This window comes from Kitasatospora sp. NPDC059812 (assembly GCF_042732075.1).
Classification (GTDB): domain Bacteria; phylum Actinomycetota; class Actinomycetes; order Streptomycetales; family Streptomycetaceae; genus Kitasatospora.
The window spans coordinates 84,273-137,317 of sequence record NZ_JBHWIO010000003.1; the positions used below are offsets into that span (position 1 = coordinate 84,273).

Below are 53,045 nucleotides of genomic sequence, written 5' to 3' on the forward strand. Positions count from 1 at the left end.
GGAGGACCCGTCCGCGCCCGTCCCGGCCCGGCTGTGGCGTCCGATCACGGTGCTGCGCGGCAGCCTCCCGCTGGACGACGCGCTCGGCGCGATGCGCCGGGCGACCTGCCACCTGGCCGCCGTGCTGGACCAGGACGGCCGCACGCTCGGTGTGGTGATGCTGGAGGACGTGCTGGAGGAGCTGGTCGGCGAGATGCACGACCCGGACCACCGCTCCGCCGCCTGAGGTTCCCCCTTTCGCTGACGGCGTGTCCGCTGCGGGCGATTCTGCTCTCAGCGTGCAGCCGTTCCCATGCCGACCACCCTGGGCGCAGGGTGGTCGGCATGAGGCTTCTCCTGCTGGGTGGAACGAATTTCGTCGGACGGGTCGTCGCCGAGGAGGCGCTGGCCAGGGGGTGGGAGGTGACGGCCCTCAACCGCGGTACGCAGCCCGCGCCCGCGGGCGTGACCGCACTGCTGGGCGACCGCACCGCCGAGGGCGGGCTGGCGGCGCTGGCCGCGGGGGAGTGGGACGCGGTGGTGGACACCTGGTCCGGAGCCCCGACGGCGGTGCGCGACAGCGCCCGGCTGCTGGCCGGCCGGGTCGGCCACTACGGGTACGTCTCCAGCCGGTCGGTGTACGACTACCCGCTGGCGCGCGGGGCGGACGAGTCGGCGAAGGTGGTCGGGTCGTCCCCGGACGCCGAGGGCGAGGTGCCCTACGCCGAGGCCAAGCGCGGGGCCGAACTGGCCCTGGAGGCGGAGTTCGGCGGGCGGGCCCTGCTCGCCCGGGCCGGGCTGATCCTCGGCCCGCACGAGAACATCGGCCGGCTGCCCTGGTGGCTGAACCGGATCGCCCGGGGCGGCCCGGTGCTCGCCCCCGGTCCGTACGACCTGCCGCTGCAGTACATCGACGTCCGCGACCTCGCGAGCTGGCTGCTGGACGCGGCGGCGGCCCGGCTCGGCGGCGCGTGCAACGTGGTCAGCCCGGCGGGCCACACCACGATGGGCGAGCTGCTGGAGGCCTGCGTGCGGGTCACCGGCTCGGACGCGGACCTGCGCTGGACCGACCCCGAGCGCATCCTGGCGGCCGGCGTCGAGCCCTGGACGGAGCTGCCGATCTGGCTGGCGCCCGGCGAGCTGAACGACTTCCTGCACGGCGCGTCCGTGGACCGGGCGGTCGCCGCCGGGCTGCGCTGCCGGCCGGTGGGCGAGACGGTCGAGGACACCTGGGCCTGGCTGCGGTCGATCGGCGGCGTCGCCCCGCAGCGCGCCGACCGGCCGAAGGTCGGCCTCGACCCCGAGCGCGAGGCCGAGCTGCTCCGGGGCTGACCCGGCGCGATCCCGGGGAGCTGGTCTCAGCCGCGGCCGTCGATCAGTTCCCCGTAGGCCTGGACGAGGTCGGGCAGGCGCAGCGTCGCCAGGTCCTCGCGGCCCGGCGGCTCGCGCAGCAGCGAGAGCCGCAGGTCCCGGTAGGCGCAGGACTTCTCGTACAGGGTGCGGATGAACCGGCCGTTCCCGAGTTCGTCGATCCAGCCCTCGCGGACCACGTGGGTGCAGATGCTGGCCAGTTCCTCGGCCGCGTCCTCGTCCCAGCCGTCGCCGTCCCGGCCGGCCAGCGCGGCGCCGATCGCGGTCAGCTCGTTCGGGCGGTAGCTGGGGAAGTCGACCCGGGTGGTGAAGCGGGAGTTGAGGCCGGGGTTGGTGGCGAGCAGCCGGTTCATGCCCTCGGGATAGCCGGCCAGGATCACCACCAGGCGGTCGCGGTTGTCCTCGGCGCGTTTCAGCAGCACCTGGAGGGCCTCGTCGCCGTAGGCGTCGCCCTTGGTGTAGCCGGAGTTGGAGAGGCTGTACGCCTCGTCGATGAACAGCACGCCGTCCAGTGCCGAGTCGATCAGCTCGTTCGCCTTGACCGCGGTCTGGCCGAGGAACTCGCCGACCAGGTCGGCCCGTTGGGCCTCCACGAGGTGGTCGCCGGAGAGCAGTCCGAGGGCGTGGAAGACCCGGCCGAGGATCCGGGCGACGGTGGTCTTGCCGGTGCCGGAGGGGCCGGAGAAGACGAAGTGGCGCTTGGGCGGCTGGACCGGCAGGCCCTGCGCGGCCCGGAGTCTGGACATCCGCAGCTGCGCCGACAGCGCCCGCACCTGGCGCTTGACCGGCTCCAGGCCCACCATCAGCGAGAGTTCCGCCAGCGCCGCGTCCAACTCGCGCTCGTCGTCGACCGGTTGGGCGGCGGGCAGCGGCACGGTGCGGGGTTGGGCCTCGGCGCGGACCGGCGCCGGCAGCGGGGCGGCGGAGCCGCCCGGCGAACCCGACCGCTCGCCGGCCGCCTGCGGGGCCGGGCCGGCCGTGGAGCCGTCGCCCGGGCCGGGCCCCGTGAGGAACCCGACCCCCTCGACGAATCCGACCCCGCCGGTGTACCCGGCGCCCTCGGTGAACCCGGCGCTCTCGGTGAACCCGGGGGCCGCGTCGCCGAAGCCCCCCGCCGTGGCGTACCCGGCCCCGTCCTGGAAGTCCGCCTCGTCCGTCCCGTCCATCTCGTCCGGCTCGGTGCCCTCGTACCCGGCCACCCGCCCGCCCGCTGGCAGGCCGCCGTCCAGCAGGGCGTCCGGCAGGTCGTCCGCCAACCCGTCCTCCGCCGCGATCGCGGCCAGCCGCGCGGCGGTGTCCATGAACACCGGATCGGCCCGGTGCACCGCCCGGTAGAGCGGCAGCGCGGCCGCACTGCGCCCGGCCCCCTCGTACGCCCGGGCCAGCCAGTACCGCAGTTCCTTGCGCTGGGGCTGCTCGGAGCGGCAGCGGGCCAGCGAGGCGGCCAGCGGCGCCTGCGCCTGGGCGCACATGTCCAGTCGGACCCGCGCCATGCCGGCGAACAGCCCGGCCTCGATGCCGAGCAGCGGGTCGTCCAGCAGCCGGTCGGTGTCCCGGATCAGCTGCTCCCAGTCCTTGAGCAGATAGGACCGGCAGGCGTACAGGAACTGGGCGGACGGGTCCTCGCTGGGCGCCGGGCACTGTTCCAGCGCCCGGTCCAGCTCGGCCAGGTGGCGGCCGTCCAGCCAGTGCGAGGCGTGCGCCAGCGCCAGGTCGCGGGCGTCCTCCAGGACGGGCTGCACCCACCAGCCCAGCCAGTACCAGGAACTGAGCGGGCGGCGGTGGCGCCGCCGCTGCTCGCCGAACCGCTTCTGGTTGCGGTACATGGCCAGCAGCGCCGCCGAGGTGTCACTGCGCAGCGCGTGCAGGCCGAGCCAGGCGTCGGCCATGCCCGGGTCCAGCCGGACGGCCGCGCGGAACTCCTCCTCGGCACGGGCGTACGCGCCCGCCGTGTACGCGTCCATGGCACGCAGCCACGCGCGTTCGGCGAGCCGGTCCGGGCCGCCCGCGTTGCTGTCCGAACTGTCCACCGTCGTCACTCACGCCCCCCGCGGCTTGGCCCGGGGCTCGGTGGCAGGTCGCCTGCGTGCAGCCGGGCCGGTGGTCGAAAGCCCCCGGGCGCATCTGCGCCTGCGAGGAATCGTACCGGCGTGGCGCTGATCCGGAAGGGCGCCCACGGAGTCAAATGCGATCGTGTGAGCGGTCGTTGAGCGGGTGGGGGCCTGGACCGGCGGCGGGGGAGCGCGATTCGGAAAGGACCGGACGGCGCCCCCGGCTCACGGGGGAACAAGTCGGGGACGCCGGGTCCGAGGCGGCCGGAACATCCCGTTCCGGCGGCTGAGGAGAACCTAAATCCTGGTGACAGTGCAGGTCAAGGGCTTGTTGAAGGTTCACCCACGGTGCCCGGTGTGATTCGTCCGGTCACCCCGTCGACCCGCGTCCCGGCGAACGGACGGCTCGGATCCGCGGCGAAATGCGCCGATTCGGCCCGCGCCCAGCCGGCCCAGAACTCGGCCAGATCCGGCCCGTCCCGCTGCTCGCCGCGCCGCCGGGCCGAGGCGGCGTCCAACTCCAGCCAGATCACCCGGGCCAGCCACGGCCGCACCGCCCGCCGCCCGGCGCCGACACCCTCCACCAGCACCACCGGGGCGACCGGCACCGCGGCGGTGCCCGCGAAGCGGCGCAGCGTCCAGTCGTACACCCGGTACGCACCGTCCCGGCCGGCCGCCAGCGGCTCCAGCACCTGTTCGCGCAACCGCCCGGTCCAGCCGAAGGGCTCGGCGTGGGTGGCCAGGTCGTCGAGGTGGACCACCGGCGCCCCGCCGAGCGCCGCCGCCAGCCGCCCGGCGAAGGTCGTCTTGCCCGAGCCCGCGTGCCCGTCCACCGCGACCAGCCGCACCGGCCCACAGGAGGGCGGCAGCGCGCGCAGCTCCGCCGCGAGCGAGGCCACCGCGTCGCCGGGAACGGGCGAAAGGGCGGGGGCGAGGGGTCGGGAAGCAGCCACAACGGCAACCCTACGGTGCCGTAGCCCACCAGTCCGTCCAGTTACTCCTGGGTGATCGTGACGGCGGCGCGGGTTTCCGGCATACTCGCATCGCCATGCCTGTGAACGGCCGTTCACCGTAATCCGGTGCCGGTCGGGCCGACCTGCCACACCCGCGCCGGACCAGCCACACCACGCTCCGGTGCCCGATCGAGGAGGCGACCGCCGCCATGACCCCGTCCCCAGTGAAAGCCGTGGAGCGCCAGCTGCCCAGCGAGGAGGCCCACGAGCTGCTGAGCCTCACCCGGGACCTGGTCCAGCGCGAGCTGCAGCCCCGCGCGGCCGAGGACGAGGCCGCCGACCGCTTCCCGCGAGAGGTCTTCCGCACCCTCGGCGAGGCCGGCCTGCTCTCCCTCCCCTACGACGAGAAGTACGGCGGCGGCGGGCAGCCCTACGAGGTGTACCTGCAGGTGCTGGAGGAGCTGGCGGCCGGCTGGCTGGCCGTCGGCCTCGGGGTGAGCGTGCACACCCTCTCCTGCCACGCGCTGGCCGGCTTCGGCACCGAGGAGCAGCGCGGCCGGTGGCTGCCCGGAATGCTCTCCGGCGAGCAGCTCGGCGCCTACTGCCTCTCCGAACCGCAGTCCGGCTCGGACGCGGCCGCGCTGCGCACCCGCGCCGACCTCGACGGCGACGCGTACGTGGTGAACGGCACCAAGGCGTGGATCACCCACGGCGGCCGGGCGGACTTCTACAGCGCCCTGGTGCGCACCGGCGACGAGGGCTCCAAGGGCATCAGCTGCCTGCTCGTCCCGGGCGACGCACAGGGCCTGTCGGCCGCTCCGCCGGAGCACAAGATGGGCATGCGCTCCTCGCCGACCGCGCAGCTGCACTTCGACGGCGCCCGGGTCGCCCGCGACCGGCTGATCGGCGAGGAGGGCCAGGGCTTCCAGATCGCGCTCGCCGCACTGGACTCCGGCCGCCTCGGCATCGCGGCCTGCGCGGTCGGCGTCGCCCAGGCCGCGCTCGACCTCGCGGTCGACTACGCGCGCACCCGCCGCCAGTTCGGCCGCCCGATCGCCGAGTTCCAGGGCCTGTCCTTCATGCTCGCCGACATGGCCACCCAGATCGAGGCCGGGCGGGCGCTCTACCTGTCCGCCGCCCGGCTGCGGGACGCGGGCCTGCCGTTCTCCAAGGAGGCGGCGATGGCCAAGCTGTTCTGCACCGACGCCGTGATGCGGGTGACCACCGACGCGGTCCAGGTGCTCGGCGGCTACGGCTACACGCAGGACTTCCCGGCCGAGCGCTACATGCGCGAGGCGAAGGTGCTGCAGATCGTCGAGGGCACCAACCAGATCCAGCGCCTGGTGATCGGCCGCCACCTCACCAAGGGCTGAGCCCCCCCCACAAACGGCCTCCGGCCGTCACTCCAGGGTGCGGAGTGACGGCCGGAGGCGTCTTCGTCTCTGCGTCAACCCGCCTGCGCGGGCTGGCGGATCAGCGCCGGACCAGGCGGCGGCGCTGCTCGGGGATGGCCGAGATGACGGGGACGGCCGGGGCGACGACGGCGGTCCGCGTCGGCCGGTGCGCCACCGCGTGCGAGAACGGCTGGGTGCGCCAGTCGAGTTCGGTGGGGAGCCTGAACAGCGCGTCGAGCCCGGCCGGCTGGTCGTCCTCCGGGGTCTCCACCTCGGCGAGGTCGTCGGTCGGCGTGCCCGAACCCGGGCACAGCGCGGGGGCGAAGGGGTTCCAGGCGGTCGGCAGCAGCGCGTGCTGCGGCAGCCGCTCCTCGTCGGCCACCAGGGCGATCGGGCGGCGGCACTCGGGGCAGTGCACCCGGAAGATGTCCCAGGTCTCGGCCTCGCCCGGGTCGATGCCCGGGACGTGGCCGTGATCGACCGCGAGGTCGTCGCGGCCGGTCGTATCGTCGGTCTCGTCGGCGCCCAGGGCACGCTGGTCAGTCGGCATGAGGATCCCCCTCGGATCGGGCCCGGCGTGGTCGCCCGGGGCCACAACCAGCACTTCCCTCCGATTCGGGCTCATAACCCTGCGGTCCGGTGCACCGTGATGCACCGGGTGTGTCCTTGGCCACATCCACTGCCACATTCGCCTGGCATTTGCCCGCGTGACACCTGCGGGCACCCGATGTGACACCGCGTGCGCCCCCCGTGCCCCCGACCGGGTAGGTTTGCGCACTGTGGAGGATCTCGACCAACGCATCGTCCAGCTGCTCCTAGAGGACGGCCGGATGAGCTACACGGACCTGGGCAAGGCCACCGGCCTGTCCACCTCGGCGGTGCACCAGCGGGTGCGCCGCCTCGAACAGCGCGGGGTGATCCGCGGCTACACCGCGATCATCGACCCCGACGCCGTCGACCTGGCGCTGACCGCGTTCATCTCGGTCAAGCCCTTCGACCCCAGCGCCCCGGACGACACCCCCGAACGGCTGGCCGGCCTGCCCGAGATCGAGGCCTGCCACAGCGTCGCCGGCGACGAGAACTACATCCTCAAGGTGCGCGTCGGCGCCCCCGGCGACCTGGAGGACCTGCTCGCCCGCATCCGCAGCGCCGCCGGCGTCTCCACCCGCACCACCGTCGTCCTCTCCACCCCCTACGAAGCGCGACCCCCGAAGCTCTGAGGACGAACCCCGCAGGTGCAGACTTAGCGGCATGACCGAACGCACCCCACGGACCGTCCTGCTGCGCGGCGGCGCCGTCTACAGCCCCGCCGACCCCTTCGCCACCGCGATGCTCGTCGAGGGCGAGCACATCGCCTGGGTCGGCAGCGACGGCGCCGCCGAGGCGTACGCCGCCGCAGCCGACGAGATCGTCGAGCTGGACGGCGCCCTGGTCACCCCCGCCTTCGTCGACGCCCACGTGCACGCCACCGCCACCGGCCTGGCGCTCACCGGCCTCGACCTCACCGGCAGCCCCTCGCTGGCCGCAGCCCTCGCCGCCGTCACCGCCTTCGTCGACGCCCGCCCCGAGCCCGGCGGGGTGCTCATCGGCCACGGCTGGGACGAGACCGGCTGGCCCGAGGGCCGCCCGCCCACGCTCGCCGAACTCGACGCCGCCGCCCGCGGCGCCGCGCTCTACCTCTCCCGCACCGACGTGCACTCCGCGCTCGCCACCACCGCGCTGCGCAGCCTCGCCCCCGGCCTGGCCGAGCGCCCCGGCCACACCGCCGACGGCCCGCTCACCAAGGACGCCCACCACGCCGTCCGGCGGACCGCGCTCGCCCACCTCACCCCCGAGCAGCGCGGCCGCGCCCAGCGCGCCACCCTCGCCCGCGCCGCCGAACTCGGCATCGGCGCGCTGCACGAGTGCGCCGGCCCGGAGATCTCCTCCGAGGCCGACCTGGCCGCCCTGCTGGCCCTCGCCGCCGAGGGCGAAGGCCCCGAAGTCTTCGGCTACTGGGGCGAGTTGGGCGGCGCCGAGACGGCCCGCCGACTCGGCGCGGTGGGCGCCGGCGGCGACCTCTTCGCGGACGGCGCGCTGGGCTCGCACACCGCCTGCCTGCACACCCCCTACGCCGACGCCGAGCACACCGGCACCGCCTACCTGACCGCCGAGCAGGTCGCCGACCACGTCGCCGCCTGCACCGAGGCCGGGCTCCAGGCCGGCTTCCACGCCATCGGCGACGCGGCCGTGGCCGCCGTCCTGGACGGCGTCCGGGCGGCCGGGGAGCGGGTCGGCGCCGGGCGGGTCCGGGCGCTGCGCCACCGCGTCGAGCACGCCGAGGCGCTGGACGACAAGTCCGTCGCCGCCTTCGCCGAGCTCGGCCTCACCGCCTCCGTCCAGCCCGCCTTCGACGCCGCCTGGGGCGGCCCGGACGGCATGTACGTCCAGCGCCTCGGTGCCGAGCGGGCCGCCAGGCTCAACCCCTTCGCCGCCCTGCTGCGGGCCGGCGTGCCGCTGGCCTTCGGCTCGGACGCCCCGGTCACCCCGCTCGACCCCTGGGGCACCGTCCGTGCGGCCGCCTTCCACCAGACCCTGGACCACCGGATCTCCGTCCGCGCGGCCTTCACCGCACACACCCGCGGCGGCTGGCGCGCGATCGGCCGCGACCAGGACGGCGTACTCGTGCCCGGCGCCGTCGCCAGCTACGCGATCTGGGCCGCCGACGAACTGGTCGTCCAGGCCCCCGACTCCCGGGTGGCGGGCTGGTCCACCGACCCGCGCTCCGGCACCCCGGGCCTGCCCGACCTCACCCCCGGCCACCCGCTGCCGGCCTGCCTGCGCACCGTCGTCCGCGGCCGCACCGTCCACCTGGCCGCCGAGTAGAGCCGAGCAGGCCCGCATCAACCCAGCTGAAGCGGCGGCCCGGCGGCCGTGGGTCGACCCCATGACGACCGCCCCGCCGACTTCACCGACCCCCGCGAGCTGCTCGCCCCGGACTTCCGCCCGGAACCCCTGGGCGAGCAGCACAGCGCCTCCGACGGGGCATGTGCGGCAAGCCCACCGGGGCCGTGAGCCGCTGACCCTGCTACCACCCTGACCTCACGCTTCCCTGACCGTCCGGGGTACCTTCTTCGGACAGCGTCCGAACAGCAAGATCCAGGAAGATGGTGCGCCGGTGGCCATGCCCGTCACCCAGGAGCGGCCCGGGGCCGCACCCGAACCGGCGGAGTCGGCGCCCAGGCCCGGCCGGGTCGCCCGCGCCGTCGCCAAGGTCCGGGCGGGCCTTCCCCGCACCGGCCTCGCGGCCTTGGCGGGCCTGCTGCTCGCACTCGCCTTCCCGCCCTTCGACCTGTGGCCGCTGTCGCTGCTCGGCGTCGCCGCGCTGTCCCTGCTCACCCGGGGCCGCACCGTCCGCCAGGCGGCCTGGACGGGCTTCGCCTTCGGCCTGCCGTTCTTCCTGATGCTGCTCAGCTGGCTGCGGGTGGTCGGCTGGGACGCGACGGTCGGCCTGTCGGTCGTGGAGGCGCTGTTCCTGGCCGTCCTCGGCGGCGGCCTGGCCCTCACCGCCCGGCTGCCGGCCTGGCCGCTCTGGGCGGCCTGCCTGTGGATCACCCAGGAGTGGGCGCGCGACCGGCTGCCGTTCGGCGGCTTCCCGTGGGGGCGGCTGGCCTTCGCCAACACCGCGACCCCGTTCACGCCGCTGGCCGCGCTCGGCGGCGCACCGCTGGTGACCTTCGCGGTCGCCCTCTCGGGCGCCCTGCTCGCCGGCGCCGTGCTGCGCCTGCGCGGGCCGCGTAAGACGCCCCGGGCCGCCGCGCTGGCGGGGCTGGGCGCGGTGGCCGCGCTGCTGGCCGGGTACCTGGTGCCGGTGCCGACCGCGCCGGCCGACACCGTCAAGGTCGCCATCGTCCAGGGCAACGTGCCCAACCCGGGCATGGACTTCCTGGGCCGCCCGATGATGGTCCTCAACAACCACGCGGTGGCGACCGAGCGGCTGGCCGCGGACATCGCCGCCGGCAAGGTCGATCGCCCCGACATCGTGATCTGGCCGGAGAACTCCTCCGACCTGGACCCGTTCAGCGACCCGCTCGCCTACCAGCGCATCGACCAGGCCGTGAAGACGGTCGGCGTGCCCACCCTGGTCGGCACCCTGGTGGACGGCCCGGACGCGCAGCACGTCCAGAACGAGGGCATCGTCTGGGACCCGAAGACCGGCCCCGGCGCCTCCTACACCAAGCAGCACCCCGTCCCGTTCGGCGAGTACGTGCCGTTCCGCGCGCAGCTGATGAAGGTGATCACCCGGCTCCAGCGGGTCGCCCGGGACTTCTACCCCGGCGACCACAACGGCGTCATGCAGCTCGGCCCGGCCCGGATCGGCGACGTGATCTGCTTCGAGGTCGCCTACGACGAGATCGTCCGCGACACCGTGGACAGCGGCGCCCGCGTCCTGGTGGTCCAGACCAATAACGCGACCTATGCCAAGACGGGCCAGCCCGAGCAGCAGCTCGCGATGAGCCGGCTGCGCGCGGTCGAGCACGGCCGGGCCGTGCTGATCGCGGCCACCAGCGGCATCAGCGCGGTGATCGCCCCGGACGGCACGGTCCAGCAGCGCACCGAGGAGCTGACCGCGGCCGAGCTGTCGGCGGTCGTCCCGCTGCGCGACGGCACCACGGTCGCCGACCGGGTCGGCGCCGCGCCGGAGTGGACGCTGGCCCTCGCAGGCCTGCTGGCCTGCGGCGCGGGCGTGCTGGTCGGCCGCCGACGGAAGTCCGGCGCCGGAACACCGGCCGCCGGGGAATCGTTGGACCAGGTGGTGCCGTAGCCGGCCCGGACCTCCCGTGCGGCGCGCAGAGCACTGCTTGGAGTGGATTCGTACCGTGACCCAGCAAGCTACCCCCGCCCGTCCGGCCCCGCGCGGCAAGCTCCGCCGGGTGCTGCCGCTGCTGATCACCGCCTGGCTGGTGCTGGAGATCTGGCTGCTGGTCCAAGTGGGCTCGTGGCTGGGTGGATTCGTCGTCGTGCTGCTGCTCATCGCGGGCGCGCTGATCGGCGGTTCGCTGATCAAGCGGGCCGGGCTGAAGGCGCTGTCCGCGGCGATCGAGCAGAGCAAGGACCCGAAGTCCGAGCAGCCCCAGACCGGCACCAGTCTGACGGTGCTGGCGGGCCTGCTGCTGATCGTCCCGGGCTTCCTGTCGGACCTGGTGGCGCTCACCCTGCTGTTCCCGCCCACCCGGGCGCTCTGGCGGGCCGGTGGCCGCCGGGTGGCCGACAAGGCGCTGCGCAGCACCGTCGCCGCCGGGGCGGACCCGTTCGCGGACGCGATGCGGCTGCAGGAGCAGCTGCGCATCCACCGCCCGGACGGCAAGGTGATCCAGGGCGAGGTGGTGGAGCCCGGCGACGGCCCGCGCGGTCCGCAGGGCCCGGACACCACGTACCGCCCGCCGATCTCGGGCTGACCGCCCCTCCCGTCCCGCGTTCCCGCCCGGGGTACCGCGAGGCGGGAACGCGAAAGGGACCCTGGTGACCAGGGTCCCTTTTCGCGTCCTCCCGCCGTGGCGGGAGCGAGGTCAGGCGCTCTTGCGGGTGTCCCGCGGGTGCACCGCGAGGTTCATTCCGCCGGAGCGGAGCACGGCCAGTCGCTCGGCCAGTACCTCCTCCAGTTCCTCACGGGTCCGGCGCTCCATCAGCATGTCCCAATGGGTACGCGTCGGCTTGACCTTCTTCTCTTCCGGCTCGTCGCCGTCGAGAAGTACCGCCTCCTGGCCACAGAAGCGGCATTCCCAGGCCTGGGGGATCTCCGCCTCGACCGAGAAAGGAACCTCGAATCGGTGTCCGTTCTGACATGCATACTCGACGGTCTGGCGGGGAGCCAGATCGATACCGCGGTCGGTCTCGTAGCTAGTGGCCCCGAGTCGCGTGCCGCGGAGAGCTCGCTCGCTCATGAATCGTGCCTCCCGGGCTTATAGCCCACAGGACTAGTGGTCGCTGTTCTTCGTCGTTCGGTCAACGCTCGGCTTCCGACGAAGATTCCCGTCCCGGGACATGCGTCGTCTGTCGTGCCGCCCCTGTTTGTACCCATCGGCGCCCGATTTGTCACATCTGGCCGTGGATATCACCCTAGGTGTCACCTATTTCACATCTGGTGATCGGTCGGCCTTTCCTGGACGAGCCTACCGGGACGGGATTCGACGAGCGCCGCCGCCCCCGTCCGCCGCGGTCAGGAGATCGGGCGGGAACGGATCATCGGCTCGCCCTTGGCGAGGTCGACCGGGTGGGCCCGGGGGGCCGGATCGGCCGGCAGGGCCACCGGCGGGCGCTCCGGCCGGGGCGGCAGTTCGGCGGCGGCCTCGGTGCGGGTGTCGCGGTGCGGCAGCAGGGCGATCACCGCGTCCCGCAGCTGGGCCGGGGCCTCCTCGTCCAGCGGGTCGACGGTGGCGGGCACCTGGAGCCGGACGGGGGTGCTGTTGCCGATCCGGGCGTAGCCGCGGCCGGCGGGGGCGTGCGCGGCGGGCACGATGTCCAGCGGCGCGCCGAGCACGGCGTGGCCCTCCTCGGGGCCGGCGGGGCCGAGCAGCACCCGGGCCCGGGTGGTGGAGCGCACGGTCGCGGTGATCCGGCCCCTGGCCTCGATGTCGTCGGCGATCACCACGGTGACGCGGGCGGCGCGGCCGTGCCGCAGCGGCAGCTCCAGCAGGTCCTGCGGGTCCGGGCGGCCCTCGGCGTGGGCGAGCTCGCTCAGCTCGGTCGGGTGGTCCAGGAGCAGCCAGAGCGGACGGGTGGCGTCCTCGGGCGGCGCGGTGCCGGCGTGCCGGGCGGCGTTCAGCGCGGCGAGCCGGCGCTCGGTCTCCTGGGAGGCCCACTCCAGCGCGGCCAGCGCGCCGTGCAGGCTGGTCTCCACGGTGTGCACGCCGGGCCGGTTGACCAGGCAGGCGTGCTCCCCGGTGCCCGCGCCGTCGACCACCACCAGGTCCCCGTACGGGAGCGCCTGGAGCGCGATCGAGCGGATCAGGCTGGAGGTGCCGTAGCCGGTGACGCCGAGTGCCAGCAGGTGCGGCTCGGCCGAGCGCGGGCCGGTGCGCCAGACGACCGGCGGCTGCTGGGCGATCGCGCCGCCCTGGAAGACCGGGATGGTCCGGGCGGTGCCGTCCTCGTCGGTGAAGCCGAGCACGATCTCGCCGGGGGCGGCCACGAAGCGCTGGGCGACGATGTCGGCGGGCAGCGGGGTGAGCGCGGCGATCCGCAGCCGGTTGGACTCCTCGTCCCAGTCGAAGCGGTACTCCCGGGCCCGGCCGGCCTTGCCCTGGACGACCTGCTCGATCCGGGCCCGCGCGCTCGGCTCGGTGTCGGTGAAGTACGCCGGGTAGCCGAGTTCCAGCCGGGAGAGCCGGCCCTCGTCGTCGAACTCCCAGGAGCCGAAGGCGCGCTTGTAGTGGCCCTCGTAGTGGTACAGCGGGTTGGCGTCCTCGGGGCCGCACAGGTACGGCGTGAGCGCCGCGTAGAGCGCGCCGAGCTTGATGTCGGCGACGTCCGGGGCGGGCGGGGCGGGTGCCGGCTTGGGGGCCCGGCCGGTCCAGGCGGAGCTGGCCATCAGGGCGATCAGGGCGAACAGCAGGCCGTGCGGCAGCAGGTAGACGCCGACCAGCATCGCGGCGGAGAGGAACAGCGTCGGGCCGCGGCGCTCCTTCGGGGTGGCGTTCCAGCGGTCCTTGGCCCAGCCCGCGTGGTGGCGCAGTCCGCGGCCGATCACGGAGAGCGGGGCGAACATGTCGGAGGCGTGGTCCCCGGCGGTTCGGGCGATCTCGCGGCCCTTGCTGAGATGGCGTTGGAGCGGCATTCCTTGACTCCCCGGGCGAGTGGGACGGGTCGGGTGGCGGGGGCGGAGCCGGTACGACGGGACCCGGGGCGGTGGGATCCGCGCCCGGGCCCGTGCGGGGGAGTGGCAGCGCCTGGAACGTGGGGCCTGGGCCCTGTCCGGCCGGACAGGGCCTAGGGCGTGTCTGACAATTCGCGTCGGATCAGCGCGCGGCGGTGGGCGCCCGGCTGGGCGTGCCGGCGAAGCGTCCTCGCACTGGGCCGTACTTGGACGTTTCGCCGGTGCGTCCAGGCGGGATGCCTGGGGGCACCTCCCGGCCGCCAGGCTGGGGGAGCGTCGCGCGCCCGGCGGGAATTGTCAGACACGCCCTAGAACTTGAGGCCGCCGAGCAGGCTCGCCAGGCTGGCACCGCCGGCGGTGATGCTCGGGGCGATCGAGGAGCCGGCGACGTAGAAGCCGAAGAGGGCGCAGACGACGGCGTGGGAGACCTTTAGCCCGTCCCTGCGGAAGAACAGAAAGGCGATGGTGCCGAACAGGACGATGCCGGAAATCGAGAGGATCACGTTCTGCTCCTCGGGGAGGGGGGACGGGGACGGTGTTACGGAAAGTGCGCTAATCGTGACAAAAAGTAATAGATGATGGAACGGTGCAAATGGGTGGTTTCCCGTTCAACGTCGCCCTGGAGTTCGGGCGAAGGCGGGCGGATCGGCCGGGGTGGGGCCGTGTCCCGCGCAGTTCCAGCGCGGCGAGGCATTCCCGCCGGGTGGGCGGGAGGTTTCCGGGGGGTCGGGGAAGTTCGCCCGGATGGCCGCCGTTCGAGGGCCGCCATCCGCCATCCGGATGCGCGCTGGCCCGGCCCGGCACCCGGCCGCTACGGTGCGGTACGCGCAGCTCCTCCAGCCGCACTCCGCCACCCGCAGAGCCCGCAGAACCCACAGACCGGAAAGGCCGCCCGCCATGACCGACGCCGCCAACCAGCAGCCCGCCGACGCTCCCGGCGCCCCCGACGCCGAGGTGATCGCCCTGGCCGGAAAGCTCTTCGACGCCGCCCGCGCCGGCGAGACCGACACCCTGGCCGCCTACGTGGACGCCGGTGCGCCCGCCGACCTCACCAACGACCGCGGCGACACCCTGCTCATGCTCGCCGCCTACCACGGCCACGCCGCCACCGTCGAAGCCCTGCTGGCGCGCGGCGCCGACCCGAACCGCGCCAACGACCGCGGCCAGACCCCGCTCGCCGGCGCCGTCTTCAAGGGCGCCGAGGACGTGCTGACCGTCCTGCTGGACGGCGGCGCCGACCCCACCGCCGGCACCCCGAACGCCGTCGACACCGCACGGATGTTCGGCAAGAGCGAGCTGGTCGCCCGTTTCGAGGCCCGCTGATCCAGGTCGTAGGCTCTTCCCTCATGAAGAGCACCACCATGGAGGCCGGAACCGTCGAGTTCCGCGTCACCGGCTACGCCCACCCCGACGCCCAGGCCCTGTCGGCGGAGGTGCAGCAGGAGTACGTCCGCCGCTACGGCGACCCCGACGAGACCGTGCTGCACCTCGACGACTTCGACTCGCCGGCCGGCCTGTTCCTGATCGCCTACCTCGACGGCCGGCCGGTCGCCTGCGGGGGCTGGCGGGCCAAGCAGGCCGGGCCGGACGGGCTGCGCGACGGCGACGTCGAGCTGAAGCGGATGTTCGTGGTCCCCGCCGCCCGCGGCCGTGGCCTGGCCCGGGCGGTGCTGCGCCGCCTGGAGCAGACCGCCGCCGAGGCCGGCCGCACCCGCGTCATCCTGGAGACCGGCACCGAGCAGCCCGAGGCCGTGGCGCTGTACGGGTCCGAGGGGTACGCGGCGATCCGGAAGTTCGGCATCTACCGCGATCACCCGCAGAGCATCTGCCTCGGCAAGGAACTGCCCGCGGCGGCCTGACCGGCCCGCCCGGCGGGTAGGCTCACGACACCTCTGAGGGGGGACGATGAGCCAGCAACCGCCAGGAGCCGACCGGCTCCCCGCCCTGGCCGCGCCCGGCGGGGAGCTGGACCAGCTGGTCCGGGGCGGCGTGCGCACCGTCGGGGCCGGCGCCGTCTGGGCCGTCGGCGATGCCGGAGGGGCGCTCGGCGGCGGCGCGCACGGCGTGCTCGGGCAGGGCCCGTACGCCCGGCTCGCCCCCGGGCCGGACACCCGGTACGACCTCGCCAGCCTCACCAAGATCGTCGCCCTCTGGCCCTGCGCCGGAGTGCTCCGGCAGGCCGGGCGGCTCCCGCTCGACGAACCGCTCGGCCGCTGGTGGCCGCCCGCCTCCGGGCACCCCGTCAGCGTGGTGACGATCCGTCAACTCCTCGCGCACACCGCCGGAATGCTCCCGCACACCGGATTCGAGCAGCTCTACGGGCGCGACCTCGCGGCGATCCGGGCCGGGGTGGTCGCCGCCCCGCTGCATCGCGCGCCCGGCACGGCCGTCGAGTACACCGACCGCGCCGCCGTCCTGCTCGGCTACCTCGTCGAGGACCTCGGCGGCGCGCCGCTGGACGAGCTCGCCAGTCGCTGGATCTGGCGGCCGCTCGCCATGGCCGACACCCGGTACGGGCCGCTCGGCCCCGCCGACACCGCCCGCACCGCGCCCACCGAGTACGACCCGCAGGCCGGGAGCCACCTGTGCGGCGTCGTCCACGACCCCTCGGCCCGGCTGCTCGGCGGCGTCTGCGGCAACGCCGGGGCCTTCTCCACCGCCCGCGACCTTGCCCGCTTCCTCGCCGCGCTGCTCGCCCCGCCGCCCCAACTGCCCTGGGGCGAGGCCTGGATCGCCGAGTCGCTGCGCGAACAGACCGGCGGTCTCGCCCCCGCCCGCGGCCTGTCCTGGCTGCACGCCCCCGGCACCGACCCCGCCGAGGGCACCTTCGTCCACTACGGCTTCACCGGCACCGGCATCTGGATCTCCCGGCGGCTCGGCCGCTGGGCGCTGCTGCTCACCAACAAGGTCCACTACGACCGCGGCATCCAGCCGCTCACCGACCTGCGTAACGCCTACCGGCGGGCGGTCTTCGGGTAGGAGCTCTCGTGCGTCGAGTACCCGATCGGGTGGATTAGGTACGAACCGCCGGATCCGGCATGGGGGTTGCGGCAGAGTAACCACCGCGACGGGGCACCGGCGGAGGAGGCGCGATGACGGACACCTGGCTTTCGGAACAGGACTGGCTGGCCGGACTGCTGCGCGCCTACGTCGGCTGCAGCGTGCTGCTCACCGGCGAAGGTGGCGACGTCCTGCTGCTGAAGGCCAGTTACCGCGCCCAGTGGCAGTTCCCCGGCGGCGGGATGGACCCGGGCGAGGGCCCCGCCGAATGCGCCGCCCGCGAACTGCGAGAGGAGACCGGGCTGGTGGCCGGCGAGCTGCGGCTGCTCGTCGTCGAGTGGCGCGACCCGATCCCGGGCCAGGGCGAACACGCCCACCCCGCCGTGCAGTTCATGTTCGACGGCGGAACGGTCCCGGCCGGCGCGACCATCCGGGTGCAGGCCGAGGAGATCGCCGAGTACGGGTACTTCACCCCCGCCCGGGCGGCCGCACTGCTGCACCCCTGCGCGGCGCGCCGGCTCACCCGGGCCCTGGCGGCCCGGCGGACCGGCGCCACCGCGCTGCTGCACTCCACGGGGTACGTCGGCTGACGGTCCGTCAAATATGCCAGTCGGTCAGGTCCGTCAGGCCAGCGTGCTCCAGTAGTACCAGAACCGGTTGAGGATCAGCAGCGCGATCACCGCCGCCCACAGCACCGGCACCGCCCAGTGGTAGCGCGCCGCCTCCCGCACGACCGGCCGCAGCCGCGGACCCGCCGGGATCACCCCCGTCCGGAGGTTGTGCAGCGTCGTGTACCAGAACAGCACCACCACCGTCGCCCACACCACCATGCAGTACGGGCACAGCGCGCCGATCCGGTACAGCGCCTCGTCGATCAGCCAGTGCACGAACACCACACCCAGCAGGGTGCCCGCGTGCAGGCCCAGCCAGAACCAGCGCCGGTACGCGGCACCGGCCAGCAGCCCCGCCCCGACCGCCGCCAGCGCGCCGAAGGCGGCCAGCCCGAGCAGCGGGTTCGGGAACCCGAAGACCTCCGCCTGCTCGGTGCGCATCACCGAACCGCAGCTGATCACCGGATTGAGGTTGCAACTGGGGACGTAGGACGGGTTCTCCAGGATGCGGAGCTTGTCGAAGGTCAGGACGGCCGAGGCGGCCAGCCCGATCAGCCCGCCGAGGAACAGCAGCAGGGAGAACGCCCGGCCCGCGCCGACCGGCGCACGGCCGGCGTCGCCGGGGGCGGGAGGGGAGAGGTGCACAGAGGTAGCGGCGGTCATGGCAGCACACTCCGGTGGCTGGGAGGAGCCGGCCCGGCCGGGGTTCGGCCGGGCCGGTGGTGCCCTGCTTACTTCAGGCCGGCGGCCTGCTTCACCTGGGCGGTGAACTGCTCCGGCGTCACCGTGGACTGGCCGCTGAACAGCGTGATCGGCTTGCCGTCCACCTTGACCGTCGGGGTGCCCGTCACCCCGCTGCCGTTGAACGCCTCCGCGACCTTCGCCGCCCACGGCGCGTACGTCTTGTCGGTGACGGCCTTCACGAAGGCGTCCGTCTTCAGCCCGGGCACCTGGCCGGCCAGGTCGAGGATGTGGTTGACGTTGCCGAAGTCGTCCTTCCGCTCGTCGGGCTGGTTGGCGTACAGCACGTCGTGGAACTGCTTGAACTTGTCCACGCCCTCGTTCAGCGCGGCGCCCGCGGCGGCCAGCGCGGTGCGCGAGCCCTTGCCGCCGAGGGCGTTGTCCAGGAACGCCGCCAGGTGGAACTCCACCTTGACCGAGCCGTCCTCGGTCAGCTTCTTGACCGCCTCGCCGTTCGCCGCCTCGAAGTGCTTGCAGACCGGGCAGCGGAAGTCCTCGTACACCTCCATGGTGTGCGGGGCGTCGGCCTTGCCGTAGGTGATCACCGTGCCGTCCGGGCCGGAGGCGTTCGCCGGGACGACCAGCTCCGTCGGCGCGGCCGCATCGGCGGCCGCCGTCGAGTCCTTCTTGCCGGACGCCGAGTTGATCGCGACCGCCGCTCCGCCCGCGAGGGCGAGCACCGCGACGGCGGACACCGCCACGACGATCCGCTGGCGGCGCTTCGAGGCCGCCTGCTCGATGCGCTGCGCCTCCTGGATCCGCTCACGGGCACTGATGCGCTTGGCCTGCTGCTTGCTGGGGGTCTGAGCCATGGAAGGCAACTCCTGTACGCGGCGCGCGGATGCGCGCGGGAAACCGCACCGGGTGCGGCGGGATCGAGTGAACGCGGGAGTTGTGCGCGCTGCCTGCGGACGAACGTGCGCGGCGGCCCTACGGCCTCGGGCGGGTCAGCAGGCAGGCGCGAGAACCGGCGGACCACGCCGGGGAGCCGGGCTCAGCACCACGTCCTCGCGGCGCGGCCGCACGCGGTCCGACACCGGCAGCGGCACCCGCAGCACCGGCCGAACCGGAGCCGGGAGCAGCAGCAGGACCAGGGCGCGCAACGGGCGGGCCAGCGACTGGCGCAGCGCGCGCAGCGACCGGGCCAGGCCCGACAGGGCCGCGTCGCCCAGCCGCAGCCAGGCCGCGGCGGCCAGCGCGATCACCAGGTGCACCAGCAGGAGCAGCACCTGGGTCGCCGCCGGGGCCAGCGGCCCCACATGGCCCAGCGGACCGGCCAGCAGCGACCCGTCCACCGAACCGCCGCCACACACCAGCAGGTTCACACCGCGCGCGGGCACGTGCTCGGACAGGATCGGCCCACAGCCGGCCTGCCCCAGGTTGAACGTCGTGTTGAGCAGCAGCTCGACCGGCACCAGCACGCTGGAGATGTGCAGCAGCCGCCGCTCCCCGCCGGCCAGCGCGGCCGCGACCAGGAAGACGACGGCGGTCGCGGCCGCCACCAGCGAGAGCGGCAGCGGGCGACCCGTGATGACCACCTGGCCCAGCGCGGACAGCGGCACGGCGAGCGCGGTGAACACCGCGGCCCGCAGGGCCCTGATCGCATGGGTGGAGGTCGTCACGTCCCGGAGTATGCCACGACGCTTACATCCGGCACGAGGGCGCGTACCCGGGGAGTGGAAGCGTTGCCCGCCGGAGGCCGTTCGTTCACCCGCCTGACGTCCGCTCAGCCGGGACCGCTTCGCTGTTCGTGCGGGTCGGCGTCGTGTGCGCCGAGCGGTCGTCCCGGGCCTGGCTCGTCCCCGTCCCGGGCCTGCTCGTTCCCGTCGCGGTCCTGGTCGTCGTCGTGCGCCCGGACCCGTAGCCTGGAAGGCGTTCCCGGCGACCCCGATGAGGGGGTGAGCGCTCATGGCGCGACCCGCCACCACGGTGGGGCAGGTGCTGCTGGACCGACTCGGGGCCCAGGCGGCGGTACTGGCCGGCCTCGACGACGCCGTCCGGGCGGACGAACCGGACGCGGTGCACCGGATGCGCGTCGCCTGCCGACGGCTGCGCAGCGCCCTGCGGACCTTCCGGCGGCTGTTCGCCCCCGGGGCCACCGACCACCTGGTCGCCGAACTGCGCTGGCTCGCGGCCGCCCTCGGCCGCGCCCGGGACGGCGAGGTGCTCGCCGAGCGGCTGGCCGCCCAGGCCCGGGCACTGCCCGCCGCCTGCCGGCCGGAGCGGGTCGCGGCGGAGCTGGAGCGGTGGGGGCGGGCCGAGTACCGGCAGGCCTGGCCCGAGGTGCTCGCGGCCCTCGACAGCCCGCGCCGCCGCGCCCTCGCCGACGCCCTCGCCACCCTCCTCGCCGACCCCCCGCTGCGCCGCCGGGCCGGCCGTGACGCCGTCCCCGAGCTGGCCCGGATCGCCGAGCGCGAGCAGCACCGCACCGGCGAGCGCGTCCGGGCGGCCCTCGACACCGGGGCCGGGCCCGCCGAGCAGCGCGACCGCGCCCTGCACGAGGCCCGCAAGGCCGCCAAACGCGCCCGCTACGCCGGCGAGACCGCCGCCCCGGCGGTCGGCGCGGCCGCCGAGCGGTACACGGACCGGATGAAGGCCGTCCAGGAACTGCTGGGCGAGCACCAGGACGCGGTGGTCGCCGCCGGCACCCTCGCCGGGCAGGCCGCCGACAGCGGCGAGCCCTTCGGCCTCGGGGTGCTCTACGCCCGCCAGCTCACCGCCGCCGAGACGGCCCGGTCCCGGCTGCCCCAAGTGTGGGCCCGGGCGGCGGGGCGCAAGCTGCCGCGGTTCGGCTAGGTCCTGTCCGGTCGATCTTGGCGGATCAGCCCGCGGCGTTGGGCGCCCGGCTGGGCGTGCGCCCGGACCGCCCTCGTACTGGACGTACTTGGGCGATTCGGGCGTGCGTCCAGGCGGGATGCCCGGCGTCGCGGGCCCGCCAAGATTGGCCGGACAGGACCTAGGCCAAACCTAGGCCCAACCTAGAACGGCGCCGCGTGGGCCGGGGCCGCGTCGTGGGTGGCGGCGAAGGCGTGGCGGGCGCGGCTGCCGGGTGGGGCGAGGCACGCGAAGACGTACCGGCCCTCCTCGGGCAGGGCGAGCACGGTGTAGTCCAGGACGTCGGTGTCCAGGGCCGGGTGGCGGATGTGGAGCCGGCCGGGGCCGGGCGGCCCGGCCCGGTGGCGGTCCCACAGTGCGGCGAAGGCCGGGCTGTCCGAGGACATCCGGCGGACCAGACGGGTGAGCCCGCGGTCGCCGGGGCGGTCCGCGTGGTGGGCGCGCAGCGAGGCGGCGAGGTCCGCGCCGATCGAGCCGGTGGCCGCGAGGTTGCCCTGCGAGCGGTCCCCGTACGGGCAGCAGAACACCTGCCAGAGCAGGTTGCGCTCGTGGGGCGGGCGCCGTTCCGGCCAGGCCATCAGCAGGCCGGCCGGGCGGTTCCAGGCGAGGAGTTCGAAGGTCGGGCCGGTGACGAAGGCGGGCGCGGCGTCCAGGGTGTCCAGCAGCGCCAGGGTGGTGGCGGAGACGGCCGGCGGCTCGGGCGGCGCCCCGGCCGGTGCGCGGTGCCGGGCGGCCAGCCGGTGCAGGTAGGCGCGCTCCGCCCCGGCCAGTTGCAGGGCCTCGGCGATGCCGTCGAGGACCGGGCCGGTGGGCACCCGCTGGCGGCCCTGCTCCAGCCGGGCGTAGTAGTCGGCGGAGATGCCCGCGCGAGCCGCCACCTCCTCGCGGCGCAGCCCGGGCGTCCGGCGGCGCCCGGCCGGGGGCAGGCCCGCCTCGGCGGGCGCGAGGCGGGCGCGGCGGGCGCGCAGGAACGCGCCCAGCGGGGTCTCGGGCATGCGGTCACGCTGCCACAGCCGGGTGGGGTTAGCCAGGACCTGGCCGTCCCTGGCTGGCCCGTCCTCGGTCGGCTGGTCCCTGGCCGGCTGGTCCCTGGTCGGCCCGTCCCCGGGAAGGGCTGGCCGCTGGTGGCCCGGGCGGGGCGCCGGGAGGCTCGCCGCATGGGACTTCTCGACGACAAGGTCACGATCGTCACCGGCGCCGGGCGCGGCATCGGTGCAGCCGCCGCCCGGCTGTTCGCCCGGGAGGGCGCGCTGCTGGTGCTGGCCGCCCGCTCCGGCGCCGAGGTGGAGGCGCTGGCCGCCGCCCTGCGGGCAGGCGGGGCCCGGGCGGTGGCCGTCGCCGCCGACCTGACCACCGCGGAGGGCGCCGAGCGGACGGTCGAGGCGGCGCTCACGACGTACGGCCGGCTGGACGCGGCCTTCGACAACGCGGGTTCCGGCCTGTCGCCGGCCCCGCTCGCCGAGCGTTCCGAGGCCGAGTGGGACGACACCCACGCGCTCAACCTGCGCGGCAGCTGGCTCTGCCTGCGGGCCCAGCTGCGGGCGATGGCGGCGGGCGGTCGGGGCGGCGCGGTGGTGCTCAACTCCGGGGTGGGCGCGCTGGTGGGCGGCTTCGGGGACGGCGTCCAGCAGGCCGCCAAGCACGGCCTGACCGGCCTGGTGAAGGCGGCCACCGCCGACTACGCCCGGCACGGCATCCGGGTCAACGCCGTCGCGCCCGGCGTGGTGCGGACGCCCTCGACGGAGCGGTTCTTCGCGTCCGGCCCGGAGTTCGACGCCCTGGTGGTCCGCTCCACCCCGTTGGGCCGGGCGGGCTCGGACACCGAGATCGCGGAGGCGGCGGCCTGGCTGCTGAGCGACCGGGCGTCGTACGTGGCCGGGGTGACCCTGCCGGTGGACGGCGGGATCACCGCGACCCGGCGGTTCGACTGAGTGCGGGCCCGGTCGGCCGGGGGCCCGGCTGGTCGGGGCGGGTCCGACGGCACCGTACGGGGGTCGGTGCCGTCGGACCTACTCCGGCGCCGGTTCCAGCCCGGCCGACCGGGCGGCGGTGCGGAGCAGGGCGCGGAGCATGGGGGTGGTGAGGCGGCCGGTGTTGGTGTTGCGCGGGCTCACGTGGTAGCAGCCGTACAGCTGGAGGGCGGGGCCGCCGTCGGTGGCGGGGAGGACGGCCAGGGCGCCGTGGCCGAAGGCGGGGCGGGGCCGGGGGACCTGCCAGCCGGCCTGCGCGAGGGCGGGCAGGAGGGCCTGCCAGGCGAAGCCGCCGAGGGCGACGACGGTCCGTACGGTGGGGCGCAGCAACTGGAGTTCACGGGTGATCCAGGGGCGGCAGGTGTCGCGTTCGGCGGTGCTGGGCTTGTTGTCGGGCGGGGCGCAGCGGACCGGGTCGGTGATGCGGACGCCGCGCAGGTGCAGGCCGTCGCCGTACCGGACGGACTCGGGGCGGTTGGCGAGCCCGAGGTCGTAGAGCGCCGCGTAGAGCAGGTCGCCGGACGGGTCGCCGGTGAAGATCCGGCCGGTGCGGTTGGCGCCGTGGGCGGCGGGGGCGAGGCCGACCAGGACGAGCGGGGCGTCGGGCGGGCCGAAGCCGGGGATCGGGCGGGCCCAGTAGTCCCAGTCCAGGTAGGCGCGGCGCTTGGTGCGGGCGGTCTCCTCGCGCCACTCGACCAGGCGCGGGCAGGCCCGGCAGTCGGTGACGACGCGGTCCAGCGCGGTGAGCGAGATGGCGCGGGCGGCGGCCTCGGCGGGGTGGCGGGGGTGGCCGGGGTCGTCGGCGGCGGCGGACTGCGGCATGGCCCCGATCCTAGTAGGGCTTCGTCAGGTCCTGTGGTGGGAGCGGGGCGGATGCGGGTCGGTCGCATATCGGGCAGGCACCGGTCCAGGGGGGCCTGGGCGGGTGAGGCATCCCTCCCCTCGCCTGACCATCCGTGGCGCCCGACAAAGCCCTACTGGGCCCTGTCCCGCCGCACCCGCTGGGCGGTCTGGACGGTGGCCTGGTTGAACCGCCGGGTGACGGTGGCCCGTCGACCGGGTTGGGCCCGGTGATCGGGGCGGTGGCGAGAAGGTCCGGTGGGACCGGGAGGCAGCAATGGTGGAGAACGGGTACGCGGGTCCGTCTCGACGGCAGGTCCTGACGGCCGGCGCGCTGGCCGGCGCGACGGTGCTGAGTTCCGGCATGTGGGCGACCGAGGCGTCGGCGGCGGCACCGCCGGCGATCTTCTACTCGCCGCACCAGGACGACGAGGCGTTGGGCCTGGCCGGGGCGATCCTGGAGCACAAGGCGGCCGGCCGGCCGGTGTACCTCGTGCTGGTGACACGGGGAGAGAACGACGGGCTGGCGAAGCTGATGAACACCGATCCCTGCCCGCTGACCACAGGCTCGGACCGGCACCCCTGCGCGGCCGGCGGCCACCACGGGGTGAACTGGCCGACCGACGGCAGCAGCAAGATCGTCCCTTGCCGGACGGCCGAGTTCATGGCCTCTGCCGCCACCCTCGGGGTCGACAAGGTGATCAACCTGAAGATCGTCGACTCCCCCTACGGGGGGCCCGATGCCTTCGCCCGGTTCGTCGCCACGGTCAAGTCGAAGATCGCGTCCATCGCGCGGCAGTACCCGGGCGCCTCGCACAAGTTCACCGCGGGCTGGCTGGAGATCACCGACACCCACAAGGCGATCGCCGACGCGGCCGTGCAACTGGCCCGCGAGGGCAAACTCACCGACGTGCGCTTCAATTTCGTCTACGCCTACGACCAGCCGCTCGGCTCCCGTGCGAACGGTGCCGCCTACGTGCTGGACATCCCTGCCGGGCACATGGCGACCAAGCGCAACGCCATCTACTGCTACAACACCTGGGCCCCGTCCCGGAACCTCTACGCGCTCGGCTACCACAGCGTCCCGAACAAGCTGGAGTCCGCGCACAACGACCCGCACGAGTACGTCTTCACCCTCCCCAACAACTCGTACCAGTTCGGGAGCATCACGGCCCCGCACCCGGAGTGGTCGTAACAGAACAGGGCCGGGGTCGGGCTGTCGGCGGACGGCCCGACCCGGACTCCCGCTCAACCCCGCGGGACGAACCGGTCACCACCGCCCCACCGATCCCCGAGCGGGTGATCGTCTCGCAGCGACGTTCGAGGCCGGACAACCCCCCGACCCCCACTACAGGACCTGACAAAGCCCTCCTAGGGCTCGCACCGGGCCCGCATCGGCCGTGCACCGAGCTCGTGCCGGGCCCGTATCGGCCCTGCGCCGGCCTGCCCGGGCAGGCGTAGCGTGGAATCAGCTGCTCCGGCGGCCCCCCGGCTGGGCCGGGTCGGCGACGGCCGGGGCTGGCTGGTGCGCGAGGAGGCCTCGCCGAGGCCGCAAGGAGGCCGCGATGATCGTCGATGCGGTGCTGGGTGCCATCGGGGGGCTGGTCGGGCTGGGGGCGATCTGGGCGGGCCTGAGCGTCCGGGTCGTCCAGCAGTTCCAGAAGGGAGTGGTGTTCCGCTTCGGCCGGGTGCGCAGGGATGTGCGCGAGCCCGGGCTGGTGGGGCTGCTGCCGATCGCGGACAAGCTGCGCAAGGTGAACGTGCAGATCGTGACGATGCCGATCCCGGCGCAGGAGGGCATCACCCGGGACAACGTGACCGTCCGGGTGGACGCGGTGGTGTACTTCCGGGTCGAGGACCCGGTGAAGGCGATCGTCAACGTGCAGGACTACCACTTCGCGATCTCCCAGGTGGCGCAGACCTCGCTGCGCTCGATCATCGGCAAGAGCGAGCTGGACGACCTGCTGGCCAACCGCGAACCGATCAACCAGGGGCTGGAGTTGATGATCGACAGCCCGGCGCTGGGCTGGGGCATCGAGATCGACCGGGTGGAGATCAAGGACGTCGCGCTGCCGGAGTCGATGAAGCGCTCGATCGCGCGGCAGGCGGAGGCCGAGCGGGAGCGGCGGGCGCGGATCATCACGGCGGACGGTGAGTTCCAGGCCTCGGCCCGGTTGTCGGAGGCGGCGGCGGTGATGAGCGCGACCCCGGCGGCGCTCCAACTGCGGCTGCTGCAGACGGTGGTGGAGGTGGCAGCGGAGAAGAACTCGACGCTGGTGCTGCCCTTCCCGGTGGAGCTGCTGCGCTTCCTGGACAGTGCGACGGACAACCAGCAGCGGGCCGCGGTGAACGCCGCGGCGGCAGCGGCGAAGGGCGCCGAACGGGCCGCCGTGGAGCGGGAGGAGGCGGCGAAGGCGGAGGTCGAGCAGGACAGCTCGAAGCACGAACTCCCGCCACTGGAGGAATTGTTGGACCAGTCGCCGGTGCCGGATGCGGACGCGCCGGGCGGGCGCGCGGAGCCGGACCAGGCGGCCTGACCGGCGCCCGGTGGCGGCCGCCGCGGGCCCGGACCAGGATGGACAGGGGGCGGAAGCCAGGCCAGGAGGCGGGATCATGACCAGAGCCAGCGACATCATGCACCCGGGCGCGGAGTGCATCCGCGAGCACGAGACGCTCGCCGCCGCCGCCCGGATCATGCGGGAACGGCACGTCGGCGCGCTGCCCATCTGCGGGGAGGACGACAAGCTGCTGGGCATCGTGACCGACCGCGACATCGTGCTGCGCTGCGTCGCCGAGGGCCGGGACCCGGCCGGGGTGACGGCGGGCGAGCTGGCCCTGGGCCGGCCGATGACGGTGGAGGCGGACGAGGACGCGGAGCAGGTGCTACGGGTGATGGAGCAGTACCGGGTGCGCCGGCTGCCGGTGATCAACCACCCGGAGCACAAGCTGGTCGGGATGATCAGCGAGGCGGACATCGCGCGCGGGCTGCCGCAGGCCCGGGTTGCGGAGTTCGTGTCGGCGGTCTGCGCGGAGGAGGCGCCCGCGGAGGAGGCGGCCAAGGCCGGGGCCTGACGGCGTCGGCTGATCCGGGCCGGGGGGTCAGTGCCAGCCGTGGCGGGTCAGGGACGCGGCGAATCAATCAGGGCATCGTCCGGCCAGCGTGTCGAGGTGGCGGCGCAGCACGGCGCGCAGTTCGTCCGGGCCGACCAGGTCCGGGTGCTGGACGGCCTGGAGGGTGAGGCCGTCGAGCAGGGCGGAGAGGCGGCGGGTCTCGACGGCGAGGTCGAGGCCGGGCGCCAGGGCGCCGGAGTGTTCGGCCTCCGTCAGGACGCGGTGGATCAGTTCGTCCAGTCCGGCCTGCAACTCGGCGGCGCGGGAGCGGAGTTCGGGGCGGGTGCGGGCAGCGGTGACGAAGGACAGCCAGAGCGCGGACTCCTCCCGGCGCTCGGCGTCCAGGGGGAGGGTCTCGGTGAGGAGTTCCTCGACCTGTGTGCGGCGGTCGGTGCCGCCCTCCGGGTCGAGCAGGGTGCGGGCGTGGGTGCGGATCCGGCTGTCGATGCGGCGGGCCAGCTCCTGCATCGCGAAGATCATCAGTTCGGAGCTGCCGGCGAAGTAGTGCCGTACCGAGCCGATGGCGAGCCCGGCCTCGTCCGCGACGTTGCGCAGCGAGGCGCGTTCCAGCCCCTCTCGGGCGGCGACGCGGAGCACGGCGTCGGCGACGGCCTGGCGGCGTTCCGCGGGGTCCACGATCTTGGGCATGTTGCCGTTATAGCACGGTCGAGCTAAATTGCTTATTTAGCATGGTCGAGCTAAAAAAATCCCGGGGAGGGGTGTGTCGATGAACGTCTGGCTGCAAGCGGGGTTGATCGCCGTCGTGGTCGTGGTGGTGGTGATCCGGCGGCTGCGTGGGGAGCCGCTCAATGCCCGGGACCTGTTCGCGCCGCCGGTGGTGCTGACCGCGATCGGGTTCTGGTCGCTGGTGCGGCACCCGGGTCTGGGCGCGGGTGACTACGCCTGGGTGGCCGCCGGTGTCGTGCTCGGCGTCGGGCTCGGGGTGCTGCGCGGCATCACCGTCACGCTGTTCGAGCGCGACGGTGTGGCGTGGCAGCGGTACACCGGCCGGACTTTCCTGGTCGCCGCCGGCTCCCTCGCGGTGATGGCGGGCTTCGGCCTCCTCGCCGGCCGCTTCGGTCTCGCTCCGGATGCCCGGCCGGTGCAGTTGTCGATCGGCGTGGGCTTCCTCGGTGAGGCCCTGGCGGTCGGCTGCCGGGTGCTCGTCGCGGGTCTTCCCTTCGCGCCCGAGCGGCGGGGTCTGAATCCGCCACTCGGCGCGGATCGAATCAGGCGGTAACTTTGGTTGTCGTAGGCCGGTTCGGTAACTATGGTTGTCGCATGACATCGATCGAGATCACCCCCGAGGAGCGGTCCGAGCTGGCCAGGGCGCTCGGTGACGCCCTGAACCCCCTTGCCAGGGCTGTTCGTTCGCGCGAGACCGGGCTGCCCGAGGACCGGATGTGGAACGCGGACCCGGCCGAGGTCGCGCTCTCCGTCCTCGCCACCTGGAAGGTGGTGGACACGGAGGTCAAGCGGCTGACCGCGATCGCGGCGGCGACGGCGGGTTCCTACGGTGCGAGCTACGAGCAACTGGGTGCGGCCTGGGGCATCACCCGGCAGGGGGCCCGGAAGAAGTGGCCGGAGGCCCGCCCGGCGGCGCCGCACGGCACGCTCGAACTGTTCGGCGGAACAGCCGAGTTGGAGCAGGAGGCGGAATCCGGCGACTGGCGCTGGGCGGGCGTCGGCGCCGACGGCGCGCGCGGCGCGGCCGACCGCGGCTATCCGACGAAGGAGGAGGCCGCGGCCCGCGCCGGGGCCTTCCTCGGCGAGCACGCCGCGCCCTAGGAATGCTCCCGAAGCGCCCGGGCGATCAGTTCCGCCAGGTGCAGGGCCTGGCGGCCCTGGGCGAGTTGGGAGATCTGGGTACGGCAGCTGAAGCCGTCGGCCAGGATCACCGTGTCGGGGGCGGCGGCCCGGACCTCGGGGAGCAGGACGCGCTCGGCGATCGCCTCGGACACCTCGAAGTGGCCCCGCTCGAAGCCGAAGTTGCCGGCCAGGCCGCAGCAGCCGGAGTCCAGCACCCGGTTGTGCAGGCCGAGTCGGGCCTCGACCCGGCGGTCGGCGGCGCTGCCGAGGACGGCGTGCTGGTGGCAGTGGGTCTGGGTGACGGCGTCCAGCGGGACCTGGGGGAGCGGGGCGTCGGAGGCGTACTGGTCGAGGAACTCGGCGAAGGTGCGGGTGCGTTCGGCGAGCGGGCGGCCGTCCGGGCCGAGCAGCCGGGGCAGGTCCTCGCGCAGGGTGGCGGTGCAGCTCGGGTCCATCCCGACCACCGGGGTGTCGGCGGGCAGTCCGGTGTCGGCCAGCGTCCGGAGGCTGCGCCGCAACACCCGGCGGGCGGTGCCGAGTTGGCCGGTGGAGTACCAGGTCAGGCCGCAGCAGACCGGGCCGGCGGGCAGCCGCACGTCGAAGCCCAGGTGCTCCAGCACCTCGACGGCGGAGCGCAGCACGTTCGGCTGGAGGTGGTCGGAGAAGGTGTCCGGCCACAGCAGCACCGGCCGTGCCCCCGCCGGGGCCGGGTGCGCGGCGCGGTGGCGGCGGTACCAGCGGGTGAAGGTCTCCGGCGGGAGGACCGGCAGCACCCGGCGCCGGTCGATCCCGCCGAGCAGTTTGAGCAGCCCGGCGGCCGGGGAGCGGGCGAGGGTGTTGGCGGCGCCGGGGGCGAGGGCGGCGGCCCGCAGCCAGAGCGGCAGCCAGCCCATCGAGTAGTGGGCGAGCGGGCGCGGGCGGTGCCGGTAGTGCTGGTGGAGGAACTCGGCCTTGTAGGTCGCCATGTCGACATGGACCGGGCAGTCGCTCGCGCAGCCCTTGCAGCTCAGGCAGAGGTCCAGGGCCTCCCGGACCTCCGTCGAGCGCCAGCCGTCGGCGATCGCCGCGCCGCCCTGGCGGCCGGGAGGTGCCGCCATGCCGCGCAGCATCTCGGCCAGCAGCCGGGCCCGGCCCCGGGTGGAGTGCCGTTCCTCGCCGGTGGCCATGTAGCTGGGGCACATCACCCCGGTGTTCGGGTCCACGCACTTGGCGACGCCGACGCAGCGGTGCACGGCCTTGGCCAGGCTGCCGCCGTCCTGCTCGTACGGGAGGGCGAGCGGCAGCGGGCGGCGCGGGGCGGTGACGAAGCGCAGGTCGGCGTCGAGCGGGCGCGGGTCGACCAGCGCCCCCGGGTTGAGCAGGTGCTCGGGATCCCAGATCCGTTTGAACTCGCCGAACAGGGCGATCACTTCGGGCGGGTACATCCGGGGCAGCAGCTCGCCGCGGGCCTGCCCGTCGCCGTGCTCGCCGGAGAGCGACCCGCCGTAGGAGACCACCAGGTCGGCGGCCTGCTCCAGGAACTCCCGGAAGACCAGCACCCCGGCGGGCTCGTCCAGCGGGAAGTCGATCCGCAGGTGCACGCAGCCGTCGCCGAAGTGCCCGTACGGCACGCCGTGCAGGCTGTGCCGGCGCAGCAGGGCGCGCAGGTCCCGCAGGTAGTCGCCGAGGCGCTCGGGCGGGACGGCGGAGTCCTCCCAGCCGGGCCAGGCCTCGCCGCCGCCGGGCAGCCGGGTGACGATGCCGGCGCCCGCCTCCCGGACGGCCCAGAGCTGGCGCTGCTCGGCCGGGTCGGTGACGAGGGCGACGGAGGCGGAGCGTTCGCGGCGCACCGCGTCGGCGAGCCGGCGGGCCGCCTGGTAGGCCTCGACCGGGGTGGCGCCGCCGGTCTCCAGGAAGAGCCAGCACTCGCCCGCGGGCAGCCGGTCCAGCGCGGGCGGGCGGGGGCCGGCGGCGAGCAGTGCGGCGATCAGGTCGGCGGACATGCCCTCGGCGGTGAGCGGCCCGAGCGGCAGCAGCGCGGGGACGGCGTCGGCGGCGGCGCCCTCGTCGGGGTAGCCGGCCACCACCAGGGCGCGCGCGGGCGGCTCCTCGACCAGCCGGACGGTCGCGCCGAGCAGCACCGCGCAGCTGCCCTCGGTGCCGGTGAGCGCGCGGGCCAGGTCGTGGCCGTGCTCGGGCAGCAGGGCGTCCAGCGGGTAGCCGGAGGTGCGGCGGGGCAGCGCGGGCAGGCCCTGGCGGATGGTGGCGAGGTTGCGGTCGGTGAACTCCTGGAGCTGCCGGTGGAGTTCACCGGGCCGCCCGGGCAGGGCACGGAGCGCGGCGCGCTCCTGCGGGGTGAGCCGGCCGCCCACGGTCAGCTCGGTGCCGTCCGCGAGCAGCAGCTCCAGCCGCTCGACGTTGTCCGAGGTGCGCCCCCAGGCGAGCGAGTGCGAGCCGCAGGAGTCGTTGCCGATCATGCCGCCGAGGGTGCAGCGGCTGTGCGTGGACGGGTCGGGGCCGAAGCGCAGCCCGTACGGCCGGGCGGCGCGCTGGAGGTCGTCCAGCACGGTGCCCGGCTGGACCCGGGCGGTGCGGGCCTGCGGGTCGACGTCCAGGACGGCGCCGAGGTGGCGGCGGAAGTCCAGCACCACCGCGCCCGGGCCGATCGCCTGCCCGCCGATGCTGGTGCCCGCCCCGCGCGGTACCACCGGCACGCCGTACTGACGGCAGAGCGCGACGGCGGTGCGGACGTCGTCGAGGTCGGCGGGTTTGACCACGCCGAGCGGCAGTTGCCGGTAGTTGGACGCGTCGTGGCTGTAGACGGTCCGCTCGGCGGTGCCGAAGCGGACCTCCCCGCGCAGTACGGCGGCCAGTTCGCGGGCCAGCTCGGCCCCGGGGGCTGCGGACGGACGGCTCACCAGGGACCTCCGGGCGGGTGCGGCGACGGCTCCGGCCGATCATGGCAGCCGCGCGCCCGCAGGGGTACCGGCCACGACCGGGGTACCGCCGATGGGGTGTCGGTCGGCGGCCGCCCGGACAGGACCTCGGCCCCGCCGCCTGCGGAGGCGGGGTCGCGCACGTGCGGAGTCCAGTCACCGCCGCCCGGTGAGCGTGCCGCGGGCGATGTGGGAGAGCTTGGCCATCTCGAACGCCGGGTAGGCGCCGCCGGCCAGCAGCGAGAACTTGATCCCCTCGCGGCCGCCGGGCCGCCGATGGCCGGGCGGCTGGAAGCGCCGGTGGTGCTCGGCGGCCCGGTGGAAGAACTGCGGCCGCTCGGCGCGGGTGACGCACCCGGCCAGGTCGAAGACGAACAGGTAGTGCCGGATCATCCGGACGAACAGCGCGTCCCGCACCGCGTACAGGTGCGGCTGGTCCTCCAGCAGCGCGAAGCTGCGCTCGTACTGGTCGAAGAGGTCGAACACGCCGCTGCCCGGGGAACCGGTGGGGTGGACGGTCTCCCGGCGGCGCAGCTGCACGCACTCGCGCGCCAGCGCGGCGACGCGGCGGGCGCCGAGCAGTGCCGCGTGCACCACCGGGATCTCCTCGTACCGGCCGTCGGGGAAGGCCAGCCGCAGCTCCTCCCAGTGGCCGCGGCGGATCAGCCGGTCCCAGACCAGCGGCGGCGCGCCGAACAGGGCGGGCTGGTCGAAGGGCTCGAACACCTCGGGGCCGGCCTCGGCGAGCAGTGCCTCCGCCCCGCCCGGCCAGTCCCGGCCGTTGTGCCGGCGGGAGTGGCCGAACAGCAGCAGGTCCACCGGGCCGGTCTGCCCGAGCCGGTCGGCGAGGGTCTGCAGCGCGTCCTGGGGCAGCTGGTGGTCGGCGTCCAGGAACAGCAGGTACTCGCCGGCGGCCCGCGCCGCCCCCGCGTTCCGGCTCACCCCGACCCCGACCGCCGCGTTGAGGTGCAGGACCGACAGCCGCGGGTGCCGGGCCGCGTACGCGTCGGCGAGCTCGCCCGCGGCGTCGGGGGAGCGGTCGGCGACCACGATCACCTCGACGTCCTGGAGGGACTGCGCGAACAGCGAGTCCAGGCAGTCCGCGAGCTGTTTGTGCTGGTCGTAGGCGGGGAGCACGACGCTGATGAGGGGTGAGGGCATGACGCCGGAGCGTAAGAGGACGCGCTGACCGTGGCAAAGCCCTGACGGTGCGTAATACCGAGCAATTCCCGCCAAATCGTACGACCGTACGCCATATCTTCACGCGGCCTGCCGGACGCGTCCACGACAGCCGGAACGCGCGGGGCCCGCGACGCGTGGTGCCGTCGCGGGCCCGGGGTGCGTCGAGGCTCGGCAGCCTCGGTTTAGTACCAGTGGTGGTTCTGCCAGAACGACCAGGCGGCGCAGGGGCTGCCGTAGCGGGAGTTCATGTAGTCCAGGCCCCACTTGATCTGGGTGGCCGGGTTGGTGCGCCAGTCGGAGCCGGCCGAGGCCATCTTGCTGCCGGGCAGCGCCTGGACCAGGCCGTACGCGCCGGAGGAGGCGTTGACGGCGAGGTGGTTCCAGCTGCTCTCGCGGGACACGATGTTGCTGAAGCACTGGAGCTGGCCGGCCGGGACGAGCTGCGCGGCGATCTGCTGCGGGCTGCCGGTGAGGGCCGGGGCGCCGGTGAGGTCCTGGCGCGCCTGCGAGCGGGAGGCGGCGGCGTCCGCGTCGGCCTTGGCCTTGGCGTCCGCCTGGGCCTTCGCGTCGGCCTCGGCCTGCGCCTGGGCGGCGGACTCCGCCTCGGCCTGCGCCTGGGCCTGGGCTTCCTGAGCGGCTTGGTCGGCGGCGGCAGCGGCAGCGGTGTCAGCCTGGGCCTGGTCGGCGGCCGCCTTGTCGTCCACCGTGACGGCGGCCGCGGGGGCGGCGGCCTCGGTGGTGCTCCCGGCCTGCGGGAGGGCGAGGGCGGCGGTGGCGGCGCTCGCGACGACGAGGGTGGCGATGCCGGTGATCAGGGAGTTGCGGCGGGCATGGCTGAGCTGCATGAAGCGGACAATCCTTTTCCGTCGGGGGCCGTGCCGGTGGCACCGGGTGCGGGGCATCGCACGGGCGCCCGGGTGAGCGGGGCCCGCGCGGCCGTCCGGGACGGCCGTGGTGCCCCGGCGGAAGTGGCGGGGCGGGTCGGCTGCGCGGCGGACGGGGCCGGCTGCGCTGCCTGGCGACGGGCCATTCTTCGCAGGGCCGGGGACGGGTGGCAAAGGCAGGTGCCACTACGGCGGGTAGTAGCCGCAGGGTGGCTGCGGCGAGACGCGGTGATGGGTTTGGGGGAATTTGTCCGACTTGCGTACTTGTGGGTCGAAGGTCGGTGGCGCGAGCGGAATGCGTGGGTGTGAGGTGCGGTGGCCTGCGTTCTTCGAGGCATTCCGGGCAGCCCGACGCGGGACGGGAGCCCGTGCCGGGGGGTCGGCCGGCGCCCGGGCCGTAGCCGTCCACTATCGGGGGCAGTAGACGGCGAACCCCGTGTGGGCGGCCTCACACCTCCGGCCGGCCGGGATCGGCGCAGGGTGACCGGCCGGTCACCGCTTCAGGAGGCCGTGTGCGAGTTTCCGGTGGCGGGCGGGGAGGCCGGCTCCGCCGCCGATTCCGGCTCCTGCTCCTGCTCGTCCGCCGGGGCCGCGTCGTGGACCGGGTCGAGGGCGAGGTCGCGGGCCAGGTCCCGGGCCAGCAGGGTGGCGCCCGCGACGGCCCCCGGCATGGCGAGCACCGTCACCAGCGGAACCAGGAACGCCAGGATCAGCGGCGTGCCGAAGCCCAGCGCCAGCCCGAGCCGGGCGCGCAGCAGCCGGATCCGCTCACGCTGCGGCACCCCGCGCCGCTGGAGGGCGACGGCGACGAGCTCGACGGTCAGGAAGAAGCCGGACACCAGGAAGCCCAGCGCCGGCACCACCGTCTGCCCGATCACCGGGATGAAGCCGCAGGCGAACAGCACCACGCCGAACGCGGCCACCCGCACCAGGACAGCGGCGCTGTCCCGTACCGCGATCACCAGTTCGCGCCACAGCGCCGACTCCGGCGGGGTGGGCGCACCGCCCTCGGTCTCGTCGACCTTCGCGGACAGCGCCTCGTAGAAGGGCTGACCGACCAGCAGCGTGACGGCGGTGAAGGTGAGCAGCGAGAGCAGCAGGCCGCCGCCGAAGGCGATCGCGGCGAGCGCGTCGCGCAGCAGGCCCTGCCAGGGCGAGCTCCAGTGGTCGGCGAACGGGGTGGCCCAGTCGGCGAGGTCCTTCGACCAGCCGCCGAGGAAGACGAGCGCGACGGCGTACCCGGCCAGGGTGAGCAGTGCGGGCAGCATGCCGAAGCCCCACCAGCGGCCGTGCCGACCCACCCACTTCTGGCCCCCGACCAGGTACTTCATCCCCGCCACAAGATCTCGCATGGGCGATCACATTAGGGCTTTCCCGTTCGGAACCCCGCATTGCCGTGTTCCTGCCAGTTTCGACCGGCAGGGTCGGGCCCCTCCTGTCGCGACGCCTTCGGGGCCACCCTCGGTGCTCCCCGACCTGTCAGTGGAGGAGTCTGATGAAGCGTCAATTCGGCAGATTCATCGTGTTGTTGGCCGCACTGGTGCTCGGCGCCGGCGCGCTGGTGCTGCCCGCCGCCGCCTCGCCCGCACCCTCGGCGCCGTCGCCGGGCGTGGTCGGCGGCACGCGGGCGGCGCAGGGCGAGTTCCCGTTCGTGGTGCGGCTCTCGATGGGCTGCGGCGGCGCGCTCTACACCCCGCAGATCGTGCTCACCGCCGCCCACTGCGTCAACGGCACCGGCGCCGACACCAGCATCACCGCGACCGCCGGCGCGGTCGACCTGCGCAGCGGCAGCGCGGTCAAGGTCCGCTCGACGTACGTGTACCAGGCGCCCGGCTTCTCCGGTGCGGAGAGCGGCGACGACTGGGCGCTGATCAAGCTGGCCTCGCCGGTCGGCGGCAGCCAGGTGAGCACGCTGCCGACCACCGACTCCACCGCCTACGACAGCGGCACCTTCACCATCATGGGCTGGGGCGCCGCGACCGAGGGCGGCGCGCAGCAGCGCTACCTGCTCAAGGCCACCGTGCCGTTCGTCGACGACGCCGCCTGCGCCAACGCCTACCCGGGCCTGAACAGCGCGGCCTCGCTCTGCGCGGGCTACGTCGACCAGGGCGGCGTCGACACCTGCCAGGGCGACTCCGGCGGGCCGATGGTCCACCGGGACGCGGCCGGCCGCTGGGTCCAGGTCGGCATCGTCAGCTGGGGCAACGGCTGCGCCCGGCCCGGCTACCCGGGCGTCTACACCAAGGTCAGCACCTACGCGGCCGACATCGCCTCGGCGGCGGCCGGGCTCTGACGCCGACCGCCGAAGAGCCGAAGAACCGAAGAACCGAAGAATCGAAGAACCGGAGCGCCCGGAGAATCCCCACCGGGCGCTCCGGCGCGTCAGCGGTCAGCGGTCAGTCGTCCGCCGTCCGCCGTCAGCCGTCAGCCGTCAGCCGTCAGCCGTCAGCCGTCCGCCGGGGGCCGGTGCGCCGTCGAGCCGCCCAGCCAGGCCCGGGCCCGGCGCCGCTCGTAGGCGATCCGGCCGGTGGCGTCCGGCGGCAGCCGGGAGAGGACGGCGGCCGCGGCCTCGTGGCGCCCGGCCCGGGCGTACGCCCCGGCGAGGCGGCCGGCGACCAGGGCGTGGTCGTGCGGGTGGGCGGCCTGGTCCAGGCGCCCCAGGGCGGCGCCCAGGTGGGCCACCGCCGCGTGCGCGTGGGCGGTGCGGCCGGTGCGGACGGCGAGGTCCCGGTGGCAGGTGCCGTGGGCGACGCCCAGCACCAGGGCCGCTCGGGCGGCCCCGGGCACCGGCTCGCCGGCCCGCAGGGCGGCCTCGGTCAGCCGTTCGGCGTCCGCCATCGCCCGCCACGTCTCGGGCGCCGCGCCGGCCAGCGCGTGAGCGTGCGCCTGGGCGAGGGCGGCCCAGGCCCGCAGGCCGGGCAGGGTGCGGGCGGTGGCGTGGGCGGCCTCGGCCAGGGCGAGCGCGGTGGCCGGGTCGCCGCTCCACCAGTGCAGGGTGCTCTGCCGGGCGAGCAGGGCGGCCGCGGTCGGCTGGTCGTCGGCGGCGCGGGCCCATTCCAGTCCGGCCGCGTACCAGCCGAGCGCGCGGGTGCGGCGGTCCCCCTCGAAGTGGGCCCAGCCCGCGAGTTCGGCGTAGCGGGCGGCGAGCGAGCGGACGGCGGGGGCGGTTTCGCGCGGGGCGGCGTGCTGCCAGGCGGCCAGGGTGCGGGCGTGGTGTTCGAGGACGGTGGCCAGCTGTTCGCCGCCGGTGTGGGCGGCGGCCGCGCGGTAGACGTCGAGCAGGTGGCCGAGCACGGCGAAGGTGGCGGCGTCCGGTCGGCTCGTCGGGGGCCCTGTGCCGCTCTCGCCGAGGGGCGGCAGGGTGGGGGCTGCGAGTTCGCCGAGGTGTTCCCGCTCCTGCCGGACGGGCTGCCACAGGGCGGCCAACTCGCCTCCGGTGAGCAGGAGTTCGTCGGCCCGGGCGGGGAGCCCCGGTGGTGGCCAGCGGCGGGCGTTCTCCACTCGGCTGATCAGTGAGTTGTGGTAGCCGAGCAGGCGGCCGAGTTCGGCCTGGCTGAGTCCGCGGGCCTCGCGCCAGTGGCGCAGCCGGTGGCCGAAGCGCAGGCGCGCGGACGCGGGGGCGGGGAGGGGTGGCAAGGGGTCTCCCGGGGGGTGGGGGAGCGCTCGTGGGGGAGCGCCATGCCCAGGTATCCCCCTTGACGTGCCATTGTCAAACTGTGGTTCGTGTCCGGCGAACGGCACCGGGCCCGGGAGCCTCCGCAACGGCTCCCGGACCCGGCACTGTCGCGCGGCGCGGACGGGTCAGGACCCCGCCGCCACCGCGGCCCGCCGCCGTCGGCCCACCACGGCCGAGGCCGCGAGCACGATCGCCGCGGCGACCAGCGACAGGTACATCTGCTTGCGCCCGTCGGCGTCGGTGAACATGTACGCCACCACGAACCCGATCATGCCGATGGCCGTCCAGGTCAGGTAGGGGTACAGCCACATGCGGACGGTCAGCCGCTCGGGAGCCTCCCGCTCGATGATCCGGCGCATCCGCAGCTGGGAGAAGCAGATCACCAGCCAGACGAACAGCGCAACCGCGCCGGAGGAGTTGAGCAGGAACGCGAACACCGTGTCCGGCGAGGTGTAGTTGAAGAACACCGCGACGAAGCCGAAGACCACCGAGGACAGGATGGCCACCCGCGGCACGCCCCGCTTGGTCACGGTCGCGAAGGCCTTGGGCGCGTCCCCGCGCTGGCCGAGCGAGAAGGCCATCCGGGAGGCCGTGTACATCCCGGAGTTGAGGCAGGACAGCACGGCCGTCAGCACGATCACGTTCATCACCTGGCCGGCGCCCGGGATGCCCACGTGCTCCAGCACCGCCACGTACGGGCTGCCCTTGACGGCGTCCGAGTCCCACGGCAGCAGGGTGACCACGAGCAGGATCGAGCCCAGGTAGAAGATCCCGATGCGCCAGATCACGCTGTTGGTGGCCTTGCTGACCGCGCGCTCCGGGTCCTCCGACTCGCCCGCGGCCAGGGTGACGATCTCGCTGCCCATGAAGGCGAAGACCACCGTGAGCATGCCGGTGAACACCGCGCCCACGCCGTGCGGCAGGAAGCCGCCGTGGCCGGTCAGATTGCTGGTGCCGACCGCGTGGGTGCCGGGCAGCACGCCGAAGACGGCGAGCGTGGCGATCACCAGGAACGCGGCGATCGCCACCACCTTGATCCCGGCGAACCAGAACTCGAACTCGCCGTAGGAGGCGACCGAGAACAGGTTGGTGGCGGTCAGCACCGCCATCACGAGCAGCGCGAACGCCCACTGCGGCACGCCGGGCATCCAGGCGTTGAGGATCTTCGCGCCGGCGGTGGCCTCCACCGCGAGCACCACGACCCAGAAGAACCAGTACAGCCAGCCGATGGTGAACCCGGCCCAGCGGCCGAGCGCGCGGTCCGCGTACGCCGAGAACGAGCCGCTCTGCGGGTCGGCCGCCGCCATCTCGCCGAGCATCCGCATCACCAGCACGACCAGCACACCGGCCAGCGTGTAGGAGAGCAGGATGCCCGGCCCGGTGGAGGCGATGCCCGCGCCGGAGCCGACGAACAGGCCGGCGCCGATCACCCCGCCGATGGCGATCATCGACAGGTGGCGGTTCTTGAGCCCCGCCTTCAGATGGCCCTCGCCGCCGTGCCCGGGCGGCCCGGCCTGCTGGGGGACCTGGGCGGCTGCCGCAGGCCTGGTGGTGTCCGCACTCATCAGATGAGCCCTGTGCCTTTCCAGCGCGCGGCGCGACCCTCGGCTCGTTGCGCCGGAGGGTGGGGGACGGACCCGCGCATTGCGGTGCAACCTAACTTCTACGGCCGAGTATCGGAACAGAGCATCCGTAAATGTTCGGTAACCGGACATAAAAAGCCAGGTCAGAGCGGGTGGAAAAGGGGTGCGAAAAGCTCAAATCTGACGCACCGCCAATGCGTCGGCGGCGCTCGGGGCCCGGTCGGAGCCCTGTCGCGGCTCACGGCCCGCGCAGGTCCAGCACGGTGATCCGCGCCGCGTCCGCGGGCCGGCCGGTCAGCCGCGCCGCCAGGATCCGGGGGATGTCGCCCTCCTGCGAGTACCCGGGAACCACCTCGACCTCCGCCCGCCGCACGCCGGCCTCGCCCCGCACCGCGTACACCACCCGGTACACGGTCCGCTCCGGCGGCGGCGCTGCGCCCTGCCCACGGCTCCGGACGGTCATCGGCATCGACCTCCTCGGCTCATTGTCGGCCCGGTGTGGCCGATCGGGGCAAACCCAGGCACAGTGGGATTCTCGGCACGCTCCGGGAAGGAGCGACCCCCATGCAGACCACCTGGAAGGGGACGATCAGCTTCGGGCTGGTCAGCATCCCCGTCCACCTCTACTCGGCCACCCAGGAGCACGACGTCCCGCTGCACCAGGTGCACGCCAAGGACGGCGGACGGGTGCGGATGAAGCGGTACTGCGAGCGGGAGGAGAAGGAGGTCCCGTACGCGGAGATCGCCAAGGGCTACGAGTCCCCCGACGGCCGGACCGTCACGCTCACCGACGAGGACCTCGCCGACCTGCCGCTGCCCAGCAAGAAGATCATCGACGTGCTGGCCTTCGTGGACGCCGGCGAGATCGACCCGCTGATGTTCTCCAAGGCCTACTACGTGGGCGTCGCCGACCAGGCCGCCGCCAAGCCGTACGCCCTGCTGCGCGACGCGCTCACCGCGTCCGGGCAGATCGCCGTCACCAAGATCGCGCTGCGCACCCGGGAATCCCCGGCGGTGCTGCGGGTGCACGACGGCACGCTGGTGCTCCAGACCTGCATCTGGCCCGACGAGGTCCGCCCCGCGGCCGGCATCGCGCCCGAGGGGGACGTCACCGTCCGGCCGCAGGAGCTGAAGATGGCGCGGTCGCTGATGGACACCCTCTCCGAGGACTTCGACCTCGCCCAGTTGCACGACGACTACCAGCAGGCGCTCCAGCAGGTGATCACGGCCCGGTTGGAGGGCGTCGAGCTCCCGCACGAGGAGGAGCCGGGCGAGGCGCCCGACAACGTGATCGACCTGATGGAGGCGCTGCGCAGCAGCCTCAAGCGGGCCAAGGGCGGGCGGGGGCCCGACGCGGGGCCCGACACGGACGAACCGGAGGACGAGCAGCCCGCGACCCGCAAGCGCGCCCCGGCGAAGAAGCCCGCCGGGTCGGCGGCCGCCGCCGGGAAGGCCGCCCCGGCGAAGAGGACTGCCCCGGCGAAGAAGACCGCGACCGCGAAGACCGCGACCGGAGAGGCCACGACCGCAAAGTCCGCGACCGGAAAGGCCGTGGCGGGAAGGACCGCGACCGGAAAGTCCACGGCTCCGCGCAAGGCCTCCTGAGCCCCGCGGATCCGGCAGCCCCCCGAGAACCGGAGGCGATCCCGATGGACCTGCTGACCTACAAGGAACTCGACACCGACGCCGACCCCGAGGCCCCGCCGCAGCGCCGGAGCCCGGCGCAGCGGGCCTGGCACTGGCTGCTGAGCCTCAACCCGACCGCCGTGGTGGTCATGGTCGCGCTCTCGCTCGGCCTGGGCATGGTCGCTGCCCAGGTGAGCTGGCTGCCGATGCTGGTGCTGATGGCCATCGTCTGGGGAGCGACCGTTCTCGCCCTGGTCGGCGTGGTCGCCCGCTGGATGACGCCCGGCCGGGGCAGGCACCGGGTGGCGTCCTGACCCGGCCGGGTCCGAGCCGGGCTCGGTTCGTGCCTGCGGATCCGGGGGTGCTCAGCCGATCCACACCGTGGTGATGTTGCAGAACTCCCGGATCCCGTGCCCGGACAGCTCCCGGCCGAACCCGGAGCGCTTGACGCCGCCGAACGGCAGCGCCGGGTGGGAGGCGGTCATCCCGTTGAAGAACACCCCGCCGGCCTGGATGTCGCGGACGAAGCGCTCCTGCTCGCCCTCGTCCCGGGTCCAGACGTTGGAACTGAGCCCGAACGGCGTGTTGTTGGCGAGCGCCACCGCCTCGTCCAGGTCGGCGACCCGGTAGACCGTGGCGACCGGGCCGAAGGTCTCCTCCTGGTGGATCCGCATGGCCGGGGTGATGCCGGTCAGCACCGTCGGCTCGTAGAAGTAGCCGGTGTCCCAGCCCTCCGGGCGTCCGCCGCCGCACTCGACCCGGGCGCCGTGGGTGCGGGCGTCCTCGACCAGCTCCTCCAGGTCGTCCCGGCCCTGGCGGCTGGCCAGCGGGCCGACGTCGGTCGCCTCCTCCATCGGGTCGCCGACGCGCAGCGCCCGCATCGCCTCGGTGAAGGCGGCGGTGAAGCGGTCGTACACGTCGGTGTGCACGATGAAGCGCTTGGCGGCGATGCAGGACTGCCCGTTGTTCTGCGCCCGGGCCCGGACGGCGGTGCGCACCGCCGCGTCCAGGTCGGCGCTGGGCAGCACCACGAAGGGGTCGCTGCCGCCCAGTTCCAGGACGGCCTTCTTCACCTCGTCGGCGGCGGTGGCGGCGACCGCCCGCCCGGCGGGCTCGCTGCCGGTGAGCGTGACCGCGGCCACCCGGCGGTCCCGGATCACGCCCTCGACCGCGCCCGAACCGATCAGCAGGGTCTGGAAGCAGCCCTCCGGGAAGCCGGCCCGGCGGAACAGCTCCTCCAGCGCCAGCGCCGTCCGGGGCACGTTGGAGGCGTGCTTGAGCAGGCCGACGTTGCCCGCCATCAGGGCCGGCGCGGCGAACCGGACCACCTGCCAGAACGGGAAGTTCCACGGCATCACGGCCAGCACCGCCCCGAGCGGGCGGTAGCGGACGTAGGCGCGGGCGGCGCCGGAGTCGGCGACGTCGGCCGGGGCCGGGTGCTCGTCGGCGAGCAGTTCCTCGGCGCGGTCGGCGTACCAGCGCATCGCCGTGGCGCACTTGGCGGCCTCGGCCCGGGAGGCGGTGAGCGGCTTGCCCATCTCCTCGGTCATCGTGCGGGCGATCGCCTCCCGGTCCTGGTCCAGCAGGTCGGCGGCCCGGCGCAGCAGGTCGGCGCGGGCGGCGAAGGGGGTGGTGCGGTAGCCGTGGAACGCGGCCTCGGCGCGGGCCAGCCGCTGCTCGATGCCGGCCGCGTCGAGCGGTTCGAAGGTCTCCAGGATCTCGCCGGTCGCGGGGTTGACGCTGGCGATGGGCATGCGGGGCTCCCAGGGGGGTCGGGGTCCGGTGCGTCTGCGCCTCTCACCCTCCCCGACGGCCCGCCCGGGGCACGCCACCACCGCCCGGCGTGTCCCGCCGGGCGGTGGTGGCGCGGGCACGTCTACTCGGGCAGCGACTCCACCCGGGCCGCCGCCTCGCGGGCCCGGGCACCGGCCCTGGTCCGCCCGGCCGTCACCAGCCGGCCGGGAAAGCGGTGCAGGTACTCGGCCTCCAGTTGCCCGGTGCGCAGGGTGTGCCGCTTGAGGGCTTCCTCCGAGCCGTACAGGAAGGTCTCGTGGCGCGTGCGGTGCAGCTGTTCCAGCTCGTGCAGGAGCGTGTCGTTGCCCAGGGCGTGCGGGGAGACGCCCGCAGGCCGGATGTGCGGATCCTCGACGTGCCGCATCTGGTACCTCCTCGGCGGAAGCCCCCTCCTCCAGGGTGCCCGCTGCCCCCGGCCGGTGCACCAGTTCGGGTGGCCGGGGGCACGCCCGTCAGGCCGGTCGTGATCGAACGGATCGTAGGATGAATGCTTCTGGACTCATCGCTCCCGCCCCCTACAGCTCGGACAGATCCCCCATGCCGCTCCCCAAGGCCGAACTCCACCTCCACATCGAAGGCACCCTGGAGCCCGAACTCGCCTTCGCCCTCGCCGCCCGCAACGCGGTCACGCTGCCCTACGCCGACACCGAGGCGCTGCGGACGGCGTACTCCTTCAGCGACCTGCAGTCCTTCCTGGACCTGTACTACGCGCTGATGGCCGTGCTGCGCACCGAGGAGGACTTCGCCGACCTCGCCGACGCCTACCTCACCCGGGCGGCAGAGGCGGGGGTGCGGCACGCGGAGATCTTCTTCGACCCGCAGGCGCACACCGCGCGCGGCGTGCCGCTCGGCGTGGTGGTCGACGGCCTGACCCGGGCGCTGGCGCGCAGCGAGGAGCGGCACGGGATCAGCACCCAGCTGATCATGTGCTTCCTGCGGGACGAGTCCGCCGAATCCGCGCTGGAGACCTTCGAGGCCGCTCGCCCGTACTTCGACCGGATCGCGGGCATCGGCCTCGACTCGGCCGAGGTCGGCCACCCGCCGGCCAAGTTCCGCGAGGTCTACCGGCGGGCCGCCGAGGCCGGGCTGCGCCGTGTCGCGCACGCGGGCGAGGAGGGTCCGGCGTCCTACATCACCGAGGCGCTGGACGTGCTCGGCGTCGAGCGGATCGACCACGGTCTGCGCTGCCTGGAGGACGGCGAGCTGGTCGCGCGGCTGGTCCGCGAGCAGGTCCCGCTGACGCTCTGCCCGCTCTCCAACGTCCGCCTGCGGTGCATCGACACCCTCGCCGACCACCCGCTGCGCGAGATGCTGGAGGCCGGCCTGCTGGTCACCGTCAACTCGGACGACCCGGCGTACTTCGGCGGCTACGTCGACGACAACTTCCGTGCCGTGCAGCAGGCCCTCGCGCTCGACGAGGAGATCCTGCGCCGGCTCGCCGCGAACTCCTTCCGGGCCTCCTTCATCGATGGCGAGCGCCGGGCCGAACTGCTGGCCGAGGTCGAGGAGTTCCGCTTCTAGGCACTGTCCTGGGCGGCGTCTGACGGCCAGCCGCCCGGCCCCGGAGCGTAGGGCCCGGGGCCGGGCGGACGGGTCGGTCGAACGGTCGGCCGAACGGGGTCAGAGCAGGGTGCTCCAGTAGTACCAGAACCGGTTGAGGACCAGCAGGGCGATCACCGCGTACCAGAGCGCCGGGACGACCCAGTGGTAGCGCGCCGCCTCGCGGACGACCGGGCGCAGGGCGCGGCCGGTGGGGATGATCCCGGAACGCAGGTTGTGCAGGGTGGTGTACCAGAACAGCGGGATCATCGCGGCCCAGACCACCATGCAGTACGGGCAGAGCGCGCCGATCCGGTAGAGCGCCTGGTACATCAGCCAGGTCACGAAGCCGATGCCGAAGACCGTCCCGGCCTGGAGGCCGAGCCAGAACCAGCGCCGGTACGCCGCCCCGGCGAGCAGCCCGGCGCCGATCGCGATGACGACCCCGAAGCCGACCAGGCCGAGCAGCGAGTTGGGGAAGCCGAAGGCCTCGGCCTGGTTGCTGCGCATGATCGAGCCGCAGCTGATGATCGGGTTGATGTTGCAGGAGGGGACGTACGACGGGTCCTTCAGCAGCCGGATCTTGTCCAGGGTGAGGACCGAGGAGGCGAACAGGCCGACCGCGCCGCCGATCAGCAGCAGCCAGGCGAACGGGCGGCTCGCGCCGTACGTCCGTACGGCGGGGGCGGCGGCCGTCATCCGGTCACCTGCTTGACCATCGCCGTGAACTGCTCGGGCGTGGCGGCCTTGCCGCCGGTGAGGACGTCCAGCTTCTTGCCGTCCAGCTTGACGGTCGGGGTGCCGGTGACGTCGCTCTTGTTGAACTCCTCGTTGACCTTGGCCGCCCACGGCGCGTAGGTGCCGTCCTGGACGGCCTTGACGAAGCCGTCGGTCTTCAGCCCGGGGACCTGGCCGGCCAGGTCGAGGAGGTGGTTGACGTCGCCGAAGCCGTCGGTGCGCTCGTCGGGCTGGTTGGCGTAGAGCACGTCGTGGAACTGCTTGAACTTGTCCACGCCCTCGTTGAGCGCGGCGCCGGCGGCGGCCAGCGCGGTGCGCGAGCCCTTGCCGCCGAGGTTCTTGTCCAGGAACGTCGCCAGGTGGTACTCGATCTTGTACGTGCCGTCGTCGGCGAGCTGCTGGATGGCCTTGCCGGTGGTGGTCTCCAACTGCTCGCAGAACGGGCAGCGGAAGTCCTCGTAGATCTCCAGGGTGTGCGGGGCGTCGGCCTTGCCGTAGGTGATCACGGTGCCGTCCTGGCCGCCCGTGTTGGCGGGGACGGTCAGCGGGCCGCTCGCGGCAGCGTCGGCGGAACCGGAGCCGGAGGAGCCGCCGACGGCGAAGGCCACACCCGCCACGAGGGCGAGCACGGCGGCGGAGGCGCCGCCGACCACGACCCGGCGGCGGATCCGGTCGGAGCGCTCGGCCTGGGCGCGGGCGGCGCGCATGCGGTCGGTGGCGTTGGTCTTGGCGGCGGCCTTGCGGGTGTTGCTCATGAGGTGTCGTCCTGTGCTCTCGGGCGTGCGGGGGTGCGGGCGCGCGGGGCGCGCGGCGAGAGGACCGGCCGGGAGCGGCGCCGAGCGGCGCGCGCCTGTCAGCAGGCCAGGGCGAGCGCCGGCGGACCGCGCCGGACGGCCGGGCGGACGACGACGTCCTCGGCCGGGACCAGGGCCCGGCTGGCCCGGGGGAACGGCACCCGCGCCACCGGACGGGCCGGGACGGGCGCGGCGAGCAGCCGCAGCCAGCGGGCGGCGGCCGGCAGGTGCCGGTGCAGGAAGTCGCCCAGCATCCGGACGGTGCGGGCGAGGCCGGCCAGCGCGGCGTCCGCCCGGCGCAGCCAGAACGCGCCGGCCAGCGCGATCGCGGCGTGCAGCAGCAGGAGCAGCAGGACGCCGATCTGCTGGGAGACGCCATGGCCGAGCAGGAACCCGCCCAGCGAACCGCCGCCGCACAGCAGCGGCTGGAAGCCGCGCGCGGAGCCGGGCGGCAGGGACGGGCAGGCGGTCTGCGCGAAGTCGAACAGCGCGCTGACGCCCAGTTCCAGCGGCAGGAACACCGCCGCGACCGCCGGGTAGCCGCGCTCGCGGCCGGCCAGCGCGTACGCCACCGCGAACACGGCGACGCAGGCCAGGGCCATCGGGCCGGCCGGCAGCGCGCGGCCGGTGACCAGCACCTGGCCGAGCCCGGCGAGCAGCACGACCAGCGCGGCGAAGACCGCCGCGCGGAGCGTCCTGGTGACCGGGCCGATGTCCATGGCATCCGAGTCTGCCACAGGTTGAAAGTGAAACGGTCGGGCCGGTGGTCCGCTGTGAAGAGCCTCACCACCGGCGCTGAGCTGGGCTTATGCGGCCCTTACGCGGGTCCGCCCGCCGGGTTCACCGGGGTTGCCCGCCGTGCTCAGCCGCGTCTGACCGCCGCGCCGACCCGTTCCTCGACCAGTTCCCGGAAGTGCTCCAGGTCGTCCCGTACGGTCCGCTCGATCGCCCCGGCCAGGGCGAAGCCGCGCGGCCCGCCGAACGCCTCGTGCATCGCCTCCGGGTCGTACTCCACCCGGATCTGCAGCCGGGTGTGCCGGGCGTCCAGCGGCAGCAGCGCGAACGCGCCGTGCAGCCGCGGTTCGTCGAGCGTGCGCCAGGACATCACCCGGCCCCGGCCGCGGTCGGTGATCTCGGTGTCCACCGCCCGCTCGGCGCCGTCGACCTCCACCCCGAGGTGTGCCAGGTTCCGCCCGTGCGGGTGGGCGCTGCGGACGCCGTCGACGAACTGCGGGTACTCGTGCACCCGGTGCAGCTGCTCCCAGGCGACGAGGACGGGGACGGCGAGGTCGATCTGTTCCTCAAGGATGCTCATCACGGTGCTCCGTGGCGGGGGCGCAGGGGGGCGCTGGGTACGGCGCGCAGTTCCAGCCTGCGCCCCGCGCGGGAGCCGGGCAAAGGCGCGCCCCCGGGCGGGCGGCCGCCGCGGGGCTGCGGGAGACTGGGCGCATGCCGGAGCTGCCCGAGGTCGAGGCGCTGAGCGACTTCCTGTCCGAGCGGCTGACCGGGCGCGTCATCGCCCGGGTGCAGCCGGTCGCGATCAGCGCGCTGAAGACGTACGACCCGCCGGTCACCGCGCTGGAGGGGCGGACCGTCGGCCCGGTGACCCGGCGCGGCAAGTTCCTCGACATCGAGGCCGGCGGCCTGCACCTGGTGGTCCACCTGGCCCGGGCCGGCTGGCTGCGCTGGAAGGACGGCCTGCCCGCCGAACCGCCGCGCCCGAGCCCGAGGAACCCGCTGGCGCTGCGGCTGCGCCTGGCCGGGGAGGCCGGCGACGGCTTCGACCTGACCGAGGCGGGGACGAAGAAGGGCCTCGCGGTCTACGTGGTGAAGGACCCGGCCGAGGTGCCCGGGGTGGCCCGGCTCGGCCCCGACCCGCTGGACCCGGCGTTCACCCTGGCGGACTTCGCCGCCCTGCTGAGCGGCGACCGGCGCCGGCTCAAGGGCGTGCTGCGGGACCAGGGCGTGCTGGCCGGGGTGGGCAACGCCTACTCGGACGAGGTGCTGCACGCGGCCCGGATGTCCCCGTACAAGCCGGCGTCCAGCCTGACCGAGGAGGAGGCGGCGCGGCTCTACGAGGCGCTCGGCGCCACGCTGCGCGGCGCGGTGGAGCGCTCGCGGGGGCTGGCGGCGGGGGAGCTCAAGGCGGAGAAGAAGCTGGGGCTGCGGGTGCACGGCCGGACCGGCCTGCCCTGCCCGGTCTGCGGGGACACCGTGCGCGAGGTGTCCTTCGCGGACTCCTCGCTGCAGTACTGCCCGACCTGCCAGACCGGGGGGAAGCCGCTGGCGGACCGGCGGCTGTCGCGGCTGCTGAAGTGAGGGCGCGGGCGGGGTGGGGGCTGCTGGGGTGAGGGCGCGGGTGGGGCGGGCCTGGTGCGGCCTGCCCCACCCGGCCGGGTTCAGCGCTTGACGGCGACGCCGCCCCAGTAGTACGCGGCCTTCGGGTCGGCCGGCGGCTCGCCGTCCGGGCGCCAGGCGAGGACGGGGGAGAGGCCCGGCTCGACCAGGTCCCAGCCGTCGAAGAAGCGCAGGACGTCGTCGTGGGTGCGCGGGACGAGGGTCATGCCGCCGGCCCGGGCGGCCTCGGTGACCTTGCCGACCGCCTCCGGGTCGAAGTCCTGGGTGGGGGTGGTGAGGGCGATGCAGCTGCCGGCGGGCAGGGCGTCGCGCAGGGCGGCGACCCGGCCCCACGGGTCGTCCTCGTCGGCGATGAGCATCAGCACGGCGATCATCAGCAGGCCGACCGGCTGGGTGAGGTCCAGCGTGGCGGTGAGCGCCGGGTCGGTGAACAGTTCCTCGGGCTTGCGCAGGTCGGCGTGGATGTAGGTGGTCCGGCTGGCCGGACTGGACACCATCAGGGCGCGGGCGTGGGCGAGCACGATCGGGTCGTTGTCGACGTAGACCACCCGGGTGCCGGGGCTGACCGCCTCGGCGATCTCATGGGTGTTGGGCGAGGTGGGGATGCCGGTGCCGAGGTCGAGGAACTGGCGGATGCCGTGTTCCCGGGCGAGGTGGCGGACGGCCCGGCCCTGGAAGGCGCGGTTCGCCTTGGCCATCTGCTTGACGCTCGGCACGGCCTCCTCGATGGCCTGCCCCATGGCGCGGTCCGGCGGGAAGTTGGTCTTGCCGCCCAGCCAGTAGTCGTACACGCGCGCCGAGTGGGGGGCGGTGGTGTCGACGCCGAACCGTTCCCACTGGCTCAGCTCGGCGGGGTCGTCGTCGGGCCGGTCCTGGTCCGGGATGTCCTGACTTGTCGTCATGGCCACGTCCTCTGATGGCAGATCATCACACTGGGGAAGGCACAGCGTAGCGGTCGGGAGGGGAGGGCGGGCGTCCGGTCGGGGAAGTGCTGCGGAAGCCGGGGGCGGGCGGGGTGTGCTTGCGCCGTCGGAGTGGTGATCGGGTCCGTCTGAGGCGCCATCGGGGAGCGGCGGCGGCACACGGGGGAAGCATTCAGAATGCTGTCAGATCATCAGATTTACTCACAAATGCCCAAACGAACGCCCTCGCGGCGACTGCTGCTGGTCGCGGCCGGGATGTCCCTGCTCGGAGCGGCCGGCTGCGGGAGCCCCTGGAGCGGCGCGGACGACGCCGGGGCGGGCGCTACGGCGCGGCCGCCGGGGGCCGCCCCGGAGGCCCCGGGGCCGGAGGCGGCCCAGGCCGCCGCCTCCGCCGCGCCCTCCGCCGCGCCCCCGCAGGGCGCCCCGGCCCCGCCGACACCCGCCGCCGCCCCGCCGCCGATGCCCGCCCGCCGGCGGCTCACGGAGGAGGAGGCCAAGCCGGTCAACCAACTCGACCCGGGCCAGCGGGTGGTGGGGCTCACCATCGACGACGGGCCGGATCCCCGGTACACGCCGACCGTCCTCGCGCTGCTCCAGCAGTACGGGATCCGGGCGACCTTCTTCCTGGTCGGCGAGTGCGCCGCCGAGAACACCGGGCTGGTGCGGGAGATCGCGGACCGCGGCCACCACATCGGCAACCACACCTGGACCCACCCCGACCTGCGGCACATGTCCGACGAGGCGGTGCGGGACGAGCTGGAGCGCACCTCCGACCTGCTGTACCGGACCACCGGGCGCCAGCCGTCCTGGTTCCGCGCGCCCGGCGGGGACTGGTCGCCGGTCGCGATCAGGGTGACCACCGAGCTGGGGATGCGGCCGATGGGCTGGACGGTGGACCCGGAGGACTGGGCCACGCCCGGGACCTCGGTGATCACCGAGCGGATCCTCAAGAACGTCCGGCCCGGGTCGATCGTGCTCAACCACGACGGCGGCGGCGACCGGTCACAGACGGTGGCGGCGCTGAAGGCGTACCTGCCGGTGCTGATCGACCAGGGGTACTCCTTCTCGGCCCCGGCGAACTGAGTGCGGGCGCGGGGCGGCGGGTGCGGGTGACGGTTCTCGGCAGAAGTCGCGGCTTTGCCGCTTAAACCACCTGAAAGAGTGGATTGGGAGAACCGTTTCTGCTGATTTTTGGCCTCTAGGGTGATCTCGCATCAATGCATCAGGTACCGCCAGGTACCTCCTGAAAGGCCATCAATCATGCGTCTCCGCAACACCGCACTCGCCGTCGCCAGCGCCGTCGCCCTCATCCTCGCGGTCCCGACCTCCGCCAACGCCGCCACCGGCGACTTCCTCTACAAGGTCGGCCGCCTCCCCGGCGTGCCGGCCGGGCTCGCGGACCCGGAGAGCCGCGAGTGCATCAACCTGTTCGGGGCCACCGAGGCGGACCCGGCCTTCGCGCCGGAGAACCTCACCCGCTCGACGGCGACGGTGTTCCTGGACTTCGACTGCGAGGGCGACGTCTACTACGTCATGAACCCCGGCAAGAAGCTCGGCGACCGGCTGAAGCTGCGCTCCGTGATCTTCTCCTGAGCGGGGTGGCCCGGGCCGGGCGGTCGGCGTAGCGTCGAACTGTCCGGCCCGGTCGCCGGCGCCCCGCCGTGCCCGTGTGCGGCTCGCTGTGCCCCTGGTCGGGCGCCGAAAGCCTGGGCAGAGCGAAGGAGGGCCTGGGATGACCGGCAACGGCTACGCACACCCCGAGGCGCTGGTCGGTACCGAGTGGCTGGCCCACCACCTGGACGACGGGACGATCCGGGTCGTCGAGGTGGACGAGGACACCACCGCCTACGACCGGGACCACATCCCCGGCGCGATCGGCTGGAACTGGACCACCGACCTGCACAGCCGGGTCGGCCGCGACTACGCCGACCGGGAGGGCGTCCAGCACCTGCTGCGGGCGGCCGGCGTGGAGGACGACACCACCGTGGTGCTCTACGGGGGCAACAACAACTGGTTCGCCGCGTACGCCTACTGGCTGCTGCGGCTGCGCGGCTTCGGGCCCGTGCGACTGTTGGACGGCGGGCGCAAGAAGTGGGAGCTGGAGGGGCGCGGGCTCACCGAAGAGGTGATGGACTACCAGCACACCGCCTACCGGCTGACCGGGCCCGAGCGCCCGGAGCTGCGGGCGCTGCGGGACGAAGTGCTCGGCAAGGCCGAGCTGTTCGCCAAGCCCGGTTCGGACGCGGTGCTGGTCGACGTCCGCTCGCCCGCCGAGTACCGGGGCGAGCTGATCGCGCCGCCGCACCTGCCGCAGGAGCAGGCGCAGGTGCCCGGGCACATCCCCGGCGCGGTGAACGTCCCCTGGTCGCAGGCGGCCAACGACGACGGGTCGTTCCGCTCGGCGGAGGAACTGCGGGCGCTGTACGGGGGGAAGGGTGTGGAACCGGAGCGCGAGGTGATCGCGTACTGCCGGATCGGCGAACGGTCGGCGCACACCTGGTTCGCGCTCACCGAGCTGCTGGGGTACCCGCACGTGAAGAACTACGACGGCTCGTGGACGGAGTACGGCTCGCTGGTGCGGGCGCCGGTGACGCTCGGCGGGTGAGGGGGGCGGGGGCCGGGGCGTGAGGGGCGGGTGGGGCGCAGGGGGTCCCCGGGGTGTGTGGCGGTGTCGCGGCGGCGCCATGTCGGCCTGTTTCTTTTCATGAACATCTCACAATTGGGGAGTGGACCGGGAGCCACCGGGACATGGATCGATCCGACCCATCGTCCCAGTGACCCTGGAGGACCACGTGCGCAAGAGGCTGATCGTCTCTGCTGCCAGCGCCCTGAGCCTGTTCCTGGCCGTCCCCGCCTCGGCGGCCGACTTCCAACCCGGCGCGGCCGGCATCGGAGACCCGTACTACCCGACCTACGGGAACGGCGGGTACCGCGTCTCGCACTACGACATCCGGCTGAAATACCAGCCCGCCACCGACGAACTGGAGGGCACCACCACCATCCTCGCCACGGCGACCGAGAACCTCTCCCGCTTCAACCTGGACTTCGCGCTGAACGTCCAGGAGGTCCGGGTCAACGGACGTCCGGCGACCTTCGCCACCAGCGGGGAGCAGGAGCTGGAGGTCACGCCCGCACGGCCGCTCGCCAAGGGCAGCCAGGCCACCGTGGTGGTCCGCTACAAGGGCGTCCCGTCCACCGTGAAGAAGTACGGCTTCACCGCCTGGCTGCGCACGCCGGACGGCGCGGTGGCCGCCGGTGAGCCCGAGTCGGCGTGGTGGTGGTTCCCGAGCAACGACCACCCGAGCGACAAGGCCACCTTCGACGTCTCGGTCCAGGTGCCGGACGGCAACCAGGTGATCAGCAACGGCATCCTGGCCGGCGCCGTCTCGCAGGCCGGCTGGACCCGCTACAGCTGGCGCGAGAACAAGCCGCAGGCGACCTACCTGGCCACCCTCGCGGTCGGCAAGTTCGACGTCACGACCGACAGCACACCGAGCGGGCTGCCCGTCTACAACGCGTACAGCAAGGACCTCGGCGAGAACACCGACGCGGCCAAGGCCAGCGTCGAGCGCACCGGCGAGATCGTCGACTGGCTGAGCGGCTACTTCGGCGACTACCCGTTCAGCTCGGTCGGCGGCTACGTGCCCAACGTCAAGACCGGCTTCGCGCTGGAGACCCAGACCCGGGTCTTCTACAGCCCCCGGCAGTTCGCGCGCGGCTCCAACACCTCCGTCGTCGTGCACGAGCTGGCCCACCAGTGGTACGGCGACAGCGTCTCGGTCTCGCACTGGAGCGACATCTGGCTGAACGAGGGCTTCGCCCGGTACTCGCAGTTCCTCTGGTCCGAGCACGAGGACGAGGGCACGGCGCAGGAAATCGCCGACTACGTCTATGCCTCGCACCCGGCCGACGACCCCTTCTGGACCGTCAAGCCGGGCGACCCGGGAGCCGCCAACCAGTTCGCGAACGCCGTCTACGACCGGGGCGCGGTGGCCATCCAGGCGCTGCGCAACGCCGTCGGGGACGACAAGTTCTTCCAGATCCTGAAGGGCTGGCCCACCGAGCGCCGCTACGGCAACGCCTCCGTCCCGGAGTTCCAGGCGTACGCCGAGAAGGTCTCCGGGAAGAAACTCGGGGACCTCTTCGCCACCTGGCTGTTCACGGCCTCGAAGCCGGCCGTCGGGCCGGCGCCGGCCGCAGCGGCGGCCTCGCTCGCGCCGGGTGCGGGCGCGGGACAGGCCGACGGGCAGCTGCCGGCGGAGCCGAAGTCCTGGAAGAAGATCCAGGAGACCAACTCGCTGCACGACGAGGAGCATTGAGGTCTGGGCTCGTTGAGCCCCCGGATGTGACCCGGTGACCTGGTGATCTGGTGACGGGCGTGGTCCGGTCGGCCGCTTGAGGAAGCGGGCGGTCGATCGGGCTACGCCGCTCCGGGGCCCGGGGGGCCCCCCCCCCCCCGGCGGTGTCCCGGCGGGGGCGCGGGTTTAGGAGCGAGACCCCCGACCACACCGCG

Annotated in this window: 53 protein-coding genes (1 of these 53 only partly in view); 27 read left to right on the forward strand and 26 right to left on the reverse strand. The window is 74.1% G+C overall.

The annotated features are described in order from the left end of the window. Positions 1–226: the final stretch of a hemolysin family protein gene (locus tag ACFV6D_RS02450; protein WP_063346468.1), read on the forward strand. 821 nt of this gene lie to the left of the window's left edge; only the last 226 of its 1,047 coding nucleotides appear in the window; its start codon lies beyond the left edge, outside the window; its stop codon occupies positions 224–226. Positions 227–324: 98 nt separating this feature from the next. Beyond that, a complete protein-coding gene (locus ACFV6D_RS02455; protein WP_380557859.1) occupies positions 325–1,311 on the forward strand; it encodes an NAD-dependent epimerase/dehydratase family protein in 987 nt (328 codons plus the stop codon). Positions 1,312–1,337: 26 nt separating this feature from the next. On the opposite strand, the gene ACFV6D_RS02460 is transcribed toward ACFV6D_RS02455, so the two are convergent. Together ACFV6D_RS02460 and ACFV6D_RS02465 are read right to left on the reverse strand one after the other, a co-directional pair. After that, positions 1,338–3,314: an AAA family ATPase gene (locus ACFV6D_RS02460; protein ID WP_380558047.1), complete on the reverse strand. Its 1,977-nt coding sequence runs from the start codon at positions 3,312–3,314 to the stop codon at positions 1,338–1,340. A gap of 407 nt (positions 3,315–3,721) precedes the next feature. Beyond that, a complete protein-coding gene (locus ACFV6D_RS02465; protein WP_380493834.1) occupies positions 3,722–4,354 on the reverse strand; it encodes a uridine kinase in 633 nt (210 codons plus the stop codon). Positions 4,355–4,563: 209 nt separating this feature from the next. On the opposite strand from ACFV6D_RS02465, the gene ACFV6D_RS02470 reads away from it, so the two are divergent. Then, positions 4,564–5,727 carry an acyl-CoA dehydrogenase family protein gene (locus tag ACFV6D_RS02470; RefSeq protein ID WP_380493832.1) on the forward strand — a complete coding sequence of 388 codons (1,164 nt, stop codon included), beginning with the start codon at positions 4,564–4,566 and terminating at the stop codon, positions 5,725–5,727. Positions 5,728–5,827: 100 nt separating this feature from the next. On the opposite strand, the gene ACFV6D_RS02475 is transcribed toward ACFV6D_RS02470, so the two are convergent. Next, entirely contained in the window at positions 5,828–6,298 is a 471-nt protein-coding gene (locus ACFV6D_RS02475; RefSeq protein WP_208869051.1) for a hypothetical protein, read from the reverse strand. A gap of 229 nt (positions 6,299–6,527) precedes the next feature. Here ACFV6D_RS02475 and ACFV6D_RS02480 point away from each other — a divergent pair, with 229 nt between their 5' ends. The 4 genes from ACFV6D_RS02480 (at position 6,528) to fxsA (ending at position 11,186) form a co-directional block, all read left to right on the forward strand. Beyond that, positions 6,528–6,968, forward strand: coding sequence for an Lrp/AsnC family transcriptional regulator (locus ACFV6D_RS02480; RefSeq protein WP_045694655.1), 441 nt, complete (start codon positions 6,528–6,530; stop codon positions 6,966–6,968). Positions 6,969–6,999: 31 nt separating this feature from the next. After that, entirely contained in the window at positions 7,000–8,613 is a 1,614-nt protein-coding gene (locus tag ACFV6D_RS02485; RefSeq protein WP_380557862.1) for an amidohydrolase, read from the forward strand. Positions 8,614–8,911: 298 nt separating this feature from the next. Beyond that, complete coding sequence (lnt, locus tag ACFV6D_RS02490) at positions 8,912–10,552, forward strand: apolipoprotein N-acyltransferase (protein WP_380557865.1); 1,641 nt, start codon at positions 8,912–8,914, stop codon at positions 10,550–10,552. 55 nt (positions 10,553–10,607) lie between these two features. After that, positions 10,608–11,186, forward strand: coding sequence for an FxsA family membrane protein (gene fxsA / locus ACFV6D_RS02495; RefSeq protein WP_063346461.1), 579 nt, complete (start codon positions 10,608–10,610; stop codon positions 11,184–11,186). 111 nt (positions 11,187–11,297) lie between these two features. On the opposite strand, the gene ACFV6D_RS02500 is transcribed toward fxsA, so the two are convergent. The 3 genes from ACFV6D_RS02500 to ACFV6D_RS02510 form a co-directional block, all read right to left on the reverse strand. Continuing rightward, positions 11,298–11,672: an RNA polymerase-binding protein RbpA gene (locus ACFV6D_RS02500; RefSeq protein WP_030306127.1), complete on the reverse strand. Its 375-nt coding sequence runs from the start codon at positions 11,670–11,672 to the stop codon at positions 11,298–11,300. Positions 11,673–11,947: 275 nt separating this feature from the next. After that, a complete protein-coding gene (locus tag ACFV6D_RS02505; RefSeq protein ID WP_380557867.1) occupies positions 11,948–13,564 on the reverse strand; it encodes a hypothetical protein in 1,617 nt (538 codons plus the stop codon). 347 nt (positions 13,565–13,911) lie between these two features. Further along, positions 13,912–14,106, reverse strand: a complete 195-nt coding sequence (locus tag ACFV6D_RS02510; protein ID WP_063346460.1) for a hypothetical protein — start codon at positions 14,104–14,106, stop codon at positions 13,912–13,914. A 394-nt stretch (positions 14,107–14,500) separates the two neighbouring features. Here ACFV6D_RS02510 and ACFV6D_RS02515 point away from each other — a divergent pair, with 394 nt between their 5' ends. From ACFV6D_RS02515 to ACFV6D_RS02530, 4 genes are all read left to right on the forward strand, one after another. Beyond that, positions 14,501–14,926 carry an ankyrin repeat domain-containing protein gene (locus tag ACFV6D_RS02515; RefSeq protein ID WP_380557870.1) on the forward strand — a complete coding sequence of 142 codons (426 nt, stop codon included), beginning with the start codon at positions 14,501–14,503 and terminating at the stop codon, positions 14,924–14,926. A gap of 23 nt (positions 14,927–14,949) precedes the next feature. Continuing rightward, a complete protein-coding gene (locus ACFV6D_RS02520) occupies positions 14,950–15,462 on the forward strand; it encodes a GNAT family N-acetyltransferase (RefSeq protein WP_380342973.1) in 513 nt (170 codons plus the stop codon). A 46-nt stretch (positions 15,463–15,508) separates the two neighbouring features. Beyond that, on the forward strand, positions 15,509–16,582 hold the full coding sequence (locus tag ACFV6D_RS02525) for a serine hydrolase domain-containing protein (protein WP_380557873.1): 1,074 nt from the start codon (positions 15,509–15,511) through the stop codon (positions 16,580–16,582). Positions 16,583–16,695: 113 nt separating this feature from the next. Continuing rightward, positions 16,696–17,193 carry an NUDIX hydrolase gene (locus ACFV6D_RS02530; RefSeq protein ID WP_363623640.1) on the forward strand — a complete coding sequence of 166 codons (498 nt, stop codon included), beginning with the start codon at positions 16,696–16,698 and terminating at the stop codon, positions 17,191–17,193. 33 nt (positions 17,194–17,226) lie between these two features. Here the strand turns inward: ACFV6D_RS02530 and ACFV6D_RS02535 are convergent, their stop codons facing one another. The 3 genes from ACFV6D_RS02535 to ACFV6D_RS02545 all read right to left on the reverse strand — a co-directional run bounded on the left by ACFV6D_RS02535 (position 17,227) and on the right by ACFV6D_RS02545 (position 19,577). Further along, complete coding sequence (locus ACFV6D_RS02535; protein WP_380557876.1) at positions 17,227–17,877, reverse strand: vitamin K epoxide reductase family protein; 651 nt, start codon at positions 17,875–17,877, stop codon at positions 17,227–17,229. A gap of 68 nt (positions 17,878–17,945) precedes the next feature. Beyond that, positions 17,946–18,767, reverse strand: coding sequence for a thioredoxin domain-containing protein (locus ACFV6D_RS02540; protein ID WP_063346454.1), 822 nt, complete (start codon positions 18,765–18,767; stop codon positions 17,946–17,948). Positions 18,768–18,902: 135 nt separating this feature from the next. Continuing rightward, positions 18,903–19,577, reverse strand: a complete 675-nt coding sequence (locus tag ACFV6D_RS02545) for a hypothetical protein (protein WP_380377313.1) — start codon at positions 19,575–19,577, stop codon at positions 18,903–18,905. Positions 19,578–19,863: 286 nt separating this feature from the next. On the opposite strand from ACFV6D_RS02545, the gene ACFV6D_RS02550 reads away from it, so the two are divergent. Next, positions 19,864–20,751: a CHAD domain-containing protein gene (locus tag ACFV6D_RS02550; RefSeq protein ID WP_380557879.1), complete on the forward strand. Its 888-nt coding sequence runs from the start codon at positions 19,864–19,866 to the stop codon at positions 20,749–20,751. 182 nt (positions 20,752–20,933) lie between these two features. Here ACFV6D_RS02550 and ACFV6D_RS02555 read toward each other — a convergent pair whose 3' ends face one another. Next, positions 20,934–21,785, reverse strand: coding sequence for a helix-turn-helix transcriptional regulator (locus ACFV6D_RS02555; RefSeq protein ID WP_380557882.1), 852 nt, complete (start codon positions 21,783–21,785; stop codon positions 20,934–20,936). Positions 21,786–21,947: 162 nt separating this feature from the next. Here ACFV6D_RS02555 and ACFV6D_RS02560 point away from each other — a divergent pair, with 162 nt between their 5' ends. Next, positions 21,948–22,721 (forward strand): SDR family oxidoreductase, encoded by a 774-nt coding sequence (locus ACFV6D_RS02560; RefSeq protein WP_380557884.1) that lies wholly within the window; start codon positions 21,948–21,950, stop codon positions 22,719–22,721. A 78-nt stretch (positions 22,722–22,799) separates the two neighbouring features. On the opposite strand, the gene ACFV6D_RS02565 is transcribed toward ACFV6D_RS02560, so the two are convergent. Further along, positions 22,800–23,582: a uracil-DNA glycosylase gene (locus ACFV6D_RS02565; RefSeq protein WP_380342991.1), complete on the reverse strand. Its 783-nt coding sequence runs from the start codon at positions 23,580–23,582 to the stop codon at positions 22,800–22,802. A gap of 295 nt (positions 23,583–23,877) precedes the next feature. Here ACFV6D_RS02565 and ACFV6D_RS02570 point away from each other — a divergent pair, with 295 nt between their 5' ends. From ACFV6D_RS02570 to ACFV6D_RS02580, 3 genes are all read left to right on the forward strand, one after another. Continuing rightward, entirely contained in the window at positions 23,878–24,795 is a 918-nt protein-coding gene (locus ACFV6D_RS02570) for a PIG-L deacetylase family protein (protein WP_380557887.1), read from the forward strand. Between the two features lie 370 nt (positions 24,796–25,165). Next, positions 25,166–26,137 carry a slipin family protein gene (locus ACFV6D_RS02575; RefSeq protein WP_380428027.1) on the forward strand — a complete coding sequence of 324 codons (972 nt, stop codon included), beginning with the start codon at positions 25,166–25,168 and terminating at the stop codon, positions 26,135–26,137. 76 nt (positions 26,138–26,213) lie between these two features. Beyond that, a complete protein-coding gene (locus ACFV6D_RS02580) occupies positions 26,214–26,672 on the forward strand; it encodes a CBS domain-containing protein (protein ID WP_063346447.1) in 459 nt (152 codons plus the stop codon). A gap of 63 nt (positions 26,673–26,735) precedes the next feature. Here ACFV6D_RS02580 and ACFV6D_RS02585 read toward each other — a convergent pair whose 3' ends face one another. After that, positions 26,736–27,359, reverse strand: coding sequence for a TetR/AcrR family transcriptional regulator (locus tag ACFV6D_RS02585; protein WP_380557890.1), 624 nt, complete (start codon positions 27,357–27,359; stop codon positions 26,736–26,738). A 79-nt stretch (positions 27,360–27,438) separates the two neighbouring features. Here ACFV6D_RS02585 and ACFV6D_RS02590 point away from each other — a divergent pair, with 79 nt between their 5' ends. Further along, a complete protein-coding gene (locus ACFV6D_RS02590; protein ID WP_380557893.1) occupies positions 27,439–27,951 on the forward strand; it encodes a DUF1453 domain-containing protein in 513 nt (170 codons plus the stop codon). A 41-nt stretch (positions 27,952–27,992) separates the two neighbouring features. After that, a complete protein-coding gene (locus ACFV6D_RS02595; RefSeq protein WP_380428033.1) occupies positions 27,993–28,499 on the forward strand; it encodes a hypothetical protein in 507 nt (168 codons plus the stop codon). On the opposite strand, the gene ACFV6D_RS02600 is transcribed toward ACFV6D_RS02595, so the two are convergent. The 4 genes from ACFV6D_RS02600 to ACFV6D_RS02615 form a co-directional block, all read right to left on the reverse strand. Next, positions 28,496–31,417, reverse strand: coding sequence for an FAD-binding and (Fe-S)-binding domain-containing protein (locus tag ACFV6D_RS02600; protein ID WP_380557896.1), 2,922 nt, complete (start codon positions 31,415–31,417; stop codon positions 28,496–28,498). The two genes, ACFV6D_RS02595 and ACFV6D_RS02600, sit on opposite strands and share 4 nt — an antisense overlap. A 174-nt stretch (positions 31,418–31,591) precedes the next feature. Continuing rightward, complete coding sequence (locus ACFV6D_RS02605; protein ID WP_380557898.1) at positions 31,592–32,596, reverse strand: glycosyltransferase family 2 protein; 1,005 nt, start codon at positions 32,594–32,596, stop codon at positions 31,592–31,594. Positions 32,597–32,799: 203 nt separating this feature from the next. Beyond that, on the reverse strand, positions 32,800–33,462 hold the full coding sequence (locus ACFV6D_RS02610; protein WP_380428041.1) for a lytic transglycosylase domain-containing protein: 663 nt from the start codon (positions 33,460–33,462) through the stop codon (positions 32,800–32,802). 539 nt (positions 33,463–34,001) lie between these two features. After that, positions 34,002–34,853 carry an EI24 domain-containing protein gene (locus ACFV6D_RS02615; protein WP_380557901.1) on the reverse strand — a complete coding sequence of 284 codons (852 nt, stop codon included), beginning with the start codon at positions 34,851–34,853 and terminating at the stop codon, positions 34,002–34,004. 143 nt (positions 34,854–34,996) lie between these two features. On the opposite strand from ACFV6D_RS02615, the gene ACFV6D_RS02620 reads away from it, so the two are divergent. Continuing rightward, positions 34,997–35,794: a S1 family peptidase gene (locus tag ACFV6D_RS02620; RefSeq protein ID WP_380428045.1), complete on the forward strand. Its 798-nt coding sequence runs from the start codon at positions 34,997–34,999 to the stop codon at positions 35,792–35,794. A 152-nt stretch (positions 35,795–35,946) separates the two neighbouring features. On the opposite strand, the gene ACFV6D_RS02625 is transcribed toward ACFV6D_RS02620, so the two are convergent. From ACFV6D_RS02625 to ACFV6D_RS02635, 3 genes are all read right to left on the reverse strand, one after another. Then, a complete protein-coding gene (locus ACFV6D_RS02625) occupies positions 35,947–37,137 on the reverse strand; it encodes a helix-turn-helix domain-containing protein (protein WP_380557904.1) in 1,191 nt (396 codons plus the stop codon). A gap of 165 nt (positions 37,138–37,302) precedes the next feature. Beyond that, the gene (locus ACFV6D_RS02630; RefSeq protein ID WP_063346440.1) at positions 37,303–38,742 is read right to left on the reverse strand and encodes an amino acid permease; all 1,440 of its coding nucleotides are present in this window, start codon (positions 38,740–38,742) and stop codon (positions 37,303–37,305) included. Between the two features lie 256 nt (positions 38,743–38,998). Continuing rightward, positions 38,999–39,223 (reverse strand): hypothetical protein, encoded by a 225-nt coding sequence (locus tag ACFV6D_RS02635; RefSeq protein ID WP_380377289.1) that lies wholly within the window; start codon positions 39,221–39,223, stop codon positions 38,999–39,001. Positions 39,224–39,324: 101 nt separating this feature from the next. On the opposite strand from ACFV6D_RS02635, the gene ACFV6D_RS02640 reads away from it, so the two are divergent. Both ACFV6D_RS02640 and ACFV6D_RS02645 read left to right on the forward strand, forming a co-directional pair. Then, on the forward strand, positions 39,325–40,365 hold the full coding sequence (locus ACFV6D_RS02640) for a Ku protein (RefSeq protein WP_380557907.1): 1,041 nt from the start codon (positions 39,325–39,327) through the stop codon (positions 40,363–40,365). Positions 40,366–40,409: 44 nt separating this feature from the next. Continuing rightward, a complete protein-coding gene (locus ACFV6D_RS02645; RefSeq protein WP_380557910.1) occupies positions 40,410–40,700 on the forward strand; it encodes a hypothetical protein in 291 nt (96 codons plus the stop codon). 51 nt (positions 40,701–40,751) lie between these two features. Here ACFV6D_RS02645 and ACFV6D_RS02650 read toward each other — a convergent pair whose 3' ends face one another. Together ACFV6D_RS02650 and ACFV6D_RS02655 are read right to left on the reverse strand one after the other, a co-directional pair. Continuing rightward, complete coding sequence (locus ACFV6D_RS02650; protein ID WP_380343024.1) at positions 40,752–42,140, reverse strand: NADP-dependent succinic semialdehyde dehydrogenase; 1,389 nt, start codon at positions 42,138–42,140, stop codon at positions 40,752–40,754. A gap of 122 nt (positions 42,141–42,262) precedes the next feature. Then, a complete protein-coding gene (locus ACFV6D_RS02655; protein WP_063346435.1) occupies positions 42,263–42,544 on the reverse strand; it encodes a DUF6158 family protein in 282 nt (93 codons plus the stop codon). A 173-nt stretch (positions 42,545–42,717) separates the two neighbouring features. Between ACFV6D_RS02655 and ACFV6D_RS02660 the strand changes: the two genes are divergently transcribed. Continuing rightward, positions 42,718–43,701 (forward strand): adenosine deaminase, encoded by a 984-nt coding sequence (locus ACFV6D_RS02660; RefSeq protein ID WP_380557912.1) that lies wholly within the window; start codon positions 42,718–42,720, stop codon positions 43,699–43,701. 99 nt (positions 43,702–43,800) lie between these two features. Here ACFV6D_RS02660 and ACFV6D_RS02665 read toward each other — a convergent pair whose 3' ends face one another. The 4 genes from ACFV6D_RS02665 to ACFV6D_RS02680 all read right to left on the reverse strand — a co-directional run bounded on the left by ACFV6D_RS02665 (position 43,801) and on the right by ACFV6D_RS02680 (position 46,566). Further along, positions 43,801–44,418 (reverse strand): vitamin K epoxide reductase family protein, encoded by a 618-nt coding sequence (locus ACFV6D_RS02665; RefSeq protein WP_380557915.1) that lies wholly within the window; start codon positions 44,416–44,418, stop codon positions 43,801–43,803. Continuing rightward, the gene (locus tag ACFV6D_RS02670) at positions 44,415–45,212 is read right to left on the reverse strand and encodes a DsbA family protein (RefSeq protein WP_380430205.1); all 798 of its coding nucleotides are present in this window, start codon (positions 45,210–45,212) and stop codon (positions 44,415–44,417) included. Before ACFV6D_RS02670 ends, ACFV6D_RS02665 begins: the two co-directional genes overlap by 4 nt. A 98-nt stretch (positions 45,213–45,310) precedes the next feature. Next, positions 45,311–45,988: a hypothetical protein gene (locus ACFV6D_RS02675; protein ID WP_380494966.1), complete on the reverse strand. Its 678-nt coding sequence runs from the start codon at positions 45,986–45,988 to the stop codon at positions 45,311–45,313. A 125-nt stretch (positions 45,989–46,113) separates the two neighbouring features. Continuing rightward, positions 46,114–46,566 (reverse strand): SRPBCC family protein, encoded by a 453-nt coding sequence (locus tag ACFV6D_RS02680; RefSeq protein WP_363369629.1) that lies wholly within the window; start codon positions 46,564–46,566, stop codon positions 46,114–46,116. 134 nt (positions 46,567–46,700) lie between these two features. Between ACFV6D_RS02680 and ACFV6D_RS02685 the strand changes: the two genes are divergently transcribed. Further along, positions 46,701–47,570 carry an Fpg/Nei family DNA glycosylase gene (locus ACFV6D_RS02685; protein WP_380557918.1) on the forward strand — a complete coding sequence of 290 codons (870 nt, stop codon included), beginning with the start codon at positions 46,701–46,703 and terminating at the stop codon, positions 47,568–47,570. An 80-nt stretch (positions 47,571–47,650) separates the two neighbouring features. On the opposite strand, the gene ACFV6D_RS02690 is transcribed toward ACFV6D_RS02685, so the two are convergent. Further along, positions 47,651–48,511, reverse strand: coding sequence for an SAM-dependent methyltransferase (locus ACFV6D_RS02690; RefSeq protein WP_363369625.1), 861 nt, complete (start codon positions 48,509–48,511; stop codon positions 47,651–47,653). A 228-nt stretch (positions 48,512–48,739) separates the two neighbouring features. Here ACFV6D_RS02690 and ACFV6D_RS02695 point away from each other — a divergent pair, with 228 nt between their 5' ends. The 4 genes from ACFV6D_RS02695 (at position 48,740) to ACFV6D_RS02710 (ending at position 52,851) form a co-directional block, all read left to right on the forward strand. Further along, complete coding sequence (locus tag ACFV6D_RS02695) at positions 48,740–49,615, forward strand: polysaccharide deacetylase family protein (protein WP_380557921.1); 876 nt, start codon at positions 48,740–48,742, stop codon at positions 49,613–49,615. A gap of 177 nt (positions 49,616–49,792) precedes the next feature. Continuing rightward, a complete protein-coding gene (locus ACFV6D_RS02700; protein ID WP_063346427.1) occupies positions 49,793–50,125 on the forward strand; it encodes a hypothetical protein in 333 nt (110 codons plus the stop codon). 139 nt (positions 50,126–50,264) lie between these two features. Beyond that, a complete protein-coding gene (locus tag ACFV6D_RS02705) occupies positions 50,265–51,137 on the forward strand; it encodes a sulfurtransferase (protein ID WP_380557924.1) in 873 nt (290 codons plus the stop codon). Between the two features lie 187 nt (positions 51,138–51,324). After that, complete coding sequence (locus ACFV6D_RS02710) at positions 51,325–52,851, forward strand: M1 family metallopeptidase (RefSeq protein ID WP_380343041.1); 1,527 nt, start codon at positions 51,325–51,327, stop codon at positions 52,849–52,851. The last annotated feature ends 194 nt before the right edge of the window (positions 52,852–53,045 follow it).

Excerpts from the sequence above, each read along its gene's own strand:
- ACFV6D_RS02455 (WP_380557859.1), top strand. The coding sequence starts at position 325 with ATGAGGCTTCTCCTGCTGGGTGGAACGAATTTCGTCGGACGGGTCGTC.
- ACFV6D_RS02460 (WP_380558047.1), bottom strand. The coding sequence starts at position 3,314 with ATGGACGCGTACACGGCGGGCGCGTACGCCCGTGCCGAGGAGGAGTTC.
- ACFV6D_RS02470 (WP_380493832.1), top strand. The coding sequence starts at position 4,564 with ATGACCCCGTCCCCAGTGAAAGCCGTGGAGCGCCAGCTGCCCAGCGAG.
- ACFV6D_RS02475 (WP_208869051.1), bottom strand. The coding sequence starts at position 6,298 with ATGCCGACTGACCAGCGTGCCCTGGGCGCCGACGAGACCGACGATACG.
- ACFV6D_RS02485 (WP_380557862.1), top strand. The coding sequence starts at position 7,000 with ATGACCGAACGCACCCCACGGACCGTCCTGCTGCGCGGCGGCGCCGTC.
- lnt (WP_380557865.1), top strand. The coding sequence starts at position 8,912 with ATGCCCGTCACCCAGGAGCGGCCCGGGGCCGCACCCGAACCGGCGGAG.
- ACFV6D_RS02500 (WP_030306127.1), bottom strand. The coding sequence starts at position 11,672 with ATGAGCGAGCGAGCTCTCCGCGGCACGCGACTCGGGGCCACTAGCTAC.
- ACFV6D_RS02505 (WP_380557867.1), bottom strand. The coding sequence starts at position 13,564 with ATGCCGCTCCAACGCCATCTCAGCAAGGGCCGCGAGATCGCCCGAACC.
- ACFV6D_RS02515 (WP_380557870.1), top strand. The coding sequence starts at position 14,501 with ATGACCGACGCCGCCAACCAGCAGCCCGCCGACGCTCCCGGCGCCCCC.
- ACFV6D_RS02520 (WP_380342973.1), top strand. The coding sequence starts at position 14,950 with ATGAAGAGCACCACCATGGAGGCCGGAACCGTCGAGTTCCGCGTCACC.
- ACFV6D_RS02525 (WP_380557873.1), top strand. The coding sequence starts at position 15,509 with ATGAGCCAGCAACCGCCAGGAGCCGACCGGCTCCCCGCCCTGGCCGCG.
- ACFV6D_RS02530 (WP_363623640.1), top strand. The coding sequence starts at position 16,696 with ATGACGGACACCTGGCTTTCGGAACAGGACTGGCTGGCCGGACTGCTG.
- ACFV6D_RS02535 (WP_380557876.1), bottom strand. The coding sequence starts at position 17,877 with ATGACCGCCGCTACCTCTGTGCACCTCTCCCCTCCCGCCCCCGGCGAC.
- ACFV6D_RS02540 (WP_063346454.1), bottom strand. The coding sequence starts at position 18,767 with ATGGCTCAGACCCCCAGCAAGCAGCAGGCCAAGCGCATCAGTGCCCGT.
- ACFV6D_RS02550 (WP_380557879.1), top strand. The coding sequence starts at position 19,864 with ATGGCGCGACCCGCCACCACGGTGGGGCAGGTGCTGCTGGACCGACTC.
- ACFV6D_RS02555 (WP_380557882.1), bottom strand. The coding sequence starts at position 21,785 with ATGCCCGAGACCCCGCTGGGCGCGTTCCTGCGCGCCCGCCGCGCCCGC.
- ACFV6D_RS02560 (WP_380557884.1), top strand. The coding sequence starts at position 21,948 with ATGGGACTTCTCGACGACAAGGTCACGATCGTCACCGGCGCCGGGCGC.
- ACFV6D_RS02565 (WP_380342991.1), bottom strand. The coding sequence starts at position 23,582 with ATGCCGCAGTCCGCCGCCGCCGACGACCCCGGCCACCCCCGCCACCCC.
- ACFV6D_RS02570 (WP_380557887.1), top strand. The coding sequence starts at position 23,878 with ATGGTGGAGAACGGGTACGCGGGTCCGTCTCGACGGCAGGTCCTGACG.
- ACFV6D_RS02575 (WP_380428027.1), top strand. The coding sequence starts at position 25,166 with ATGATCGTCGATGCGGTGCTGGGTGCCATCGGGGGGCTGGTCGGGCTG.
- ACFV6D_RS02580 (WP_063346447.1), top strand. The coding sequence starts at position 26,214 with ATGACCAGAGCCAGCGACATCATGCACCCGGGCGCGGAGTGCATCCGC.
- ACFV6D_RS02585 (WP_380557890.1), bottom strand. The coding sequence starts at position 27,359 with ATGCCCAAGATCGTGGACCCCGCGGAACGCCGCCAGGCCGTCGCCGAC.
- ACFV6D_RS02590 (WP_380557893.1), top strand. The coding sequence starts at position 27,439 with ATGAACGTCTGGCTGCAAGCGGGGTTGATCGCCGTCGTGGTCGTGGTG.
- ACFV6D_RS02595 (WP_380428033.1), top strand. The coding sequence starts at position 27,993 with ATGACATCGATCGAGATCACCCCCGAGGAGCGGTCCGAGCTGGCCAGG.
- ACFV6D_RS02605 (WP_380557898.1), bottom strand. The coding sequence starts at position 32,596 with ATGCCCTCACCCCTCATCAGCGTCGTGCTCCCCGCCTACGACCAGCAC.
- ACFV6D_RS02610 (WP_380428041.1), bottom strand. The coding sequence starts at position 33,462 with ATGCAGCTCAGCCATGCCCGCCGCAACTCCCTGATCACCGGCATCGCC.
- ACFV6D_RS02615 (WP_380557901.1), bottom strand. The coding sequence starts at position 34,853 with ATGCGAGATCTTGTGGCGGGGATGAAGTACCTGGTCGGGGGCCAGAAG.
- ACFV6D_RS02620 (WP_380428045.1), top strand. The coding sequence starts at position 34,997 with ATGAAGCGTCAATTCGGCAGATTCATCGTGTTGTTGGCCGCACTGGTG.
- ACFV6D_RS02630 (WP_063346440.1), bottom strand. The coding sequence starts at position 38,742 with ATGAGTGCGGACACCACCAGGCCTGCGGCAGCCGCCCAGGTCCCCCAG.
- ACFV6D_RS02635 (WP_380377289.1), bottom strand. The coding sequence starts at position 39,223 with ATGACCGTCCGGAGCCGTGGGCAGGGCGCAGCGCCGCCGCCGGAGCGG.
- ACFV6D_RS02640 (WP_380557907.1), top strand. The coding sequence starts at position 39,325 with ATGCAGACCACCTGGAAGGGGACGATCAGCTTCGGGCTGGTCAGCATC.
- ACFV6D_RS02645 (WP_380557910.1), top strand. The coding sequence starts at position 40,410 with ATGGACCTGCTGACCTACAAGGAACTCGACACCGACGCCGACCCCGAG.
- ACFV6D_RS02650 (WP_380343024.1), bottom strand. The coding sequence starts at position 42,140 with ATGCCCATCGCCAGCGTCAACCCCGCGACCGGCGAGATCCTGGAGACC.
- ACFV6D_RS02655 (WP_063346435.1), bottom strand. The coding sequence starts at position 42,544 with ATGCGGCACGTCGAGGATCCGCACATCCGGCCTGCGGGCGTCTCCCCG.
- ACFV6D_RS02660 (WP_380557912.1), top strand. The coding sequence starts at position 42,718 with ATGCCGCTCCCCAAGGCCGAACTCCACCTCCACATCGAAGGCACCCTG.
- ACFV6D_RS02665 (WP_380557915.1), bottom strand. The coding sequence starts at position 44,418 with ATGACGGCCGCCGCCCCCGCCGTACGGACGTACGGCGCGAGCCGCCCG.
- ACFV6D_RS02670 (WP_380430205.1), bottom strand. The coding sequence starts at position 45,212 with ATGAGCAACACCCGCAAGGCCGCCGCCAAGACCAACGCCACCGACCGC.
- ACFV6D_RS02680 (WP_363369629.1), bottom strand. The coding sequence starts at position 46,566 with ATGAGCATCCTTGAGGAACAGATCGACCTCGCCGTCCCCGTCCTCGTC.
- ACFV6D_RS02685 (WP_380557918.1), top strand. The coding sequence starts at position 46,701 with ATGCCGGAGCTGCCCGAGGTCGAGGCGCTGAGCGACTTCCTGTCCGAG.
- ACFV6D_RS02690 (WP_363369625.1), bottom strand. The coding sequence starts at position 48,511 with ATGACGACAAGTCAGGACATCCCGGACCAGGACCGGCCCGACGACGAC.
- ACFV6D_RS02695 (WP_380557921.1), top strand. The coding sequence starts at position 48,740 with ATGCCCAAACGAACGCCCTCGCGGCGACTGCTGCTGGTCGCGGCCGGG.
- ACFV6D_RS02700 (WP_063346427.1), top strand. The coding sequence starts at position 49,793 with ATGCGTCTCCGCAACACCGCACTCGCCGTCGCCAGCGCCGTCGCCCTC.
- ACFV6D_RS02705 (WP_380557924.1), top strand. The coding sequence starts at position 50,265 with ATGACCGGCAACGGCTACGCACACCCCGAGGCGCTGGTCGGTACCGAG.